The 55,839-nt window shown below is 71.4% G+C and carries 62 protein-coding genes; 45 read left to right on the top strand and 17 right to left on the bottom strand.

Annotated elements, in window-relative coordinates; translation table 11 throughout:
• The first annotated feature begins 92 nt into the window (after positions 1–92).
• The 7 genes from O7609_RS00305 (at position 93) to O7609_RS00275 (ending at position 6,940) form a co-directional block, all read left to right on the top strand.
• Positions 93–353, top strand: coding sequence for a type II toxin-antitoxin system Phd/YefM family antitoxin (locus O7609_RS00305; RefSeq protein WP_269742876.1), 261 nt, complete (start codon positions 93–95; stop codon positions 351–353).
• On the top strand, positions 350–595 hold the full coding sequence (locus O7609_RS00300) for a type II toxin-antitoxin system RelE family toxin (protein ID WP_269742875.1): 246 nt from the start codon (positions 350–352) through the stop codon (positions 593–595). Before O7609_RS00305 ends, O7609_RS00300 begins: the two co-directional genes overlap by 4 nt.
• An 89-nt stretch (positions 596–684) precedes the next feature.
• Positions 685–1,950, top strand: a complete 1,266-nt coding sequence (locus O7609_RS00295) for a hypothetical protein (protein ID WP_269742874.1) — start codon at positions 685–687, stop codon at positions 1,948–1,950.
• 505 nt (positions 1,951–2,455) lie between these two features.
• Positions 2,456–3,346 (top strand): replication initiation protein, encoded by an 891-nt coding sequence (locus O7609_RS00290; RefSeq protein ID WP_269742873.1) that lies wholly within the window; start codon positions 2,456–2,458, stop codon positions 3,344–3,346.
• Complete coding sequence (locus tag O7609_RS00285) at positions 3,343–3,663, top strand: HTH domain-containing protein (protein ID WP_269742872.1); 321 nt, start codon at positions 3,343–3,345, stop codon at positions 3,661–3,663. Before O7609_RS00290 ends, O7609_RS00285 begins: the two co-directional genes overlap by 4 nt.
• A gap of 126 nt (positions 3,664–3,789) precedes the next feature.
• Positions 3,790–5,445: a hypothetical protein gene (locus O7609_RS00280; protein ID WP_269742871.1), complete on the top strand. Its 1,656-nt coding sequence runs from the start codon at positions 3,790–3,792 to the stop codon at positions 5,443–5,445.
• A 145-nt stretch (positions 5,446–5,590) separates the two neighbouring features.
• The gene (locus O7609_RS00275) at positions 5,591–6,940 is read left to right on the top strand and encodes a hypothetical protein (RefSeq protein ID WP_269742870.1); all 1,350 of its coding nucleotides are present in this window, start codon (positions 5,591–5,593) and stop codon (positions 6,938–6,940) included.
• 61 nt (positions 6,941–7,001) lie between these two features.
• Here the strand turns inward: O7609_RS00275 and O7609_RS00270 are convergent, their stop codons facing one another.
• Positions 7,002–7,373, bottom strand: a complete 372-nt coding sequence (locus O7609_RS00270; protein ID WP_443071964.1) for a toxin Doc — start codon at positions 7,371–7,373, stop codon at positions 7,002–7,004.
• 2 nt (positions 7,374–7,375) lie between these two features.
• On the bottom strand, positions 7,376–7,627 hold the full coding sequence (locus O7609_RS00265) for a ribbon-helix-helix protein, CopG family (RefSeq protein WP_269742869.1): 252 nt from the start codon (positions 7,625–7,627) through the stop codon (positions 7,376–7,378).
• Between the two features lie 157 nt (positions 7,628–7,784).
• On the opposite strand from O7609_RS00265, the gene O7609_RS00260 reads away from it, so the two are divergent.
• Complete coding sequence (locus O7609_RS00260; RefSeq protein ID WP_269742868.1) at positions 7,785–8,240, top strand: hypothetical protein; 456 nt, start codon at positions 7,785–7,787, stop codon at positions 8,238–8,240.
• Between the two features lie 14 nt (positions 8,241–8,254).
• Here O7609_RS00260 and O7609_RS00255 read toward each other — a convergent pair whose 3' ends face one another.
• From O7609_RS00255 to O7609_RS00235, 5 genes are all read right to left on the bottom strand, one after another.
• Positions 8,255–9,235, bottom strand: a complete 981-nt coding sequence (locus tag O7609_RS00255) for a hypothetical protein (RefSeq protein WP_269742867.1) — start codon at positions 9,233–9,235, stop codon at positions 8,255–8,257.
• Positions 9,232–9,768 carry a hypothetical protein gene (locus O7609_RS00250; protein WP_269742866.1) on the bottom strand — a complete coding sequence of 179 codons (537 nt, stop codon included), beginning with the start codon at positions 9,766–9,768 and terminating at the stop codon, positions 9,232–9,234. Before O7609_RS00250 ends, O7609_RS00255 begins: the two co-directional genes overlap by 4 nt.
• A gap of 173 nt (positions 9,769–9,941) precedes the next feature.
• Positions 9,942–10,499: a telomere-protecting terminal protein Tpg gene (gene tpg / locus O7609_RS00245; RefSeq protein WP_269742865.1), complete on the bottom strand. Its 558-nt coding sequence runs from the start codon at positions 10,497–10,499 to the stop codon at positions 9,942–9,944.
• Positions 10,492–12,591: a telomere-associated protein Tap gene (gene tap, locus O7609_RS00240; RefSeq protein WP_269742864.1), complete on the bottom strand. Its 2,100-nt coding sequence runs from the start codon at positions 12,589–12,591 to the stop codon at positions 10,492–10,494. Before tap ends, tpg begins: the two co-directional genes overlap by 8 nt.
• Entirely contained in the window at positions 12,588–12,881 is a 294-nt protein-coding gene (locus tag O7609_RS00235) for a helix-turn-helix domain-containing protein (protein ID WP_269742863.1), read from the bottom strand. Before O7609_RS00235 ends, tap begins: the two co-directional genes overlap by 4 nt.
• A 207-nt stretch (positions 12,882–13,088) precedes the next feature.
• Here O7609_RS00235 and O7609_RS00230 point away from each other — a divergent pair, with 207 nt between their 5' ends.
• Positions 13,089–14,096 carry a replicative DNA helicase gene (locus tag O7609_RS00230; protein WP_269742862.1) on the top strand — a complete coding sequence of 336 codons (1,008 nt, stop codon included), beginning with the start codon at positions 13,089–13,091 and terminating at the stop codon, positions 14,094–14,096.
• Positions 14,097–14,122: 26 nt separating this feature from the next.
• On the opposite strand, the gene O7609_RS00225 is transcribed toward O7609_RS00230, so the two are convergent.
• From O7609_RS00225 to O7609_RS00210, 5 genes are all read right to left on the bottom strand, one after another.
• On the bottom strand, positions 14,123–15,451 hold the full coding sequence (locus O7609_RS00225) for a cell wall protein (RefSeq protein WP_269742861.1): 1,329 nt from the start codon (positions 15,449–15,451) through the stop codon (positions 14,123–14,125).
• A gap of 1,745 nt (positions 15,452–17,196) precedes the next feature.
• Positions 17,197–17,664, bottom strand: coding sequence for a deaminase (locus O7609_RS24530; RefSeq protein ID WP_332330028.1), 468 nt, complete (start codon positions 17,662–17,664; stop codon positions 17,197–17,199).
• Positions 17,664–18,347 carry a RibD family protein gene (locus O7609_RS24525; protein WP_332330027.1) on the bottom strand — a complete coding sequence of 228 codons (684 nt, stop codon included), beginning with the start codon at positions 18,345–18,347 and terminating at the stop codon, positions 17,664–17,666. The genes O7609_RS24530 and O7609_RS24525 overlap by 1 nt, the downstream gene beginning before the upstream one ends.
• Positions 18,348–18,368: 21 nt before the next feature.
• A complete protein-coding gene (locus O7609_RS00215) occupies positions 18,369–19,793 on the bottom strand; it encodes a helix-turn-helix domain-containing protein (protein WP_269742860.1) in 1,425 nt (474 codons plus the stop codon).
• Between the two features lie 150 nt (positions 19,794–19,943).
• The gene (locus O7609_RS00210; RefSeq protein ID WP_269742859.1) at positions 19,944–20,276 is read right to left on the bottom strand and encodes a GntR family transcriptional regulator; all 333 of its coding nucleotides are present in this window, start codon (positions 20,274–20,276) and stop codon (positions 19,944–19,946) included.
• A gap of 186 nt (positions 20,277–20,462) precedes the next feature.
• Here O7609_RS00210 and O7609_RS00205 point away from each other — a divergent pair, with 186 nt between their 5' ends.
• The 15 genes from O7609_RS00205 to O7609_RS00135 all read left to right on the top strand — a co-directional run bounded on the left by O7609_RS00205 (position 20,463) and on the right by O7609_RS00135 (position 33,238).
• Positions 20,463–20,822, top strand: coding sequence for a sigma factor (locus tag O7609_RS00205; RefSeq protein ID WP_269742858.1), 360 nt, complete (start codon positions 20,463–20,465; stop codon positions 20,820–20,822).
• A gap of 825 nt (positions 20,823–21,647) precedes the next feature.
• Positions 21,648–21,932, top strand: coding sequence for a hypothetical protein (locus O7609_RS00200; protein WP_269742857.1), 285 nt, complete (start codon positions 21,648–21,650; stop codon positions 21,930–21,932).
• A 21-nt stretch (positions 21,933–21,953) separates the two neighbouring features.
• The gene (locus tag O7609_RS00195; protein ID WP_269742856.1) at positions 21,954–22,244 is read left to right on the top strand and encodes a WhiB family transcriptional regulator; all 291 of its coding nucleotides are present in this window, start codon (positions 21,954–21,956) and stop codon (positions 22,242–22,244) included.
• Positions 22,245–22,317: 73 nt separating this feature from the next.
• Positions 22,318–22,446 carry a hypothetical protein gene (locus O7609_RS00190; protein WP_269742855.1) on the top strand — a complete coding sequence of 43 codons (129 nt, stop codon included), beginning with the start codon at positions 22,318–22,320 and terminating at the stop codon, positions 22,444–22,446.
• The gene (locus O7609_RS00185; protein ID WP_269742854.1) at positions 22,446–22,616 is read left to right on the top strand and encodes a hypothetical protein; all 171 of its coding nucleotides are present in this window, start codon (positions 22,446–22,448) and stop codon (positions 22,614–22,616) included. The genes O7609_RS00190 and O7609_RS00185 overlap by 1 nt, the downstream gene beginning before the upstream one ends.
• 220 nt (positions 22,617–22,836) lie before the next feature.
• The gene (locus O7609_RS00180) at positions 22,837–23,055 is read left to right on the top strand and encodes a hypothetical protein (protein WP_269742853.1); all 219 of its coding nucleotides are present in this window, start codon (positions 22,837–22,839) and stop codon (positions 23,053–23,055) included.
• A gap of 155 nt (positions 23,056–23,210) precedes the next feature.
• Positions 23,211–24,035 carry a hypothetical protein gene (locus O7609_RS00175; protein ID WP_269742852.1) on the top strand — a complete coding sequence of 275 codons (825 nt, stop codon included), beginning with the start codon at positions 23,211–23,213 and terminating at the stop codon, positions 24,033–24,035.
• 81 nt (positions 24,036–24,116) lie between these two features.
• Positions 24,117–24,923 (top strand): hypothetical protein, encoded by an 807-nt coding sequence (locus O7609_RS00170; RefSeq protein ID WP_269742851.1) that lies wholly within the window; start codon positions 24,117–24,119, stop codon positions 24,921–24,923.
• Between the two features lie 167 nt (positions 24,924–25,090).
• On the top strand, positions 25,091–26,953 hold the full coding sequence (locus O7609_RS00165) for a DUF2637 domain-containing protein (protein ID WP_269742850.1): 1,863 nt from the start codon (positions 25,091–25,093) through the stop codon (positions 26,951–26,953).
• A gap of 239 nt (positions 26,954–27,192) precedes the next feature.
• Positions 27,193–27,663, top strand: a complete 471-nt coding sequence (locus O7609_RS00160) for a hypothetical protein (protein WP_269742849.1) — start codon at positions 27,193–27,195, stop codon at positions 27,661–27,663.
• On the top strand, positions 27,660–27,968 hold the full coding sequence (locus O7609_RS00155; protein ID WP_269742848.1) for a hypothetical protein: 309 nt from the start codon (positions 27,660–27,662) through the stop codon (positions 27,966–27,968). The genes O7609_RS00160 and O7609_RS00155 overlap by 4 nt, the downstream gene beginning before the upstream one ends.
• A 550-nt stretch (positions 27,969–28,518) precedes the next feature.
• Positions 28,519–30,294: an ATP/GTP-binding protein gene (locus O7609_RS00150; RefSeq protein ID WP_443071959.1), complete on the top strand. Its 1,776-nt coding sequence runs from the start codon at positions 28,519–28,521 to the stop codon at positions 30,292–30,294.
• 21 nt (positions 30,295–30,315) lie between these two features.
• Positions 30,316–30,735 (top strand): conjugal transfer protein TraB, encoded by a 420-nt coding sequence (locus O7609_RS00145; protein WP_269742846.1) that lies wholly within the window; start codon positions 30,316–30,318, stop codon positions 30,733–30,735.
• Between the two features lie 86 nt (positions 30,736–30,821).
• Positions 30,822–32,972 (top strand): chromosome segregation protein ParM, encoded by a 2,151-nt coding sequence (locus tag O7609_RS00140; RefSeq protein ID WP_269742845.1) that lies wholly within the window; start codon positions 30,822–30,824, stop codon positions 32,970–32,972.
• A gap of 77 nt (positions 32,973–33,049) precedes the next feature.
• On the top strand, positions 33,050–33,238 hold the full coding sequence (locus O7609_RS00135; protein ID WP_269742844.1) for a hypothetical protein: 189 nt from the start codon (positions 33,050–33,052) through the stop codon (positions 33,236–33,238).
• On the opposite strand, the gene O7609_RS00130 is transcribed toward O7609_RS00135, so the two are convergent.
• A complete protein-coding gene (locus tag O7609_RS00130; protein ID WP_269742843.1) occupies positions 33,239–33,400 on the bottom strand; it encodes a hypothetical protein in 162 nt (53 codons plus the stop codon).
• Positions 33,401–33,620: 220 nt separating this feature from the next.
• Here O7609_RS00130 and O7609_RS00125 point away from each other — a divergent pair, with 220 nt between their 5' ends.
• The 18 genes from O7609_RS00125 to O7609_RS00040 all read left to right on the top strand — a co-directional run bounded on the left by O7609_RS00125 (position 33,621) and on the right by O7609_RS00040 (position 45,364).
• Positions 33,621–34,118 carry a hypothetical protein gene (locus tag O7609_RS00125; protein WP_269742842.1) on the top strand — a complete coding sequence of 166 codons (498 nt, stop codon included), beginning with the start codon at positions 33,621–33,623 and terminating at the stop codon, positions 34,116–34,118.
• 191 nt (positions 34,119–34,309) lie between these two features.
• Positions 34,310–34,495 (top strand): hypothetical protein, encoded by a 186-nt coding sequence (locus tag O7609_RS00120; RefSeq protein ID WP_269742841.1) that lies wholly within the window; start codon positions 34,310–34,312, stop codon positions 34,493–34,495.
• 54 nt (positions 34,496–34,549) lie between these two features.
• The gene (locus O7609_RS00115; protein WP_269742840.1) at positions 34,550–35,113 is read left to right on the top strand and encodes a hypothetical protein; all 564 of its coding nucleotides are present in this window, start codon (positions 34,550–34,552) and stop codon (positions 35,111–35,113) included.
• Positions 35,114–35,219: 106 nt separating this feature from the next.
• On the top strand, positions 35,220–35,717 hold the full coding sequence (locus O7609_RS00110; protein WP_269742839.1) for an AAA family ATPase: 498 nt from the start codon (positions 35,220–35,222) through the stop codon (positions 35,715–35,717).
• Positions 35,714–36,412, top strand: a complete 699-nt coding sequence (locus tag O7609_RS00105; RefSeq protein WP_269742838.1) for a 2'-5' RNA ligase family protein — start codon at positions 35,714–35,716, stop codon at positions 36,410–36,412. The genes O7609_RS00110 and O7609_RS00105 overlap by 4 nt, the downstream gene beginning before the upstream one ends.
• A 9-nt stretch (positions 36,413–36,421) precedes the next feature.
• The gene (locus tag O7609_RS00100) at positions 36,422–36,817 is read left to right on the top strand and encodes an RRQRL motif-containing zinc-binding protein (RefSeq protein WP_269742837.1); all 396 of its coding nucleotides are present in this window, start codon (positions 36,422–36,424) and stop codon (positions 36,815–36,817) included.
• 378 nt (positions 36,818–37,195) lie between these two features.
• Positions 37,196–37,444: a hypothetical protein gene (locus tag O7609_RS00095; protein WP_269742836.1), complete on the top strand. Its 249-nt coding sequence runs from the start codon at positions 37,196–37,198 to the stop codon at positions 37,442–37,444.
• Complete coding sequence (locus tag O7609_RS00090; RefSeq protein WP_269742835.1) at positions 37,441–37,989, top strand: WhiB family transcriptional regulator; 549 nt, start codon at positions 37,441–37,443, stop codon at positions 37,987–37,989. Before O7609_RS00095 ends, O7609_RS00090 begins: the two co-directional genes overlap by 4 nt.
• The gene (locus O7609_RS00085; protein WP_269742834.1) at positions 37,989–38,663 is read left to right on the top strand and encodes an Lsr2 family DNA-binding protein; all 675 of its coding nucleotides are present in this window, start codon (positions 37,989–37,991) and stop codon (positions 38,661–38,663) included. The genes O7609_RS00090 and O7609_RS00085 overlap by 1 nt, the downstream gene beginning before the upstream one ends.
• A gap of 108 nt (positions 38,664–38,771) precedes the next feature.
• Positions 38,772–39,242 carry a hypothetical protein gene (locus tag O7609_RS00080; protein ID WP_269742833.1) on the top strand — a complete coding sequence of 157 codons (471 nt, stop codon included), beginning with the start codon at positions 38,772–38,774 and terminating at the stop codon, positions 39,240–39,242.
• A complete protein-coding gene (locus O7609_RS00075; protein WP_269742832.1) occupies positions 39,239–39,751 on the top strand; it encodes a hypothetical protein in 513 nt (170 codons plus the stop codon). The genes O7609_RS00080 and O7609_RS00075 overlap by 4 nt, the downstream gene beginning before the upstream one ends.
• Entirely contained in the window at positions 39,751–40,260 is a 510-nt protein-coding gene (locus O7609_RS00070) for a DUF4031 domain-containing protein (protein WP_269742831.1), read from the top strand. The genes O7609_RS00075 and O7609_RS00070 overlap by 1 nt, the downstream gene beginning before the upstream one ends.
• Positions 40,261–40,510: 250 nt before the next feature.
• Positions 40,511–41,170: a histidine phosphatase family protein gene (locus O7609_RS00065; RefSeq protein WP_269742830.1), complete on the top strand. Its 660-nt coding sequence runs from the start codon at positions 40,511–40,513 to the stop codon at positions 41,168–41,170.
• A 13-nt stretch (positions 41,171–41,183) separates the two neighbouring features.
• On the top strand, positions 41,184–42,335 hold the full coding sequence (locus O7609_RS00060; protein ID WP_269742829.1) for a hypothetical protein: 1,152 nt from the start codon (positions 41,184–41,186) through the stop codon (positions 42,333–42,335).
• Positions 42,335–43,279, top strand: a complete 945-nt coding sequence (locus O7609_RS00055; RefSeq protein WP_269742828.1) for a phosphotransferase — start codon at positions 42,335–42,337, stop codon at positions 43,277–43,279. Before O7609_RS00060 ends, O7609_RS00055 begins: the two co-directional genes overlap by 1 nt.
• Positions 43,194–44,291 (top strand): hypothetical protein, encoded by a 1,098-nt coding sequence (locus O7609_RS00050; RefSeq protein ID WP_269742827.1) that lies wholly within the window; start codon positions 43,194–43,196, stop codon positions 44,289–44,291. Before O7609_RS00055 ends, O7609_RS00050 begins: the two co-directional genes overlap by 86 nt.
• Before the next feature lie 429 nt (positions 44,292–44,720).
• Positions 44,721–44,936: a hypothetical protein gene (locus O7609_RS00045; protein ID WP_269742826.1), complete on the top strand. Its 216-nt coding sequence runs from the start codon at positions 44,721–44,723 to the stop codon at positions 44,934–44,936.
• Positions 44,933–45,364, top strand: coding sequence for a RapZ C-terminal domain-containing protein (locus O7609_RS00040; RefSeq protein WP_269742825.1), 432 nt, complete (start codon positions 44,933–44,935; stop codon positions 45,362–45,364). Before O7609_RS00045 ends, O7609_RS00040 begins: the two co-directional genes overlap by 4 nt.
• A 114-nt stretch (positions 45,365–45,478) precedes the next feature.
• Here the strand turns inward: O7609_RS00040 and O7609_RS00035 are convergent, their stop codons facing one another.
• From O7609_RS00035 to O7609_RS00025, 3 genes are all read right to left on the bottom strand, one after another.
• Entirely contained in the window at positions 45,479–46,669 is a 1,191-nt protein-coding gene (locus O7609_RS00035) for a ParB/RepB/Spo0J family partition protein (RefSeq protein ID WP_269742824.1), read from the bottom strand.
• Positions 46,666–47,823, bottom strand: coding sequence for a ParA family protein (locus tag O7609_RS00030; protein ID WP_269742823.1), 1,158 nt, complete (start codon positions 47,821–47,823; stop codon positions 46,666–46,668). Before O7609_RS00030 ends, O7609_RS00035 begins: the two co-directional genes overlap by 4 nt.
• Before the next feature lie 225 nt (positions 47,824–48,048).
• Complete coding sequence (locus tag O7609_RS00025; protein ID WP_269742822.1) at positions 48,049–48,345, bottom strand: hypothetical protein; 297 nt, start codon at positions 48,343–48,345, stop codon at positions 48,049–48,051.
• A gap of 1,120 nt (positions 48,346–49,465) precedes the next feature.
• Here O7609_RS00025 and O7609_RS00020 point away from each other — a divergent pair.
• The 3 genes from O7609_RS00020 (at position 49,466) to O7609_RS00010 (ending at position 52,595) form a co-directional block, all read left to right on the top strand.
• Entirely contained in the window at positions 49,466–50,353 is an 888-nt protein-coding gene (locus O7609_RS00020) for a hypothetical protein (protein WP_269742821.1), read from the top strand.
• Between the two features lie 92 nt (positions 50,354–50,445).
• Positions 50,446–50,859, top strand: a complete 414-nt coding sequence (locus O7609_RS00015; RefSeq protein ID WP_269742820.1) for a hypothetical protein — start codon at positions 50,446–50,448, stop codon at positions 50,857–50,859.
• Between the two features lie 350 nt (positions 50,860–51,209).
• On the top strand, positions 51,210–52,595 hold the full coding sequence (locus O7609_RS00010) for a replication-relaxation family protein (RefSeq protein ID WP_269742819.1): 1,386 nt from the start codon (positions 51,210–51,212) through the stop codon (positions 52,593–52,595).
• Between the two features lie 102 nt (positions 52,596–52,697).
• Here the strand turns inward: O7609_RS00010 and O7609_RS00005 are convergent, their stop codons facing one another.
• On the bottom strand, positions 52,698–55,238 hold the full coding sequence (locus O7609_RS00005; protein ID WP_269742818.1) for a DEAD/DEAH box helicase: 2,541 nt from the start codon (positions 55,236–55,238) through the stop codon (positions 52,698–52,700).
• Positions 55,239–55,839: the final 601 nt, after the last annotated feature.

Genomic DNA, 55,839 nt, shown 5'->3' with positions numbered 1-55,839 from the left:
CCCCTCCAGCCTGCCCCCGCCAGGGCCCGCCCCCACCACCTCGCCGGTTCTCGGGGCAGACACGATGTGCACACTTCCGTAAGCTGGTGTGCATGACGGAGACGACCTACTCGATCGTGGAAGCCCGCGCCCGCCTGGGCGCCATCGCGCGCGAGGTCAGCGCCACCCGGGAGCCGGCCGCCATCACCGACCACGGGCAGACCGTCGCCATACTGGTCAGCCCCGCCGACGCCCTGGAGCTCCAGGAGCTGCGGGCACTGGCTGCCTACCACGCGCGCCAGGACCGGGGCGAGGAAGCCGGCGTCCCGCACGACGAGGCGTACCGCCGCGTGTTCGGCGGAGCCGGGCGTTGAGCTACGAGGTCATCTGGGAGCCCGAGGCCCTCGCCCAGGCCGAGCGGCTCGCCAAGGACGACCCCGACGGAGTCCGGCAGGTGTTCGCCGCCGTCGACCGGCTCGCCGACAACCCCCGCCCCGACGGCGCGTTCGGCAGCGCCGACGTGCTGCGCATCCACGTCGGCCGGTACCGGGTGATGTACGAGGTCAACGACCGCCAGGTCCGCGTCAGCGTCATCCATCTCGGGCGGGTTCGCTGAGTTGACTGACGGGGATGGCCTTGGGCTGCCTTCCCCGCGTCCGGTATTCGTGGTCCCCTGAACGCTGTGGATCAAGGGGGTGGAAGGCGGTGGACAAGGCCCGCCTGTATCGCAACGGCACGGTCGGCGAGAAGGTCTTCGCGCATGACATCGACGACGAGCCCTGGTGGCGCGCTCAGAAGATTCCGCTGGTCTGCGCGTTCTGCCTGACGCCGGTGGTGTCCCAGCGGACCTCGGTGGGCCGAAATCCCCGGGGCGCGCTGTTCCGGCTCGCCCGGGACCGGCAGCACGAGCAGATGTGTCCCCTCAACCCCGTTGAGGTCCTGCAGAAGATCGCGCACGGCTCGCAGGGCGTGGCCGTCATCGAAGGCGACGAACTGCACCTCGTGCTGCCCGACGACCTGGGCCAGATCGGTGCCACCGTCCCCGTCATCGACGGCGAACCTGCCGCCCCCGGTGACCGGTTCGGCGTGGACATCTCCACGGTGCGGCCGCTGTTGCCTCCTCTGATCAACAGCGCGGTCGTCATCGCCCGCTTCCTGCAGAAGCACGACTACGACGCCGACGTGGTCGCCCAGTTCAAGGTGCGCCGCCCCGGTGCGAGGCAGGCGGTGAGCTGGCGCGAGTTCTGCCACGGTCCCACACCGGGTGACCATGCTCGGCTGTACGGGCAGGTGACCAGCGGGCCCAAGCCTGATCACCCGGTAGCCCTGTACGGCCGCATCACCGCCGTGGAGCAGGACAGCCAGGACCGGCCGGTCCTGCGGCTCGCCGACGGGCGGGGCTTCACCGTCCGGATCCGGTCCGACCACGCCAGTCTCCTGGCCCCGCTCGAGGCTGGCGTCTTCGTCCTGGCCGTCGGGGCCTGGAAGGTCTGGACACCCCGCAGGGGCAGGAGAGAGCTGCAGATGTTCGCCGAGGAGCACTGGCAGCTCGCCCACTGGACCTACGACGCCGCCACCGGCCACAGCGGCCCGCCGGCCTGCCCGCCGCCGCTCTCCCCCGCCCAGCGCGCCCTGCGGCACACCCGGTCGGCAGCAGCCACACGCAAGCCCGCGCCACGGCAGACCACCCGACCCTCCCCCAAGCCGCGACCCAACAGGCCGTCCACACCCCTCGCGCCACCACCGACCGCTCCACCACCGGCACCCGGGGTGTCGGTGGTGTCGGCGACCGCGGCCTCCCCCTCTTCGCCGACGCCCCCGCCCGAGCCCGGTCCGGTCGTACCGGAGGCGGCACCGCCCGCACCTTCACCTCCACCGCACCCGCCTCAGCCGCCGGCACCGCCACAGCCCACGGCGCCACCGCGCCGCCGCACGCGCCGCCGGTGGTGGCTGTTCGGCCGGCGGCGCTGACCCCGTGTTGCTGCCACGGCCCGCCGACCGCCCCGCAGGGCGACGGAGGAAGCGACGCGAGAGGTGCGCAGATGGCGGTGGAGACCGGAACGCGGCAGGAGGAGCGCGTCGCCGGGCGGGTGTGGACGGTGCGCCTGGAGGTCTTCGGGCCTGTCCCGTACAAGCTCAGTCTCACGTGGGGGGTGGGGGTGGGTGGTGGTTCCGGTTGGGGAGGTCAGAACCATCTGACTTGGCTTCTGGCTGACTTTAAAGCCGTGCCCCACTGTGGAGGCCGGGCATGGTGGGTGCCTGGTGTAGTAGGGCCGAGACTCCCCAACCATCTGACTTGGCTTCACGGCGGACTTTAAAGATTCGGCCCTACGGTTCGGAGTTCCCGGCAACAGCGGGAGCCCCTCCGCCACCATCTGACTTGGCCTCGTGACGTACTTTGAAGGTTGCGGCGTGTCTGGGTCCCCCGCTCGGCTTGGTCCGTGATGATCAGTGCATGAGTGTGGAGTTGCCTGCGGTGCAGTGGGACGAGTTGTGGCTGCCGTTGCGGCCGTATGCGACGAACCGCCTACAGGAGGGGATCCGGCGGGAGCGGCGGCCGGTGGCGATGACGCGTCGCTACGTGGAGGCGAACCCGTCGGCGTTGAGCAATCTTCTCGTCGTGGATGTGGACCACTCGGATGCGGTGTTGCGGGCGGTGTCGTCGGTGGGGTCGCATCCGCTGCCCAACGCGGTCGTGGAGAACCCGGTGAACGGGCATGCGCATGCGGTGTGGGCTCTGGAGGAGGCGGTGACGCGGACCGAGTACGCCCGGCGCAAGCCACTGGCCTACGCCGCCGCTGTCACCGAGGGGCTGCGCCGCGCGCTGGATGGGGATGCGGCGTACTCGGGGCTGATGACGAAGAATCCGCTGCACACGGACTGGAGCACTGAGTGGCTCCATGGCGGTCTCCACACACTCGGTGGGCTGGAGGAGGCGCTGGGCGGTCATATGCCGCCCGCGCGCTGGCGGGAGACCAAGCGGTTCCGCACCAACATCACGGGGCTGGGGCGTAACTGCTCGATCTTCGAGACGGCACGGACCTGGGCGTATCGGGAGGTTCGCCACCACTTCGGCAGCCCCGGCACCTTCCACACCGCCATCCACGCCGAAGTACACACCCGCAACGCCGAGTTCACCGATCCGTTGCCGGCCGTGGAGGCGCGTGCGATCGCCAACAGCATCCACCGGTGGATCACGACGCGGTCCAGGATGTGGAAGGACGGCGCGGCCGTCTACGAGGCCACGTTCGTCGCCATCCAGTCCGCCCGCGGCAAGAAGGGCGGGAAGGCTTCGGGGACGGTGCGGGCAGCGCGCCGGGACGAGCGCACCGAAGCCATGCTCGAGTACATGAGGGGGAAGTCATGACGCAGGGGCCCAGGCGTGAGCGCCGCACCGTGACGGCCCGCGAACTTGCGGACCAGTTCGGAGTGTCCGAGCGGACGGTGCTGCGCATGGTCGCCGAGGAACGCGCGGCGTACGAGGGCCGCTCCCGGCAGCGGCGAGACCAGATCGTCGAGCTGCACCGGCAGGGGCTCAAGGGGTACGAGATCGCGCGTGAGCTGTCTGTTTCCGCCGGTCTGGTGTCCATCCGGCTCAAGGAAGCCCGCGCGGCTGGTGTCGATCTCACCCGCTACGCCGCTGCCGGTGAAGGGGACGTGATAACCCGACATCTGCGCCGCTGAAGCGTGACGCGGCCACGGCACGCCGGGCACGGACACCGGTTCCACCCGGAGCCGTCCGGCCGGTATCCCCGATGATGGGGACCGCCCCGCTGGGCGACGGATCAAGCGACGCGGAGAGGTGCGCACATGGCGGTGGAGACCGGAACGCAGCAGACCGAGCGTGTCGCGGGGCGGGTGTGGACGGTGCGCCTGGACCCCGACGGCCGCCCCTCGGCTGGCGCGGTGAAACTGTCCTGCTCCCGCCCGGCCTGCCCTGATCAGCGCCTCCCCGCTGGCGCCGCTGCGGGACGCAAGGCCGCGGTCGCCCATGTCAACCAGCACCTGGCCCATATCCGCGCCGGCGGCGGGCCGCGCGGGACGGCGTGGTGCGCCTGCCGCGCCGCTGACTGCGCGTGGCACACCCCAGACCCGGACACGCTCACCCAGCGCCCGGGCGGCGGGGCGCGGTCGTCGGCGGGCACGGGTGTGCGGTGCGGCGGCCGGGTCGTTCTGGCGGTGTACGCGGACCGCGCGGGGAGGCTGTGGCGGATCGCGGAGATGTGCGCGCGCTGCGCGGCCGCCACCCCGGGCTGCCGGGTTCTGGACACCGCCCTGCCCCCGGCCCGCACTGCCCCGGCCGACAGGGACCAGGAGGCGGGGCAGCCGGCCGGGCAGCGGCAGACTTCTGGCGGCTCGGCGGGCGACGGTGTGGCGGCGGTGTTCTCCGACCCCGCCCCCGGTGCCGGCGCTGTGTCTTCCCCGGCTGCCGGGGCAGTGCCGGTGCCTCGTTCCCGCGCTACCTCACCGGCAGGGGCGTCCCGGCGGGTGAAGCGGTGGGGGAAGATCGGGCAGCGGATCGTCCCCCACGACCTCAAACCCGACGCCCTGCGCAGGGAGCTCATCGAGCTCGGGGACGCGTTCCGCGCCTACCAGCAGCGCGCCGAACCCGACCTGCTGCTCCTGGCCGGCCTCCACGAGCGCAAGGCCTGCGCCTTCCGCCAGTGGGCCGACGTCACCGGCACCGGCGTTCTGCGCCACGAAGCGGACCGCGCCCAGAAGGCCGCGCACGCCGCCCGGGCCCAGCACGAGAACCGCGACCGCGCTGCCGCCGATGACCTTCAGGATGCGGACGGTCCCGCGGTGGAGCGGCTGCTGACCCGCCAGCAGGCCGTCCACGCCCGCGCTGTGCTGGAGTACGTCACCGCCCACGCCCCGCGCCCGGAGGCCGAGGTACGCCTGGCCGTCCTCATGCTCACCCTGCGGGCCGCGCGCGCCGGCACCGGGAACATCACCGGACAGGACCTCACCGGCTGGCTGCAAGGCGAAGCCGAACCGGTGCTCGAGCGGCTGATCACGGCGGGATGGCTGCGTCTGCCCGGCACCGCTGCCGAGGTGATGGCCTCCCGGTCCGAGGACCCCACCGGCTTCACCGTCCCCTCGCTGCTGCCCGAACACCCGCGCCCGTTCGCGTTCGGCAAGAACAACCGCTCCAGGATCTCCGGCTGGGCCCAGAAAGTCGTCGGCGACCGGAAACTCCGCAAGAAGAAGGCCGACGCCCGCACCCGGCTCCTGGCCCTGCACACCGCCGCCCACACCCGCCCCGACGGACGCCTCGGACTCGCCGAGGACGGCGGACTCCCCCTCGACCAGGCCGCCGGGTTCTGCAACCTGCCTGCCGACAAGGTCGCTGAGCACGCCGAAGTCCTCGTCGCCGCCGACTGGCTCACCGAGGCCGGCACCGCCGGAAACAGGCTGCGCGGACAGCTTGCCGAGCGCGTCCTGCCGCTGGGAGGGCTGCTGTAATGCGCCGGGGGCGCCGCTGCCGCGTCGATCCCAGCCGGGCAGGTCCAGGGTTGGCCGGTTCGTGCTGCCCCGTTCGAGTTTCACCCACTCGGAGTACAGCCAGACATCCCGTAACTACATTCCGTAGAGATGAGGATCGGTCTTGGTGCGGAAGAACAGCAACGGTGACGACTTCGCCCAGTCTCTGGGGATGCTGCACAACACGCTGACGGACATGCGCGGTGAGCTGCGGACCTCGCTCAGGGAGGAGTTCGAGGGCACACGCAGCGCCGGCGAGCAGGCCGTACGGAAAGCCGGCGAAGACGTCACGGCGGAACTGGGGCGGATGCGCACCGACGTGCGCAACACCCAGAAGGCAGCACTGACCAGGGAAGACCTCGCTGACGTGCAGCGCACGCTGGATCTGCTGCGCGACGACGTGCAGCGGCTTCGCCAGACCATCGGCCAGCCGCGCGCCGAGGAGCCGGAAGCACCCGAGCCGGGGCCGGCTGCCGGTGAGCCCGCGGAGGCGGCCTCCGAGTCCTGGCCGCCACCGGTGACCGCTCTGGTCAGCGAAGCGGCTTCCGGTCCCACGGAGGGCCAGGAGAGCCCGACCGAGGCCGGTCCGACTGGTGAGGTGATGCCGCGGGCCGGTCTCCCGCTCGCAAGCCAGATCGCCGAACTCCTCATGGAGAAAGTGACCGAGGCCGTGGTGGCCGCACTGCGCGAAGAACTCCAGCCACTTCACACCGGGCTGGCCGAACAGACGCAGCAGCAGGCCGCGCAGCAGGAGAGGGCCGCGGCCGGGGCCCGGGAGCAGATCGCGGCCTGGAGCGAGGACGCCGCCGCGCAGGCCGAGACCTGCCGGCAGGAGACGCGGGAAGGCCTGGCCGGACTGCGGGAGGAGATCGCCGCCCTGCGCCGGCCCCCGCCAGCCGAAGAGGTGCACGACCAGGAGGAGACCGGGACGCAGCAGGACCAGGCCGGGGCACGGGAGGAGCAGCAGGACCTGGGCGCGCACCGGGAACTGCTGCGCCGGGCCGCCCAGGTCTCCCACGCGGTGCTGGTATGCCACCGGGACACCTGGGAGTTCCTCACCGGCCGGGCCGGGCGTCACGACCACTTCCGGATGCCCGCCCAGATCAGCGACCACGGCCAGGACCGCATCGCCGCCGCAGTGTCAGGGCGGTCCCTGATCGCCGTACTGATCAGCCTGTTCAACGCCCGCCACACTGCCGGGGAAGGTGACGGCGACTGGGCGCTGGCCGCCACCACCTACGACCGCATCGCCACCGAGCTCGCCGACCTCACCACCGAGGGCGGACCCATCATCACCATCACCCTGGACGACCGCACTCCCACCACCGGCGCCCCCGCCCCGGACCAGGAACAGGAGGGCACCCCGACCTCCCTTCCGGCCGGCGAGCCGGACGGCACCGGCGGGAACCCGAACACAGGCGTCCAGCCCCAAGAGGAGGCGTCGGCAGAAGTCGGAGAGCCCAGCCCGCAGACATAGCCCGCTGCTCATCGTGGGGGAGGGGGCCGCTGCCCTGGGCCCCTCCCCCCACGCAGCAGAGTCAGATCCGCCAGGATCGCAGGCGGTCGGCGGTGTCGTAGACGTCGGCCCGCGCGGCATCGATGTCGCGGGCGAGGTCGATGAGCGCACCGTAGGGAGGGTCGATGCCCTGGCCGGAGGCATCCATGTAGGCCACCGCGACGGCCGCGCCGAACAAGGCATTGCGGGCCGGCAGCGGGCGCAGCCGGACCAGAGTGACCATCAGGGCCGCCGCCCACCAGGCCGCGCCGGTGGGGGTGCCGATGCGGGGTGTGTTCACGCGGTGCCGGGCGACGGCGGCAACCAGTGCGGAGAAGTCGTGGACCTCGGGGTGCTTGGGCAGGAGGTCCGCCTGGCGTTCCAGCAGCCAGCGGATATCGACGTGCAGGTCCACGGTCAGGCGGCCGACCGGCCGGCAGCGTCCAGGCGGCCAGGTTCGTCATCGGGGAACGCCGCCGCGAAGGCGTCGGCGTTGTCGGCGGCGAAGGCCCGGAACACTTCCGCGGCGCCCTCCAGACGCGGGTCGCGCACCGCGTCATGGGCGGCACGGGTGATCAGCGCGGTAACCGTGGTCCCCTCGGCTTCCGCCTGCGCCTTCAGGGCGGCGTACAGCTGCTCATCGACGCGGATCGTCACGGATTTCGACATGCCCCTGAGCGTACAGCAGCCCGTACAGCATCGGGGTTGGTTCGCCGATACTCCGGGTCGGGCAGGGCTCGGAACGAGCCGGGTGTCGGCGGTGAGGCATACCCTCGGGTGAAGAAAGACTCGCCTGGGGTGAAGAGAGTGTGCGGTGGACATCTGGATGGCACTTGGCCTGGTCGGGACGTTCGCGGGCGTGTGGGTAGGCATCCACTACGGGCGCCGCAGCACGAAGGCCGCGGATCAGGGCCCCAAGGTCACGGTCAAGGTGACCAACATGGTCCCCGCCTACGATCTGCCGGACGGAAGCCGGACGCTGGGGGACCACTTCGTCGGGGTGGAGGCCGCGAACACCGGGGGACGGCCCGCCACGATCACCGGATGGGGAGTGAGGCTTCCCGGTGACCGGCGGATGGTCCTGACCAGGCCGGTGAACTGGTCCACGTCTCTCCCCCATCAGCTCGCTCCTGGCGGCCCGCCCGCTCACTTCGTCGTCCCGGCAGACGAGCTGCGGCATCTGCACCGCACCGACGGCATCCCGTACCAGGAGATGCGCCCTTACATCACCCTCGCTGACGGCACGGAACTGCCCGGGAACCAGAGCGTGCCGCTAGCCTGACCGCCGTCGCGCCGTCAGCTGGTCCAGGCCCTGAGGGCTTGGGTGAGGTCGCGGTGCTGCGCGGCACCGGCGGCGTCGTGGGGCGCTCGCCCCAGGGCGACGACCGGGTCGGTGACCTGGTGGGTGATCCGGTACACGAGCACGTCGACGGCCAGGTCGATCCACTTCTGGGTGGCGTCGGCGGGCGGGGCCGGCCCGAGCACGGTCACGAACCAGACGGGCAGCACCGCGCGGTCGGCCAGGGCACGGGCTATGCGGGTGCGCAGGGTCATGGCGAGCTTGCGGCTGGCCTTGGTGCCCTCGGCGATGGCCGGTTCGGCTTCGCGGCGTCGGCGGTCGTCGGTCTGCAGGGCGAGGCGGGCGGTGTTCGCCTCGGCCGCCAGGGCGCCGAGGTTGGCGCGGGCGCTGTCCTCCGCCGTGAGCGCGGTGGTGAAGTCGCTGGCGGCCTTCTTGTGGGCCCGCTCCGTGTGGGTGGTGGTGGCCAGGGTCTTGGCGGCGGTGATGGCACGCTGCTGGGCGTCGTGGCGCCGCTGCTGGGTCTCGCGGTGGCGGTTGATGGCGGCCTGGTGGGTCTGGCGGGCGGCGTCGGTGAGCAGGTGGGCTGCGGCCTCGGTGCCGCGCTGGGCGGTGGCGGCCAGTTCCTTCCAGGCCGCGTCGATGGTGTCCAGGTCGGCGGCGGGCGCGTCCTCGGCGGGCCGGGCGAGGTTCTCCAGCAGCCGGACGCGGGCGGTCAGCTTCTTCAGAGTGCGCTCGGTGTCGCTGGTGTGGTCGTCGAGCTCGCCCTCGAGGCGCTCGGCCGTGGCCTCCAAGTCCTCGATGCTGTCCTTCAGGCTCCGCAGGGTGTAGTCGAGGTCGTCGGTGTCGCCGACCTTCGTTTGCAGGTCCTCGACATCGCGGGCGAGGTCCTCGATCTGGGAGCGCACGCTGGACACCGCGGCGTTCACGCGGCTCTCCAGGCCCCGCAGGGCGTTCGGGTCAGCGGCCGGGTAGGTCATCGCTTGCCTGCCTTGTCGTCCATCGTGAGCCCGCCGACGACCACCCAACCGACGGCGACGGCGAGGATCCACCACGCCGAGACCAGGCCGGTGACGATCGCGATGACCAGCGCGCACACCGGGTGCAGGACGATCGCCGCCGCACGCAGGTCCATATGGCCGCGGGCCGGTACGCGTATCCGGCTGCCGGCCAGCGCGGCCGCGGTGTGCGGGATGATCAGCAGCAGCCACCACGCTGACGGCGACCAGGAGGCCGGAACGGCGGCCACCACGGCCAGCATGGCGCCGAGGGCGGCCTGACCGCGCCAGGACCAGCGCACGACCCGCTCGCTCAGGTGCCGGCCGGGCTCGGCGAGCTTGGCTGGCAGCTCGGCGTCCGCGGCGACCAGCTGCCGGGTGGAGCGCACCAGCTGGTCGTAGACGCGGTTGAACTCCAGCTCGCCTTGCTCCAGGTCCTCGATCTCCTCGCAGTAGCCGGCGATCTGCTGTTGCAGCCCGGCGTACTCGCTGCGGATCTGCTCCACGCTACTCATAAACCCCCGCCCAGAGGCGCTCGCGATCGGAAGGTGACGTCTCTTCTCTCCCCAGCCCGGGCCGGTGCTGCACCTGCCGCGGCAGGTGAGAACGCGTCACGCTCACGGTAGATCGACCCCGGCCAACTCCACGCCCAGTCCAGGGACTTCACCCTGGCCCCGCAGCACAGGGGTCACAGGAGGTCCAGGTCGCAGTAGTCGACGTCGGAGAGCTCCACCTCCAGGCCGTCCGCGCGCCGTCCGCGGTCGCGGAAGTAGGCGTAGCCGAGGCCGTCGGCGAGGATCTGGGCGAGCTGCTGCTCGTCGGCACCGGCCTGGTGGGCGGCGAGCAGCTGCGCGGCGATGTTCGGGGGGAGCTGTTCGGTGATGCGGCGCATCCGCGGGTCGTCCGTGCTGCCGCCGGCGGCGGTGAACCCGAACCGGGCACGGGTCTCCACCACGATCCCGGCGGCGGCCGCCTTCTTGATGGCCCGCGCCCGCAGACGCGGCTGCCAGACGCGGCGCAGCTCCCGCTCCAGCGCCCCCGCCAGGCGTGGGGTGGGCCGCTTGACCTGCCCGGCCAGGTAGCGCTCGACCTGACGCTGGGAGCAGCCGAGCCGGGCGGCAGTCGCCTTGGTCGAGCCCTTCTCCGCCTTCACCAGCGCCTTTATCCGCGCCTGCGGGCTGACGGGGATCGGGCGGGTCTGGGTGGCCTGCAGCGCGGCCTCAATGCTGTCGCCGATCTCACCCACGCTGGGCCTCCGCGTCGTCCTTGATGTGGCGGGCGGGGTTCGCCCCAGTCTCGATGTACTCGACGCAGCGCCACAGCTCCATGGTCCCCTCATGCTTGACCATGCCCGGGCTGACGCCGAGGCGGAAGGTGCCGGGCAGCGGCTTGCCCGTCGCCTGGTCGGTGGGGAGGACGTCCAGCGGGGAGAGGCCGGCGGCGGGGTAGACCACGCAGTCCGAGAGCACGGCGAGGGGGAACAGGCCGGCCGTGGCGGCCATGGCGCGCATCTTGCGGTGCATGTTGGTGCGGGCCTGGGCGATGACCGCCGCGCGGATGTCGGGCCGCCAGGTCGGCCGCTCGAGGGCCGGCCAGCGTTCACCGGGCCGGTACCGGGCGCCCTGCGGGCGCTCGCGCAGCTTCCCGATGCCGCCCTTTACGGTGGCTTTGATCGCGGACAGTACGGCGGCCGCGCCCGGGTCGGTGGCCTTGGCCGTGGCCATCGCGGCCAGGAACGCCTCCGGGTCTAGGCCCTTGGTGACGCCGAGGTCGGCCATCGTGGCGAGGTAGGCGTCGCGCAGCCGCTCGTACCAGGGGTCCAAGTATGGGCCGGAGGCGGGGCGCAGCCACGCCTCGAGCGGCCGGACCTCGTGGCCGAGCTCCTGGGCGTAGGCCAGGGTGGGGGTGGCGTACCAGGCGGGTCCCGTCGGGCGGCCGCCGTGCGGGGTGAACGGGCTGGGCAAGCGCTCGTCGAGCTCGATGTGGGAGAGGTCGGCGTACCAGCAGCCGGGGATCTTCTTGTCGAACCGCGGGCCGTCGGTGTGCACCGGCTCGCCCAGTCCGACGTTCAGCCGGTTGGCGGCGGCGGCGAACGCCATGTTGACGTCGAGGCCGACCGCGAACGGCAGCGCGCACTCCTCATCGTCCAGCAGCTCCGGGTCGCGCACCCACTCGTACGCTTCCTCGTCGAGGACCTGGTCCTCGGCGCGGCCGGCGGCGACGGGGTGCTCCTCGGGGGCCTCCGGCGGCGCGGGGTCGACCGGGGTGGTGAGGGAGCCGGGGACGGGGCCGGAGGTCCAGCCGCCGTCGGTGTCCCTCACCGGACGGGTTGGCGGCCGCAGCGCGGTCATGAGTTCCAGGCCGGTCACGGCGGTGGAGCCGCGCGGGGTGAGAACGCGGGCGGCGTAGGTGCCGAGCACCTGGGCGATGTCAGCGGCCGGCCACGTGGCCACCTCGCCCCAGGCGCGGGCATCAAGGGCGTCCCAGCCGAGCACGGCGAGCTGTACGCACTGCCGCTGCCCGCCGGTCGCGGGCCGGTAGACGCGGGCCCACGGGCCGAACCCCCGGCGGGTGAGCTGCCAGTCGGCGGCGGCGATCTCCTTGACGACCGGGTGGTCCTCGCCCAGGCGCAGGCCCTTGCGGTCGGTCAGCCGCTCGGGCAGCCCGAGCCGCTGCGCGGCCGCGGCGGTCAGCACGATCAGCGGATCACTGTCGCGGCCGTTGCGGTGCAGCCGCTCGGCTCCGATCCCGGACTCCGACAGCGTCCACTCCACCAACTGCGGGATGGTGTCCGCCGGGCAGTCCAGCACCAGCCCGCCCGCGCCGTACACGGTGCCGTCGCCGTCCAGCACACCCAGCGGCCCGTGCGGGAACCGCCCACCGGCTGCCGCGGTGTTCCGGGGAGCCGTCTTCTTCGCTTCTGGCCGTCGCGACGACGGCTTGGTCCTCGCCGGGGCCGCGTCGGCGGCCGACTCGATCGCCGGGGCGGGCTGGGCCTGGACGACGTCGCCGGGCGCCTCCTGCGGAGAGCTGGAGGCCTGCGGCGAGCTCTCGCGGCCGCGCGGCTCCGGGGCGCTGACCTGCGGTGTTTCGGGGGCGGAGTAGCGCTGGGCGAGGCCTTCGAGCAGCCGGGCGTAGGCGGCGCGGCGTTCCTTGGCCGGGGCGGACTTGCCGGTCTCCCAGCCGGTGACCGTGGAGGTGGTCACTCCCAGGGCCTTGGCGATGTCGGTGCGGGACAGGCCGCCGGCGGTGCGCAGCCGTTCCCGCTCGGCCGGGTCGGGCAGTGGCGCGGCCTGGTCCAGCAGTGCGTCGACCGCGGCGTTGAAGTCGTCGCTCACGTCTCGTCTCCGATCACGGTCTGGGTGCCGCCGAGGACGTCGGCGCGGCGGCGTGCGGGCAGCTGGGCGACGGCGTGGTCGGCGCCGCACAGCAAGTCCGGTACCGCGATGCCGTAGTGGGCGGCCAGGGCGTCGAGGTCCTCCAGCGTCCAGGCCACCGCGCCGGACTGGCGGCGCGAGACCTCCGACTGCCCGCGGCCGATCCCGGCGGCCAGGTCCCGCTGGGTCTCGCCGGTGGCGTAGAGCAGAGCCGCGACCGTGAGCCGCAACCGCTCCTCCGAACTGGGCATATGCTCACCTGCCATCATTGATGTGCAACCAGCATAGTACCTGTTCGCTGGGTTGTCAGCCCGCTTCACCGGGTCACCGCCGCCCCGGCCCGGGCCTCGCTCGCGATCCGGCAGCGGACGCACAGCCCGCCTGCTGCCGGGCTGTTGGAGGCTTAGGGTCGGCAGCAGGCTGGAGCGGGCGGATTTCGGCCGGAACGGTCCGTCGCTGTGCCGGTCTGGTCTGCGGTGCTGGAGTATCGGCCCATGGATGAGGTGCCTGAGCAGTCCGTGCCCCGCCTGGCGGAGGAAACGGTTACGGGTGTCGTTGAGCTGAACGACGCACTGGAGGACGCTCTCGATGTCGTGGAGCTGGCGTCGAACAAGCGTGGACCGGGTCTGCTGGGGCTGAGCACCGGCTTCCCGTCGCTGGACAAGCTCACCTACGGGCTGCAGCCGGGGACCTTGACGGTGATCGCGTCCCGGCCGGCGATGGGGCGGACCACCCTTCTGAGTGATTTCTGCCGGCACATCGCGATCCGGGAGAGGGTGCCGACCGGCCTGTTCAGTCTGGAAGAGTCTCGGGAGAACCTGGCCATGCGGATCCTGGCGGCCGAGTCCCACGTGGCCCTGACCGACATGCGCGCCGGTACCGCGTCGGACGACGCCTGGAACCGGCTGGCCAAGGCGATGGTCCGGATGAACGATGCTCCCCTGTTCCTGGCCGCCCCGGGGACGATGACCGCCTCCCAGCTCGCCGCCGACGCCCGCCAGTTGCACGCGCGCCGCGGTGTGCGTCTGCTGGCCGTGGACGGACTGCAGGACATCGCGCCGCCGCAGCGCAACGATCTGCGGGAGCGGGAGGTTGGTGATGTGGTCCGGGACCTGAAGCGTCTGGCCCTGGCGCTGAAGGTTCCCATCGTCGCGACGTGCCACCTCAACCGCGGGCCGGAGCAGCGGGTGGACCGGCGGCCGGCGCTGGATGATCTGCGGGAGTCCGGGGCGATCACCTTCGCGGCGGACACCATCGTCCTGCTGCACCGGGAGGACGCCTACGACAAGGAGTCGCCCCGCGTGGGGGAAGCCGACCTGATCGTGGCGAAGAACCGGTTCGGCCCCGAAGCAACCGTCATCGCCGGCTTCGAGGGCACCTACGGGCGCTTCAACGACCTGAGACTCGACCCGGTGTTCCTGCCGGCCCCCGCAGCCGATCCCGAACTGCCCGAACACGCGCCTTGAACCCGCCCTGCCGGGTGTCGGGCGGTTCACGCCCAGCTCCGCTGGCGCAGGTGGGGGGAGTCGGCCAGCCGGTGGGCCCAGGAGACCAGGCGCCAGCCGTACAGGTCGAAGGCGTCGTCCTCGCCGCACTCGCTGAGGTGGTCCAGGACCCGCTGCGGATCGTATTGGGCGGCGTAGCGGGCCTGGCGGCGGTCCTCGTCGGTCCGCTCCGGGGTGTTCGCGGTCTCGATCAGCTCCTGCAGGGCCGCGGTGGCGCGCTGCTGGGAGAGGTAGGTCTGCCAGGCCGGGCTGTCCTGCGCGGTGACGAAGCCGTGCTCGGCCGCCTCGCGTTCGGCGCGGCGCTTGAGCTGGGCGGTGATGTACGCGGCCGGCTGCTGCGGCCGCCAGGTGATGCCGGGGCCTCCGGCGTACTGCCAGGCGTGCAGCTCCGCGGCGATGTCGTGGGCGTCCTGGCCCTGGTCGATCAGCGGGCGCACCGCGAACGCCAGCCGGCGTAGCTGCTCGGGCTGGGTCCAGTTCACTAGGGGCCGCACCTGGCGGGCGATCGCGATGTCCCGGGCTACCTGAAGCGGGCTCCGCCGCCGCCCCGCGCCGCTGCTGCTGGTTTTGGAGGGGGACGTCGATCGGTTGGGGCGGCTCGCGCGCTTGCGCGAGGTGTAGTTAAACCCACCACTCACCTCAACTTTCTGACTCCTCCTGTACCACCCACGAGAATGGGGCTCACGCTCCGCTGGCCTGCGGTTTTCCACAGGCTTGCCGGAGGGGTTATCCACAGCCTCCGCCGCCTGCCGGGCTACGGCCACGGCGCGCTCGCGGCCGGCCTCGCTCATCCCGACGATCCGGGCCTGGTAGCCGGTGCCGGACAGTCGGTGCCCCATCGCCTCGTCGTACACGGGAGGGACCACCGCGCCGTAGATCGTGGCCGTCCCCGTGTACTTCCGCCCCGGCAGCCGCAGGTTCCGCTTGCTGCCGTGCCGCAGCCACACCAGCGCGCCCAGCTCCCGCAACACCGCCACATGGCGCTTCACCGTTGCCCTGGACACCTTCAACCGCGCCGCGGTGCCCGCCAGGTCGTACAGAACCAGGCCCTCGATGTAGTCCATCCGCGCCGCGAGATCCCGCGCGACCGCCAACGTCGTCGCCCCCGCTCGCGGATGCAGCCCAGCACCCACCAGCCAGGACACCGCCCGCAGCCACGCCCGCGGCTGTACCCGCCGAGACCGCGTCCGCGCCACATCCTGCGCCGTCGTGCCACGCACCAGCTCGAACCCGACCTCGCCCTGAACGGCATCGGCGTCCGGAGCCGACCGCGGCCCCGGCACGGTGACCGGCCGGGCCATCACGCCCGCGCTCACCGGCTCACCCCCAGCCCGCTGCGTACCCGGACGGGGCGGCGAGCAGGCAGGACGGCATCGGGCAGGGACAGCGGGGAGCAGACAGAAAAGGGTGCACACCTGCTACAGGTCCGCGCGGCGGCCTCGGTGTGACGCCGAACAGGAAGAACGTCGGTGACGTGCGTCACAGCAGCACGCGGACCGCGCACGCCGCGCAGATGGGCGGCGTGCGCGGTCTGGCCAGTCGGATCGTAGGGGCAGCGGATCTTAGGAAGGGTGAGAAGTGGGGTCACACCGATAGAGGTGTGACAGGAGCGCCCCACCAGCACCGGGCGGACGTGACGTACCTCACCTGCCACCCCCGCAGGGGTGGCCTTCGTCACGTAATAGGCCCCGACACGACCCGTACGGGCCTGCCGGGGCTGACAGATGTCAGCCCTGTCGGGCATGATGAAGCCAGCCTTTCCGAGGGAAGGCACACAGAAGCCCTCTTCGGTGGGTTTCGGTTCCGTCCAAGAACCTGAAGATCGAACTGTTCGAGCCGGGTGGTACCGGGGCGAACAACTCCTCCGGGAGGCTGTGGCAGGCCGGACCGGAGAGCAGATGGGGCGCTGGCCGCGGTGACTGGCATCACCATGAGGCACGGGCCCCGGGCGGCAGAGGCCGTCCCATAGACCTACGTCATCCCGACCCCCTCGGAAGAGGGCTGGTTGGGCGTGCGCGAAAACACGAACGCCCCGTCGACGGACCAGCGCTCAAGGCGTCGCTGGCCCCACGGCGGGGTGCTGTGCGTCTGTCGGCGGGTGCAGGTACCCTGGATCACGCCGACACCTCCTCTTCGCTGAAAGGTGTTCGGTCTGGCCGCTGGACCCCCACCACAAAGGTCCTCGGCCACCATGTGGCCCCTCCCGGCTTGCCGGTTGACGGGGCCACATTATTTTGATCAAGCTCGGGAGACACCCTACTCCCTCGGAGTACTCTGCGTGGTGCCCGGAACATACGTGTCGTTCGGATCTGCCGGCCCCTCGAAGACCCGCTGCGACAACGCTCGAAAGCAAGCTGACGCTGTTTCAGCGGCCTCCCGGGGAACGCGCACACGCCTGCGTTCCCGTCATGCCTGCCCGGAGAGGCATGATGTGCGCCATGCAGCCTCGCACGGAACCACCGTTGGCCAGCTACGCGTCCGCAGCTCGTAGGCACGGATACATCACAGCCATGCGGCAGCTTGCGGCGCAGCGCGCGCCCGGTACTCCCGTCCGCGTCTACGTGAGCGCCCCTCCAGCCGTGAAGCGACGTCCTAACTGGAGAGGGCTGCTGGACAGGATCCACCACCAGCTCCACGGTGCTGAGATTCTCCACTTCCACAACACCTTCACCAGCAGCGCCGACTACGCCGCCAGATGGCGAACCCTCGCTCCACAACTCGACGGACTCATCCTTCTCCCCGCCCGAGGGAAGCGCGAGCGTCATATCGGCCCCGTCGCACGCCGCGAGCTCATCGACGTGGTCGGCGCAGGCAAGCCGGTGCTGGTCCACGTCAGCCGTCGCGGGCTCGTCCCCATCGTTGACTGCCGCCCGACCCGCTTCGGTCCGCCCGAAGCACCGATGCTCAAACTCGCTGTACCGCCGGGGTGGACCTCCGACGGCACAGCGGAAACGCTGCGAGCAGCCCTGGACGCCTTGCGCCCTGTGCACCTCCGGGCCGGGGACCAACCACAAGCTGATGCTGGTGTCGAGGCCAGCGGGGAGGAACAGCCTCAACGCAGTCACTCCAACCTGCCCAGGTGCGAGTTGGCTGCCTTTGCGGCCGACGCGAGTTCGGGTAGTTCCACCACGGTGACCCCGGCCTTCACCAGTTGCTCGTAGCCGACGCAGTCGTCGACGAACAGCGACGGCTCGCGCCAGGCGATGACGGCCCGCGGGATGCCGGCGGCGAGGATCCGCTGTGCGCACGGGGTGCGCGGCGAGTGTCGCTGGGAGCATGGCTCCAGGGTGCTGTAGATCGTCGCTCCGGCCAGTCGCGTGTCGTCCTTGGACAGCTTGGCGAGCGCGGCTTCTTCGGCGTGCTCGTGCGGGTCGGCCTCCCTGGAGTAGCCGGCCGCCAGCTCGGTGCCGTCCTCGCCCACGATGATCGCCCCGACCGAGTAGGCCCCGGCGGCGGGGGGACACAGCGTGGCCAGGTCGATCGCGCGCTGTATCCAGCGCAGGTCCTGGTCTCGGTCGGGTGCATACATCAGGCGGTGCGCTCCTTGGGGGCGTAGCGGACGAAGACGATGTCGCCGATTGCCCTGACCTCCAGGACCTTCATGCGGGCCGTCGAGCCGCCTGGGTAGTCGGCGGCCCCTAGGAACCTCGCTGCCTCGGGCTGGCCCACGAGCAGCGGGGCGATAGCGAGGTGGACCTCGTCGGCCAGGTTCTGTGCCATGAGCTGGGTGTGGATGGTGCCGCCGCCCTCTACCATCAGCCGCTCGACACCCCGGCGGCCGAGCTCATCGAGGACCAGGCCCCAGTCGAGCTCGGGGCCGACCCTTACGACGTCGGCCAGTTCCCCCAGCGTGGCGCGCGCCTTCTCCACCGCGCCGTCCACGGTGAGCACGAGCTTTTCGCCGCCGTGGTGCCAGAACTTCAGGTCGGCGGACAGGTTGCCGCTCGCGGTGACGGTGACCTTCAGCGGGTACTCCGACTTGCCGTCTGCCACGCGCTGGGCACGTCGCTTCTCGCTATTCACCAGCAGGCGGGGGTTGTCCCGGCGGATGGTGTTCGCGCCGATCAGGATGGCGTCGGATTCGGCGCGGACCTGGTCCACGCGGTCGAAGTCGGGCTCGTTGGACAGGAGCAGCCGCTCGGGGCTGGTGTCGTCCAGGTATCCGTCGACCGACATGGCGGCGGAGAGGATGACGTACGGGCGTGGGGTCATGGGGTCGGTGATCCGTTTCTCTCAGGCTTCGTGGGCAAGGGCGGCGTCGAAGTTCTCGCGGAAGGCGGACACCTCCGGCTGGCGCTGCCACGGGACCAGCGACCTGTCGAGACGGACGAGCTCGCGCATGATCCGGCCGGATCCGGTGTCCTTCGCGACGGTCAAGGCCTGGAGCCCGACGGCGGCGGCCTCCTCTGGTGAACCGGCGCCAGCGTGGGCGACTGCGGCGCGGGCCAGGTAGACGCCTCGGTCCCGGTGGTAGCCCTCGGGCAGGGACTTGATGGCTTTGGTGAAGATCTCCGCGGCCTGGGCGTGCTTCCCCAGCACCTCCAGACCCTGCGCGCGATGGACATCGACGTACTGCTCGTTTAGCCACACACCCCAGGGGGTTGTGTCGCTGGAGACGCGATCGAGGGCGTTGCGGACGTCGTCGATCGCGCGCTCACTGTCGGTGGGATCCCCGCGGAGCGCGTGGCCGTACGACTCGAAGGTCCGGGCGACCGCCGCAAGGCGGCTCCGGGGCCGTGCCATTCGCTGCGCCGCCTCGGCCAGATCAACAACGTCGACCAGGTCCCGCTTCTCCCCGGCGAGCTGGGCCTTGCGCGCCATGACGTAGGAGGTCAGATCACCATCGCCGACGGTGTGGCTCCACTGGAACGCCCTGTCGAGCCAGAACTCCGCGCTGTCGAAGTCGCCCAGGTCCTGGTAGAGCCAGGAGGCGAACTCCGCGTACTGCGTCTGGAGCTCCATCAGGCCCTGGCGGTCGACGCCCTTGGTGTCGCGGCGCAGGGTCTTGATGTGCTCGATGTACTCGCGTACGGCTGCGATGGCGTGCCTGGGCCCCATCAGATTGTCGTTGTCGATCAGCAGTCGGCGAGCCTGCTTGAAGTACTCGAGGGGCGTGCCGCTGTACGCGGAGGCCACCCGTGGGGGCTGCTTCAGGCTCTGCACAACTTCTGAGTCCGCGGCTGCTGGCGTGCCCATGCCGAATGCGGCCGCAGCACCGATGCCCACCCCACCGCGCAGCAGGTCGCGTCGATCGAGCGTCACGAATACCACCGTTCCATCCCGTAGACGAGTGGGGATGAAGATCCCCTCATGATCAGACGCTGCCCGCTGAATGCCGGCCGTGGCCAGCCCGACGGACGCTTCGGATACATGGGGAGCAGAAACGGATACAGGGGCCCGTCCGGGCGCAGCTGGACTGATCCGCTCCCAGACGTCGACCAACACGCCGCCGGCTCGGAGCAGGGAGTCGACCAGCTCGACTTCCGCTCGGTGCTTCGGCAGGCGTGAGCCGTTCTCCCATTTCTGCAGCTTGGAGTGCGACATGAAGGACTTCGCGGCCAGTTCGCGAAGGGACATCCCGCGCGCCTGACGGAACTCTCGAAGCGTGTGTCCGAAGCGGCGCTGCTCCGGCGTCAGCACGTTCGGCTGCTGCCCCACTTGGCGATCCCTCCATGTCTCCACTCGGCGTATCCAGCGACTGGATACACGTCTGATCTGGAACTCGCTCCTGGGCCGGGTCTACAACTTTGCTAACGAAGTCGACGCCGCCGAGGAGGGGCCATGCGCAACGAGACGCAGGGAAGGACGTCAGTCATCGCACCCCTTCTCGATTCTGTCGAGACGGGCCGCAAGGCTCTGGACCTGATCCTGAAGTTCCGCGAGAGCACGGGCAGTTGCATCCTGGATGCTCTCGCTAGCGGTCTCGGTGACGAACGACCCACGGCCCTGGTGCGAGTAGATGAGGCCGGCAGTTCGCAGCTCAGCCAGCGCCCGCTGGACGGTGCCCGGCGCCACGTCGTATTCGTCGGCCAGCTCCCGTGTGCTGGGCAGCTTGGTCCCGGCAGTCAGCCGTCCCGTGCGGATCTTGTCCCGCACGTCCTGAACGATTCGCTGGTACGGCTGCACGGCCTCGTTGCTCATAAGCGCCATCGTAGGACGACCCCCTCGACATAGCTAGCTTCCATAGCTTCATCAACGAACCGCTTGACACTCCCCGGACTGTATCAGCTAAGTTAGATATGCCAACAAGGTGGATGGGTCGGCAAAGCCCCCACCTGTCCTGGCCGGGATCACGTAGAGCCCGAACACCGAAGGGAGACCCACCTCATGAACGCGACGCAGTTCCCCGCCACCGACCACCTGCTGAACCGCCTCGTGCGGCGCCACCACAGCACCCTGCTGGCCTTCATCACGCGGTACGAGCGCGATCCGCACCAGGTGGAGGACCTGGCGCAGGACGCCTGGCTGCGCGTGATCACCCGTGCGGACAGCGGCGTCCCGCAGGCCGACAGCGTCGACCCGGAGTCGGGCCTGCCGGACTGCCTCGCGTTCGCGGTCCGGGAGGTTCTGGGCCTGCAGGAGACCGCCGCCCCCACCGACGCCAACGAGCTCCTGGCGGAGGTGCTGGCCGCGCACCGCGTCGTCGACGGCCCCGTTCCCGAGCAGCTGCTTCCCGCCGCTGCCTGATCCGGCTCCTTCGGCCGGAACCGCCCCCGCGGGCGGCGCCGGCAGTGGGAGCCGGGCCACCACGGCCCGGCAACCAGCACCGCCCGGAGGCCCCTCCAGCTGCCATACCCGGCACGGGATCCGAAGGAAGCGGCCGTTGTTTCAGAACTCCACAGCGTGATCCACCACCGCAGTACCGGCCGTGACCGCACCGGCCGGGGTGAGTGGAAACCCGTCGTGAGGCGCCATTACCGCTGGTGGTGGCAGTCGGCACGTGCGATGACCCGTCAGGCGCTCAGTACCTGGGGGCGGTCCGGTGCAGTACCAACCGGGCGCTCATCACTGATGGAGAGCAACGGAGGGCCGGCATCCCCACGACGTTAAAGAACGACGCGGCACACCTTGCACCGCACTCGCCCGCCCGGACGGATCTCCCGGGCTGGCCCGCGGTCCGCGTCGTGATGAGATCCGGCGCCCCGCACACCGGGGCGCCGCGCAACCACTACCGCAGCCCCGCGCTGCCCAGACGCTCACCGCCCCGCCCTTGGCGGTCCGGTGAGCGGTGGAGAGCGCGGAGGACGCCACGCTCCACGCCATCCCCGCGCGTGCGGGGAGCACCGACCCGGCTGGACCGCCGCCGACTTCGACTCCGGACCATCCCCGCCTGTGCGGGGAGCACTTCTGACGTGCGGAGTTGCGGCCCTGGTCCGCGCGTGAGTCTACGTGCGCCGGCAGTTCCTGTGCTGCCTGTCGTCACCAACGCCCAGCTGCACCGGGCGGTGGCGTGCGGGGGGATACAGGACGCCCCGGCCACTACCCGACCCCTCAACGACGAGGACCGATGCCATGGCCATCACCACCCCGCTGGACTTCGTGTCCCAGCACGGCGACCCCACCTTCTGGCTGGCCGCCGACTTCGAGGCCTACGAGAACCTCACCCACTGCGACCTGCCGACGGTACTCGCCGCCGAGGACGCGGCTGAGGAAGCCGGTGGCCTGAACGCCGATCACCGCGTCACCTGCCACACCCACCAGAGCTGGGCGTCGGCCTGCGCGGACCACCCGCTCCACACCGACCCGCACGGCACCGTGCTGCGCAGCGCGCTGCGCGCCGTGGCTGGCACCCGCTGAGACGAGAAGGAGAACACCGGCATGGACAAGAACATCGTCGACTGGCGGAAGCTCGCCGCCTGCGCGAAGGACGACCCGGAGCTGTTCTTCCCCATCGGGAACACCGGCCCGGCGCTGCTGCAGATCGAAGAGGCCAAGGCCGTCTGCCGCAACCGCTGCCCTGTCATGGAGCAGTGTCTGGCCTGGGCCCTGGAGACGAACCAGGAGCACGGCGTGTGGGGCGGGATGTCTGAGGACGAGCGGCGCCGCGAGAAGCGTCGGGTCGCCCGCCGCAGGTCGGCCGCCGGCCGGGTCCGCCGCGCCGCGGCCTGACCCCTGCACACAAAAGCGGCGGCCCCCGGACTGGTCCTCCGGGAGCCGCCCGATCGCCCAGGAAGGGGCAACCTTGAACACTCACATCATCGCATCCGCCCGCCGGGCGGACCACCAGCACCCCAACCAGGCCGACGAAGCACTGCGGCGTGCCCGCGAGGACGACGCCCGCCGCGCCGCGCAGCAAGGGGGCGGTCGCTGATGGGACTCTTCGCCAGCAAGAACACGCAGTCCAGCGACTCCGAGCAGGGCACGCCGTCGTCGGCAGCCCAGCTGGAGCGCGACCTGGACCGGCACTACAGCGACGCGCAGCTCGACGACATCTACGGCCAGGCGCAGCTCGGCCCGGAGTCCGCACGGGGGCATCGATGACCGACTCCGAACGGCAGAAGCTTCTGGAGAAGCTGCGGGAGAAGAACAAGAACAGCAGCGGCGACAACGGCCGCCGCTGACGCTCAACGCCCTGATCCGCGCGGCCCCTCCCCCGATTCGCCGGGTGAGGGGCCGCCGGTTCTCCCGCGCTGCCCGGCCTGACCGGGCAGCGCCGGAGAGCCGCCCGGCTCAACACCACCACCACGGAGAGGACACCGACATGAGCTGCTGCTGCGACGGACCTGAGGTCTTCGGCTACCGCCTGGATGAGGCGGACGAGATCGGTGAGGCCGTCCCCGACTGCTGCGGGGGCGAGATGGACGTGACCGCACGCGACGGCGACACCATCACCTACACCTGCGGCGGCTGCGGCATCGTCCTGGAGACGGACGGGGAGCTGGTGGGCCACATCATCTACCCCGCCAGCACCGCCGCCTGACCGGCCATCCCTTCTCGACTGCGCACCGGCAGCCCACCGTTGCCCACGCGCCACCGGCCCGCGCTTCTGCGCGGTCCGGTGGCGGTGGAGAGCGCTGGGAGCACCCACCGCTTCCCCGGCCGGCCCTCCGGCCGAGGTCACCGCACCCCCTTTTCGTGTCCTGGAGGACCACCGTGATCGGCACCGGCCTGACGAAGAACGACCACACCCCCGAGCGCACCTACACCGCGTCCAGCGCTACCGGCCCGGTGCTGGCGGACATCACCTGCCCGGACGGCGTCGTGCACGTCACCATCGACCCGGCCGCCGAGGTCGCCCAGGTCCGGGTCCGCACCACTGACCCGGACGGCCCGGCCGCCGAGGCGGTCCGGGACACCCGCATCTCCCAGTCGGCGGAGCGGCTGACCGTCGTCGTACCGCCGCTCCCGCCCACCACCGGCCAGTTCAATGGCGGCGGGGTGTTCATCGGCGGGAACAGCTACTCCAGCATCACCGTGAACGGCACCACGACGGTTTTCGGTGGCCGGGGTGGCACGGTCATCAACGGCACGACCGGCGTCGAGGTGCTGGTCACTCTCCCCGCCGGGTCGGGCGTGAAGTACCGCAGTGAGAACGGCAGCCTGTACACCTACGGGGTGCTCGCCGCGCTGCAGGGCTCGGCCGTCAACGGCTCCATCCACGCCGAGAACGTCGGCCGGATCGAGGCCGAGGCCAGCAACGGCTCCATCAAGGTCGGCACGGTCACCGAGTGGATCGACGCCGAGTCCAGCAACGGCTCCGTGAAGGTCGACCAGTACGCCGGCAGCGCCGCCCAGGTCCGCTCGGGCAACGGCTCCATCGCCATGACTGTGGCCCCCGCGGCGGCCGGCCGCATCGTCGCCAAGGCCGGCAACGGCTCGGTGAAGTTGTACGGCGTCCGCAACCGCGGCGACCTGGACGTGCGGGCGACGGCGGGCAACGGAACCGTCCGCAAGCACTGACGCGCACCCCGATATGCGAAGAGGCCCCGGGCTGGGGGCCTCTTCTTTCTGCTCGCGACCCGCTGACAAGGAGCGCATCGCATGTTCAAACGCTATCAAGCACGCCGGGGCAGGTGGTGCCGCGTCGCGGCGTCGTGCCCCCACCCCGCCACGGCCCGCCCGACGCTGCGGCCGGCGGACCGGCCGCAGCTGGCCACCGGCATCGCGCTGGCCGCCACAGCCGCGTCCCTGCTGGACCTGCAGGCGAGCGGCCTGCCCGACACGGCCGTGCACGCCGCAGTCGCCGTGGTGGTGTTCACCGCGGCCCGCCTGTGCGCGGCCTGGTCGCTCATGCCCCACCCGCACCTGGTCCGGGGCGCCGCACAGGCCGAGGCCGCTGGCCATCGCGAGGAGCTGTCTGCGCTGCTGCGGGCGCTCGGCAACACCGACCTGGTCGTGCTCCTGCACTGGGGCCGCGTGCACAGTACCCACCCCGACTCCGAGTCCGCCGAGCAGATGGCGGAGCGGCACGGCGGCATGCCCGGAGCCTGGGTGGCCAGGGCCCGGGAGGTCACTGACACGGCGATCCCCTGGCGCTGGGTCCGCTGCCTCCCTGACCACCCGTTCCCAGCAACCACGACTGTGGTTGCTGCCGTGGAGGCGGCTCGGGCGGAGGCCATTGACACGCCCAGACTCGCCGTTCAGGTAGCGGACCTGGCGAAGAGCTGGCTGCCGGACGCCACCTCCTACGAGCTCGCGGTCGCGGACGTCGCACGGGAGGCGTTGGCCTGGCTCGACACCGGACAGGCCGCCCCGAAGAGCCAGCCGCGCAGCACCACCACGAAGGAAGTGGCCGGCCCGGCCCTCAACCCCCGCCCGCTGACGAACATCATGGAGACCCGCTCATGACCGCCCCGCCCGATACCCGCCCCGACGAGGAACAGCAGGCCGCCGTACCGCCGGCGCTCCCGGCCGGGAAGGACGACCGCCGCCCGGAGCCCGAGCCCGCGGACGACCTGGCGCCGGAGAACGACACGGACAACGCGACACCGGCGGGAACCACCGGCACCGCTCCCGTGCGGACGCTGGAGCGGTGGGAGAAGTGGCTGATCGCCCTCGGAGTGCTGCTGGGCACCGGGGTCGCCACGCTCGGGCTGATCTCCAGCTACCAGGCGCTGGAGGCCAAGGCCGCCACGCCGGCAGAGGCCGGCGGCTGGGGCTGGTCCTGGCCGTGGCTGCTGCCGGTCGGTATCGACCTGTCCATCCTGGCCTTCTCCATCGTGAACCTGCTGCTGGTGCGGTTCGACCGGCCGCTGTGGTGGGTCAAGTGGGTGCCCCGCGCGGGCACCGCGGTGACGATCTATCTCAACTGGGAAGCGGCCACAAGCTTGCCCTCGCAGGTCGGCCACGCCGTCCTCGCGAGCCTGTGGGTCGTCTTCTCCGAGATCGCCGCGCACCTGTACGCCGCGCACATCGGGGCGGCGAAGGGCCGGACCAAGAAGGAGAAGGTGCCGCGCTCGCGGTGGCTGCTCGCACCGTTCTCCACGCTGCGGATCGCCCGCCGGATGCGGCTGTGGTCCATGACCTACGTCCAGGCCCTGGAGCAGGACCGGCAGATCCGCATCTACCGAGAGCGGCTGCGTCAGCGCTACGCCGGCCACGAGAAGAGGTGGAAGAAGGCCGCCAGCCCAGACGAACTGCTGCCGTTCAACCTCGCGGCCTTCGGGTTCACAGTGGAACGGGCGCTGGGAGTGCCGCTTCTCGAAGACGTTCAAGAGCAGCAGCGGCAGGGACGCGCCGCCCTGCAGCGTGCCGAGGCCGCCGTTCAGAAGGTCCGGGCCGACGTTCAGATCCGGGACGCGGAGATTCAAGCCGAACTCGAACGCATTCAGGCTGAGGGCCGCATCGAACTCGCCCGGCAGGCTGCCAAGGCGGAAGCCGAAGCCGAGATTCAGCGCCAGCAGGCTGCCGTTCAAAAGCGGCAGGCCGAGGTTCAAGCCGAAGCGCGCCGTGTTCAGGAAGACGCCGAGGCGCATTCAAAGCGGCTCGCGGAAGAAGCTGACCGCCGCCGCGCGGAGGCCGCCCGGGCGGAGGAGACGGCCGCCCTGGAGGCCGAACTGGAGCGGACGCGGCTGCTCGCGGAGAAGGAAGCCATCGAGCGGAACCGGGCCGCCGAAGCCGCCCAGCTCGAGGCCGCAGCCCGTACCGAAGAAGAGAAGCAGCGCCTTGACCTGCAGGAACAGGCCCGTCAGCGCGAGCTGGAGCTGAAGCAGAAGGAGGTGAACCTGCGAGCGGAGGAAGAGCAGCACCGTCTTCGCCTGGAGGCGGAGAAGCGGCGCCAGGCCCTGGCCGCTGAGGTTGAACAGCGCGAACTGGCCGCTGAAGCCGAGGCCCGCGCGGAGGCCGCTGCCGCCGCGCAGCGTGAGGAAGCTGCCCGGCTGCTGCGCCAGGCAAAGGAGCACGAGGCCGCCGCGGCGAAGGCGGAGGAGGCCGCCGCTGAACACCGGCGGCGTGAGGCTGAACACCAGCGGCGTGAGGCTGAACACGCCGCCGCCGCCCTCCGTGCCGAGCAGGAGAAGAAGGAGCGCGAGCGGCAGACCCGCGAGCGGCAGGCCGCCGCTGAGCGGCGTGAGGCTGAACACGCCGCCGCTGCCGCTGAACAGCGGCGCCGCGCCGCTGAACTGGAAGCCGCTGCGGCTGAACTGGCGGCGAAGGCCCGGATGGGGCAGGCCGACTGGGACGCTCACCGGGTGGCGGCCATGATCCGCGCCCAGCAGCTCGCCCCCGCCGGCCAGGAGCAGCGGGTCACCGTCGCAGCGGTTGCTCAGGAGCTCGGAGTCTCCCAGGGCACCGCGCAGGACCGCCTGAAGCGCGCCCACGAACTCCTCGACCAGGAGGCCGCCGCCAGCTCCCAGCCTCTGCAGCCGGTCGCCGCCTGACCGCGCGCTGCCGGGCGTGTACCGCGCGCCCGGCAGCGCCGCCGTCCCGTATCCGGGCGCTCATGGCGGCCGCCATACCCGCCGCTCCTCTCACCCAGAGGGGGCGACGGGCATGGCGGCGGCCACGGCCGCCCGGCCCACCCCGACACCGCCGCCGGGAGCCTGGCCCACCAGCCGGCCGGCTCCCGCCGGCGGTGCCGGACGCACGCAGATCCGATACCCCCTCATGGAGGCCCCCTGTGACCACCGACCCGAACCACTCCCCTCTGCGCGACGTCGCGCAGAGCCCGGAGGCAACCGCCCGGTACCTGGCTGACGTTCAGCGGGTCTTGCTGGACATCGGCAAGAACCTGGAGACCCTCGCGATCGAGACCCGCGTTCACCTGCGCGAGACGCACGTGGAGGGTGACCGCTGGTACCACGCCAGGCTGCGCGCGAGGCCCGTGGAGAAGGCCCTGGGGAACGTGCTCAAGAACCTGAACAACCTCACCGAGGGCCTGGAAAGGAGCGCCTACAAGCGCCGCGCCCACGACGAGGCCGTTGTGAATACGGCCCAGGGCAGGAAGGAAAAGGAGCTGGAAAGGCAGCGTAAGAAGAACCCGCAGCCGCTGCAGGCCGCGCCCAACCCGCCGCAGGAGGGTGCGCGGACCCAGAATTCCGGGTACAGTGCTCCTACGTCGATTTACGACCTCGGTCGGGAGTCGGCGTGAACCGCCCCCTCAGCAGCGCCGAACGCTCCGCTCAGCGGCGCCAGAACTGGCTGAAGGAAGAGGCGAAGAAAGCCCGCGAATCTCGCGGCGAGGCAGGGCTGATGGAATTCTGGCTCCGCCTGACACGATCCCGAATCGCCAAGGACGTCAAGGCGAATCGCCAGGACGTCTACTCCGGATTCGCGCTCATCTGCCGCCTGTTCATCACGGCGATGGACGACCGGGTGGAGGGCAGCGGACGGATCTGGAACGACCTGATGCAGTACGCGGAGCAGGTCGTGGAGCAGCACCCCCCGCGTCACTGAACGTCACCAGCGAAGGCCCCGCCGGGCTCCGGCGGGCCTCGCACGCGTAAAGCGTGCACACGTGCCCGTGCACGCGCGTGCACACAAGACCCCACGCTCTGTCAAGTCCCCTGGAGGGAGGCGCACCGTGTCCGATGAGGACGGCACCGGGACCTTGGTCCGCGGTCCCTGGAGTGGTGATTCCACCTATGTGCCACCGCCGATCCCGGATTACGGCGACACCATTCCGCCGCCGGAAGACATTCCCGAGGCTCCGCCGGAGTCGCCGGAAGAGACGACGATGGAACTGCCACGGATTCCGGCTGCTCCGGACCCGTCGACGGCTCTGCGTTCCGAAGGAGTTACGGCACCGGAAACCAGTGAAGAGGACGGCGAATACGAGGAAGGCGAATACGAGCAGCCTCGTTCTCTCGCTGACCGCCTCGGTGACTGGCTGGAATTCCGGCTGGAAATGGCGCGGGCCAATCATGAAAGCGAAGCGCCTTTCCGCGAGGCTGAAATAGCGCGGAAGGCCGCGCTGCTGGAGGGCCGCACCGCTAGGGAAGTCGCGATGATGGAGCAGAACGGAAAGCTCCACGCCGCGATGATGAAAGCGAAAGGCGACAAGGCAGCGGCACGGTCAAAGGCCGATGCCGACCGCATGACGTCGCCCGGCTCCGGCCTGGGGGCGGACAAGGGCCGCTCGAAGGCCGGCGGCGGGTCCTGGCGCGGCGGTGGCGGCAGCGGGCCGTCCCGCAACAACCCGGGCCCGGGGCCGAACCGGTCCGGGGGCGCGCGCGGCTCCAACTCCAGTGGCCCCGCAGGCCGTTCCGGATACGGATCGACCGGGGGCGGCTCAGGCGGCAAGGGCGGCGCGAAGGGCCCTGACCGCTCCTCTGGCGGCCAGACAGGCGGTTCCGGGCGCAACGGGTCGTCCGGGGGCTCGAAAGGCTCTCAGGCGGGCTCAGGAGGCTCCGGCCGGGGCGGCGGCTCGAAGGGTGACGGCGGCGGCCGGCCGCAGCAGCAGCACGGTCCGGCGTCCAGCGCCCGCGTTGAGCGGGCCCGCGGCCGCCAGGAGCGCGCCGGGACCAGGCAGGCCGGGCGGCAGGAGCGGCGCAGCGCCGGGCACGCCGCCGGCGTCGCGGACCGGACCCGGGACCGCGACCAGGCCCGCGCCCAGCGGCAGCAGGCGTGGGAGGACCGCCGGGCCAAGCGGCAGGAGCGGGACGCGGCGCGGAAGGCGAAGCGGGAAGCCGCGGCGTCGGCCGCACCCGGCCGCACCACCCTGGGCCAGGCCGTCGGCGAGGAAGCCCAGCGCCACTGGGACAAGCGCCGCGCCGACGCCAAGGCCGCCAAGGACGCCAAGGACGCCAAGGACAAGGGCGGCAAGGCCGGTACCGAGAAGGTGAACCTGACCAAGGACAAGGACAAGGCTGGCAAGGCCGGCACCGGTGGGAAGGGCGGGAAGACCGCTAAGGACGGCCCTGACGGGGCCTCCACCGCGGCGAAGGACGGCAAGGGCTCCACGGCCGGTGACGGGGCGTCTGACGGCTCGAAGAAGCGGCGCCGGTTCCGGCGCCGGCGCACCGGCGAGGGCGGGTCCGGCCGGACCGGACGCGCCCGCCGCACCGGCCGGACCGGGCGTGCGGGGCGCGGTCGTACGGGTCGTGCCGGTCGGCGCGGCCGCGGGGCGGACAGCCCGTTCGGCACGGCAGACCCCGACTCGACGTGGGAGTGGCCCGACCATCCCACCCGCCCGCCGCAGCGGCCCGCGAAGGGCCAGGAGGACATCGTCGACGCGGACATCGTCCCCGACGAGCCCGCGGCCGTCACGACCGGCGTCAAGGGCCTGCCGCCCGCGCCGGAGAAGCACACGCAGCGGCCCGGCACCAGCCGGCCCGGCACGGAAGGGAGCAGCGTGAGCAGCTCGGAAGTCAGCAGGCCGTCCGGCGCGGGCGGCCTCGGTGCCCAGCACCGTACGGACATCACCTTCGACGCGTACCTGATGGAGATGGCGAACATCGCCATCCAGGCCGCCTCCGACCAGGAGCGGGCCGAAGCCCTCGCCGAGGCCCTGGACCAGGTCGCCGACGCCCTGCGGGACATGGCCACCGACCTGATCGGTGACCACAACGTCAGCACCGAGGTCACCGAACTGATCTCGGACCTGGCCGACGCCGCGGCCCGCATGAAGCAGCAGGCCGAACGGTGCGCGACCGAGTGCGGCCTGGCCATGGAGGCCGCCAAGCTCGCGGCCTCCATGGTCGCCCGCATCTACGGCCAGGACATGGCCGCCAAGGAAGACGCGGGCCTGAAGTACACCTCGGCCGCCGCCCACCACGACTAGAACCAGGGAGGAAATGCGCTGATGAGCAGCGAACTCGCACCCCGCCCCAGCGGCGCGGTGCCCGCGCCGGCCGACGGCGACAACCGCTACAAGGCCGTCCAGGCCAAGCTCAAGACCCTCGGGCGCGCGCTGGACGACGCCGGGCTCGGCCTGGAGGAACTGCTGCGCAGCGTCCGCAGGAACACCAAGCGGGCCGAGGACGCGGCCCGCGACGTAGCCAACGCCGAACTCGACCCGAAGTTCGTGGAGCTGACCGACAACGTCGGCGTCGCCCTCGGGGGCGCCGGTGTGCAGGTCAAGAAGCTGCACGACACCGCGCAGGAGACCGCCGACCTCACCCACCAGACCAAGCGCACCCACTCCAAGCTCTACGGCGCGCTGGACGACATCCGCTCGAACCGGCGCGAGCGGACGCCCAAGCCCGGCTTCTTCAACCACTGACCCCACTCCCCCACCCACCCCGCCACGGGCGGCCCCGCACATCTCGCGGGGCCGCCCGTGCCCATTCGCCCTCGAAGGAGAAACCGGTGACCACGCCGCGCAGTGTCGCGCTCGAACGCCTCGCCTACACCCTCGCCGCGCCCGCGCTGGCCGTGGCCCCGAACCTCTACCCCGACAGCCCCGTCAACCAGGTCGTCCAGCTCGCCGGCGCCGCCGGAATCGGCGGCATCTTCCTCGCCGCCAAGAGCGACGGGCCCGGCGCCGGACGCAAGATCCTGCGCTGGACCCCGCTGGTCCTGGCCGCCGCCGTCGACGTCGCCGCCGGACACACAGACGGCTTCGGCCCCTACTGGCTGGACGGACTGCTCGCCGCCGGATGGGCGGCGGCCGGCTGGTTGGTGATGCCGTTCTCCCGGCACACCCGCCGACGCCACCGCCCCGCCGCCGCAGCCCCGGCCCTGCAGCTGGCACCCGCCGAAGTCCCCGAACCGGTATCCCCGGCGGTGCCGGATGACGGAGCCGACCAGCTCACCCGCGACGCCAGGGTGCTGTGGGAGCGCGCGGGGATGCCCGCCCGCACCCACATCGTCAAGGCCACCCGGCACACCGCCATGCGGCACGACATGACGATCCTGCTGCGCGCCTCGGAGACCGGGCGGCCGATCACCGGCCTCTCGCCCGAGATCGTCGGCGCCGCGTTCGGCGTGCACTCCAGCGACGTCGTCCTGGCGGAGGTCGCCATCCAGCCCGGCCGCCAGGGCGGACCCGGCTGGATGGAGGCCCTCATCACCCCCGACGCCAACGCCCGCCGCCGCACCAAGCCCACCGACGCCGAACGCTGGGTGGACCGGGTCGCCGGCCCCAAGGGCGGCGCCCCCGGCTCCGAGCTGGTCCACACCACCCGCGACACCGCCCGAGGGGTGACCTTCTACCGGGCGAAGATGGCCGACTCCACCGACACCCCGCGCATCGACCTGCCCAAGGTCTGCCGCGCCCTGGACCTGCCCGAGGACGACAGCCGCGTCTTCGTGCTGACCGAAGGAGCCGAGTTCCTGATCAGCGTGTTCGACACCCCGCCGCTGTCCCCGACGTTCCCCGCCACCCGTGAACTGCTCACCCCGGACGCGAAGACCGGCATGTACGTGTGCGGGTTCAGCATCACCGGCCAGCCGGTGCACAACTTCGTGTTCCAGCACGACAAGAACGCCGCCAAGCACGGCCTGGTCCTCGGCGTCACCCGCGGCGGCAAGACGCAGTTCTTTGCCGTCACCATGGTGGCCGAGTCCAACGCCGGACAGATCGTGTGGCTGTCCTCGTGCTTCAAGGACGAGAAGACGACCACCCTCGGCGAGTACATCGACCGCCAGGGCATCACCCCGATCTACATGGCCCGCCAGCTGCGCGCGGCCAAGGCCCTGTGCGAGATCCGGGCGGAAATGCCGTGGGCGCACGACGGCAAGCCGCACGACTACAAGCCCGGCGACGACCGCTGCCCCTACAAGCAACTCAACGTCTACGCCGATGAGTTCATGACTGCGAGCCAGGACCCCGACTACGGCGAGTTCATCCAGGCCGACGGCGACGCCCTGACCGTCATGGGCCTCAAGTACGGCATCGGCTTCAACCCCGCCGGCCAGTCCCCGTTCGCGCACAACGGGTTCTCCACCGAGATGAAGGACAACCTGCGCCAGAACTCCCGCCCGGTCATCTTCAACATGGGCTCGCCCGGCGCCACCCGCAAAGCCGCCGAAGGCACGATGGAGAACGCCTACGACGTGCCGACCATCCCGGCCCGCTACGCCCCCAAGGAAGGCAGCGCGATCGAGCGGGCCATGGCCGGAGAGGCCGAACCCGAGAACGGCGTCTCCACCGGCGGCGTCGCGGTCGTGGTCCTCGACAACGGGCGGGCCGTCCTGATGAAGGCGCTGTACGTGGACTTCGACACCGACCTGGCCGACCTGTTCCCCAGCGAGGTCAACCGGCTCACCGACCACGAGATCGCGGAGCTGGACAAGCGCGGCCTGTGGTTCGACTGGAGTGAGCCCGAGCCGCGGCCCGGCGAGTTCTGGCCCGAGCCCGACGAGGACGGCGACGGCGACAGCAAGCCCCGCCGACGTGGCGGCGGCGGAGGCAAGGGCGGCGGCGGGCGCGGCTCCAAGAGCGGCGGCCGCCGCTCCGAGCAGGTCGCCTCGCCCCGCCAGGCGCTGGAAGCCATCAAGACCCTCACCGACGCCTGAACCAACCACCCACCCCTCGGGGCCGGCCTGCCCGAGCACGGCCGGCCCCGCCCGACCCCTTGCGAAGGAGCACTACCGTGGCCCTGTCCGTCTCCGCCGCCGTGCTGCTGGGCATCATCGTCTTCGTCCTGCTCAAGAGCGGATACGTCCGCGTCGGCTCCGCGCTCGCCTGCACCCTGTTCGGCTTCACCCTCGCCGCGACCGGCCTGGCCCCGGCCATCAACAGCGGCCTGGTCTCGCTCGCCGGACTGATCTCCAGCATCTGACTACGCCTCCGTCCACGGCGGGTCCGGGGTGTAGTTGAGCCCGTCGCAAAAGCGGCAGTCCCACTCTGCGGGGACCTCCCACTTGTCGACCCAGAAGCCGACCTGCCGGCCGACGAAGAAATTCTCCCCGCCGCACCAACCGCAATCGAAGACGAACTCCACCAGATCCCCTTCCCCGCGCTGTCGGTCCGAGGATGCCCGCAGCACGTGTGCGGTGACTACCCACCGCCAGCGCCCAACTCCCCTGCCACGCAACGCCGAAGGGCGCCGCCGGAACCACAGACTCCGGCGACGCCCTTCGCCGTCGCGCGCCCTCCCCCACGCGCCCTCCGGCCACGGCCAAGGAGGGCACCCCCTCTTCCCGCGTGATCGGAGAACACCCATGGACCCCATGCACACCACCCAGTCCGGCATGCCCGAGTCCGAGGCTGCGGCCGAAGCCCGCCGCCTGATCGACGACTGGGCCAGCAAGCCCGTACACCACCACCCCACCGCCTACCGGGACGACACCGCACCGCCGGCCTTCGGCACCACCCCGCCCGTGCCGCAGCCCGACCAGCGGATCGTCCCGGCCTGGGCGGCCGGGATCGCCGTCGCGAGCATCGGCGTCGGCGCCGGGGTCACCGGCATCGGCTGCGGCGCCTGGCTCGTGCTCCAGGGCCTGGCCTCCGTCACGCTCGCCGGCGTCCTGATGGTCACCCTGCCGCTCGCGGCTCTCGCGATGGTCGCCACCGCCGTCGGCGGCGCGATCAACAAGGCCCGCGCAGCGACATCCAAGACGGTTCACGTCTACCAGGGCCCGGTCACCCACACCGAGACCCACAACACCACCGCCACGCGCGGCATGTTCGCCCGCACCCGCAACGACATCCGCCGCTGACAGCCGGTCGCCCCGCCTCGCACCCGACACCCCGCCCGGCGGCAGGGCTTCGGGTGCGGGACAGGCCGACCGGCCGCACCCGCTGCGGCCCCCGCGCGATCCGGCCCCGCCCAGAACACCGCACGAGGCCCGCCACCTCAACGGCGGCGGGCACCGGCCCCTGCCACCCCGACACCAAGGAGCCCTGAACCGTGGGAGTCAAGTACGTCATAGCCGAGCCCGAGCCGCCGACCTGGTGGCAGCAGCACCGCACGAAGTTCATCGCCACCGCGACGCTGCTGCTCGGCTACTGGCTCGGCTCCACCGTCGCCCCACCGGCCGACGGCGCCGTCCCGGAGCCCACCCCCACGCCCAGCGCCAGCACCAGCGCCGACTAAGCGGCGCCTCAGACCGGGCCGTCAGCCGGCGGCCCGAAGCAACCGGAGGAAGCAATGATCCGAATCGTCACCCGGCGTCGCTGGGACCAGCTGAGCGAGCAGGCCGGGCAGGCCAGCGCGCTGGAGACCAAGCTGCGCGAGGAAACCGAAGCCAGGAACCTGTACGAGGCCGAGACCCGCCGGCAGGCCGACCTCATCACCACCGAGCGGGCCGAAGCCGCCGCCGTCGAACGGTTCTGGCGGCGGGAACTGGAACTGGCGCGCCGCCAGGTCGACCCGATGGCCGGCGCCGAGGGCCTGGACGTCGTGGCCGCGTTCACGACGCGGGGCGGCGCGGCCGTGGTGCTGCACCGCTGCGAGTTCACCAGCCGATACGAGCACTACCGCGGCGCCCCGTACGCCGCCAAGGAACTGACCGAGATCAGCGGCACCACCTGGCGCTGCCTGGGCTGCGGGGCCGTCGGCAAGGACACCGGCGACGACCCCGGATACCGCAGCCACCGACAGGACACCGCCCGCAACGCCGCCAACGAACACGCCGGCAACTGCTGGTCGACCCCTCTTCCTCAGACGAAGAAGCCCGGCGGCGACGACCTCGACGACGAGGCGCCGTTCTAGACCCGCCTGCCACCCCGCCTTGGCGGCGGCCCGCAGCCCCTCCGGCTGCGGGCCGCCGCCGCTTTCCCGCACACCATCCTCCAACTCCAACTTCCAGGAAGGGCTCATGAGCCTCAGCGTCTCCACCCTCGAGCCGGGAAGCGTTCTCGCCCTGGTCGGGGTCCCCGGCAGCGGCAAGTCCACCTTCGCTCGCCGCTTCCCCGCCCCGTGGCGGATCTGCCTCGATGTCTACCGCGAGCTGGCCACGGACGATGCCGCTGACCAGACCGCCACGCCGGTCGCCGCGCAGATCCAGGACCTACTCCTGGACGCCCGGCTCGCCCGCCACCTCAACGTGATCGTGGACAGCACCAACCTGCACCCTCACGTACGCGCCAAGCTGCTGGCCAAGGGCCGCTACTGGAACCGGCCCGTGTCCGCAGTGCTGTTCGATCTGCCGCTTGCCCTGTGCCTGGCGCAGAACGCCTCCCGGAACAGGGTCGTACCGGACGACGTCCTGTACACACTGCACGAGATGCTGCCCACCCGCGAGCAGCTGCTCGACGAGGGCTTCGCGGACGTCCATCTCGCCCCGGCCCCGGCTATGGCCGGAGGTGACCGGTGACCACCACCTCACCCCAGCCGCTCACCTCCCTCCCGGCGCGGGACGCCGGGCGGGGCATCGAAGACTTCTTCACCAGGGTCGAGACCCGGCACCACGCCTGGCCTGCAGGCCGGGCGGACCTCCACTGGCATCTGCTGTTCGACACCGACGCTGTGGAGCGGCGGTTGGTGGCCCCGTACCGGGAGATCACCCACCAGCCCGGCCTCGCTGCGGTCCCGGCCCGCTGGGCGCACCTGACCGTGCTCCACGGCGGCCCGGTCGATGCCTACCGGGATGGCGAGATCGAGGCCATCACCGAGCACGTCCGTGCCGCGGCCGCCGGCCTGGCGCCGTTCGACCTGGTCGTCGACCGGCCAACCGTCGGCCGGGTCGCGCTCGAGTGCCCCGCCCGGCCCGGCGCCCCGGCCCGCCGCCTGTGGGAACTCACCGCGGCCGCGGACACCGAGGTCACCGGCGGCCGGTTCCCGCTCATACCGGACGGCTACGCCCCACACCTCACGCTCGCCTACGGGATCGCCGGCGACCAGCGCGCGGACCGGCTCGCGATCAAGGCCGCGCTGTCCGACCACCCCGGCGAGCCCGTCACCCTGAGGGCCGACCGGCTGGCCCTGGTCGCTCAGTCCCACAACCGCCGGCACATCACCTGGACGCCGCTGGCCACGGTCCCTCTCGGCCCCGGCCCCGCCGCCCGGTGAGCCGGACCGATGGCCAGCTACCGCGCCTGTGATGACGACCCGACCGGCGAGCACCACGGCGGCATGCCGACCTATCCCTGGGGCCACGCACCCCGCACCCAGCTGGCCACGCGCAGGCAGCTGCGCGCGATGGGGCTACGTCCGGGCGGCCAGGAGGTCGCGGCCCAGATGATCCGCCGCCGGAAGGGCCGGCCGCCGCTCGTCGCGTATCTGTACCGGATCGACAAGGCGCTGCCCAAGCGCGTCCCGAGCCTCGCTCAGGAATGGGCGCTGGACCGGGCCATGGCCGCCCGGCAGACCTGCCCGGTCTGCAAGATCCGCTTCTCGTGGTGCCTCCCGCTCAAGACCCTCGGCTCCTGCCCGGCCTGCGCCGACGGCGCCCCGACCGTGGCCGAAGCCGCCTGACTGACACCAAGGAGAGACCGTTGCGTACCCGAACCCGAACCCGATCCGCGATCGCCGAGCTCGCCGTCACCGCCGCCCTGGCACTGACCGGCTGCGCGAAATTCTCCGAACCGTTCCAGGCCTGACCGGCCTGACGGCTGCCTGACCCACCCGTGCCGCGCTACGGCGTGGGCCGGGTGGTGAAGCGGAGGCCGGACCAGTCCGGCCTCCGCTCGCGCGCCCTGGCCCCCGTCGGCCACGAGGCCGCGCACGCCGCGCTGCTCAGCGTCGGCGCCCAGCGCACACCGACCACACCGGGGCAGCAGCCGCTCGTGCTTGCCGGCTTAACCGGCCGCCGCCCCGGGCCCCTTCCGCACGTACGAGAAGGAGATCCCCAGTATGAGCTCCACCTGCACGCCGCACACCACCAGCGGCCGCCGCGAGGCCGCCGCCATCATCCGCGGCATCGCCGCACGCCGCCACCGCGGCCGCCCGGCCGCGTTCGTGTGCGCGCGCTGCCATGTCTCCTGGCGCGGCGCCGAGGCCGACTGCTGGTGCTGCGGCCAGCCCGCCACGACGGAGCACAGCCACCGCGGTGCCGCCCTGCAGCGGCTGCTCCACCCCGTCCGCAGGCGGGCTGCCCGGTGAGCCGGCCCGGAACCTCCGTCCCGAGGGACACGGACCAGCCGGACCCCAGGATCCCGTTCCCGACCCCGGCCGCGCCGACCGCGTGCCGCACGCACCCCGGCTGGTTCTCCCACGAGCGGACAACGGGCGACGCGGCGAAGGACATCGAGCGCGCGAAGACAGCCTGCTCCGGCTGCCCCATCGCCCACGCCTGCCTGAAGTGGGCACTGGCCAATCCGGCGCACACGCAGGTCGGCGTCTGGGCGGGGACGACACCCCGGCAGCGCGCCGGGCTGCGCCGCCGCCTGGTCGCGCGGCTCGGTGAGGACTGGGTCGGCGCCGTGGTCGCGCGGGAGGAAGAACAGACCCGCCAGCGCAAGGCCGCCCGGGCCGTCGCCACCACTGCGCAGCAGCTTCAGCAGCGGGACCAGGCGATGGCCCGCCTGGAGCTGGAGCTCATCCCGACCCGGCCCCCGGCGCCACCGCCGCCCCGGCCGCTCACCGCGCACGAGGTCGCCGCGCACCGCCACGCCCTTGAGGCCGCGCTGAAACCGAAGGCGGCGTGATGCTCCCCGAGAACATCCTCGCCTCCGCCGAGACGATCCCCCTGGCCTCGCCCCTCCCCGACCAGCTCGCCGCCGCCGCAGCCCACACCGTCGCGCGCAACGCAGACAGCAAGGAGGACCTGATCCTCCTGCTCGACCAGCTCGGACTGCCCGCCGGCGAGGACGACCTCACCACACTCCTGCCCCTGCTCACCGACCCCACGAACGGAGACACCGTGCACGACACCCACACCACCACCGAGCCCACCGAGCCCACCGAGCCCACCGAGGCTCCGGTCTCTCTTCCGGAGACCGACCTCCAGGAGCTGCTGGACTGGGCCGGTCAGCACCCCACCGCCGGCATCCGCAACCGCGCCCTCCGCGTCCGCGAATCCCTGAACCGCCTCGCCACCGAGCGCGACAAGGAACACGCGGTGACCGAGGCCGAGCAGAAGATCGCCCACCTCGAGGCCGAACTCGCGGCGGCCAGGGCATGTCTGCGCGAGGCCAAGACCGGCACCAGCACCCCGCCCGCGCCCACCACCAGCCCCCGGCCGGACCGGGAGCAGCTGCGCCGCATCCGCACCTGGGCCAAAGACAACGGCCACCAGGTCGCCGACCGCGGCTCCATCCCCCGCGACGTCCTGGACGCCTACACCGCCGCCCACCCCGGCGAGTACGCCACCGCCAGCTGAACCAGCCGCGGCCCCGCGCCCGGCACCCCATCGAGCGTCAACGGGCGCGCCCCGCAGGCCTGCAAGCAACGCGGGGCGCGCCCTATCTCACAAGGAGACGTGTCCGAGATGACCACATCCACTCTGCGCGCCGCAACCGCGGCCGCACTGCGCAGCACCACCTCCCCGGTGCGCGCGCTCACCCTCCGCCAGCCCTGGGCCACATGCGTGGCCCACCTCGGCAAGGACGTCGAGAACCGGAGCTGGCCGACCCCGGCCACCGACGTGCTGCTGCTGATCCACGCCGGAGGAAACACCGACCGGGCCGCGCTACGCGAGGCACCGGCAGACCTCCCCGGCCGGGACGTACGCAGCGCCATCGTCGCCGTCACCCGCATCACCGGCTGCCACCAGACCAGCCGCTGCCACGGCCGGTGCAGCACCTGGGCCGACCCCGAGGTCCGGTGGCACTGGACCCTCGCCGACACCCTGCCGCTCACCGAGCCGGTGCCGGCCACCGGAACCCAGCGTCTGTGGCACCCCACCCCGCAGCTCCGCTCCGCCGTCGCCACGGCCCTCGAGGAAGGCCCGGCCCGGTGACCGCCTACATCCCGCCCGAGCACCGCGCCGACCAGTGGGCCCGTGACGCCGCCCGCCTCTACGCCGACGGCCGCACCCCGGCCGAGATCGCCGCCCTGCTGTGGGTCAACGAGGGCACAGCCCTGCACATGGCCCGTACCGGCCTGCTGCCCCTGGCCGCCGAACACCTCCAGCAGCTGCTCGGCGACAGCGCGGACGACTGGCTCGACGCCCGCGTCACCGACTACGTCGAGCAGGACCTCCTCGACCCCGACGCGGCCCTGACGGTCGTCGCGCTGGCCGTCTGCACCCACGACCCTCTGGTCCTCGCCGACGCCGGCCAGCGCTGGACCCTCCGGCCCGAGTGGCACAGCCTCGGCAGCCCGCCCGCCGTCACGATCACCGCCCGGCACCCCGACTCACCGCACGTCGACCTCCAGCACGACGACGGCGACCAGGAGCACGAGGTGGACCTCACCCAGCTCGCGGCCTACCAGCTCACCGGATGGAACCGCCAGGAGGTTCCCTGATGCTGTACGTCGACGATCTGGTCGACTACGGGCAGGCCGCGCTCGACCGCGGCCTGCCCGGCCGGCACTGGTGCCACCTCCTAGCCGACACCGAGACCGAACTGCACGCCGCCGCACAGCAGCTCGGACTCAAACGCTCCTGGTACCAGCACCCGGACAACGTCCGCTGGCACTACGACCTCACCCCCGCCAAACGCGCCCAGGCCGTGCGGATGCTGGGCGCCGTCGAACTCGACCGGGCTGGCCTCGCCGACCTCATCACCCGCCGCCGCGCCGCCCAGCAGCAGCCCAACCCGATGGCCGCGGCCGGGCTGGTGTGGCGAGACGCCCGGCACTACGACCACCGCGGCGACCAGCCCTGCGCCCTGTGCGGCAAACCCACCCCACTCCGCTCCCACACCGGAGAACCCGCCCACAAAGCCTGCGCCGAAGCCTGGCTTGCCCAGCACCCCGGCGACACCCGTTTCGTCTCCGACCCGGCACCGCGCTCCGAACGCGTCCACGCCTGACCCTGGAAGGACCGGAATGACCCTGTACTACGAGGCTTCCACCTAATACCAGCCCGGGTTCGGGCACCCGCCCAGCGTCTTCCTCGCCGGCGGTATCACCCACTGCCCGCTGTGGCAGCCCGAAGCCGCCGTCAGTTCCTCGTGGTCGCCAACACCGCTCTCCAGCAGCCCCGAACACACAGAGCGCCGTGCCCGCCTCCCATGCGGGCACGGCGCTCTGTACTACGACACCTTCACCGAGAGGATGGAGATGCTCTTCCTCGTTCGCCACGCCGAATCCATCGAGAACGCCACCAAGTACACCGGCTTCTACGAGAACCCCCGTCCGTGGACCGGGCCGGCCGCGCATGCCCTGTCCCGGGACGTTGTCGGCTTGACGCCCCGTGGCTTCCTCCAGTGCCTGTGGCTGCGGCAGACGTTGCGAGACCTGATCGGACCCGACCCGGTGGTCCGCACCTCGCAGTACCGCCGCGCCCTCGACACCGCCGAGCTCGCTCTTCCCGGCCTGCCCTACGAGGTGACCGCGCTCCTCAACGAGCAGCACTACGGAGCGGCCACCTACATGACCAAGCACGAGCTGTACGCGACCTATCCCGAGGGGGCGGAGGACCGGCGGACCAGCAAGCACCTGTGGACTCCCCCTGGCGACGGCGGGGAGTCCCTCGCGGGCGGCGTCCTGCGGCGGGCCACGGCGTTCGTCGATGGCCTGCACGTCGCGTCGGCGGCGGATGTCGTGGCGGTCACGCACCACACCGCGATCCTCGCGCTGCGCGCGGTCCTGGAGCGTCGGCCGGTGACCGAGCTGGTCGACGAGGCCCGGGAGCACAAGACGCCCAACGCCGCCGTTCTGGTCTACGAGCAAGCCGACGGCCTGTTCCACGCCCGCGGCACCATCCCACCGGACTGCTGAGGAGCCCCAAGCCGTGAACGTCCTGTACCTCAACGGGCCCGTGCAGAACGGGCCTTTCACTATCGCCGAACGGCCGGGCAAAGCGGCCGGCATCCGCGCGGCCGACGCGCTCAACACTCTCCTCGAGGCCGGGCCGGCCCCGCACCTGTGGAACACCGCCACTCTGGCCGGAGACCGGCGCCACCGCGACGCCCCGGACCGGGACACCGTCGGCCGACAGGAGCGGGAAGAGCGCGCGATCGCCGCGAAGTACGTACCCGGAGCCGCTCCGGCCGGTGGCGTCCTCACCGACACCGCGCCCGCTGTGGCAGCCCTCGCGCTGGAGATGACCGAACGCCTCCTGCAGGACGGCGTCCTGACCCTCACGCCCGTCGCGGTCCATCTCTGCACTCGCTGCGGCCACATGACCGGCACGGTCGCCCACGCCTGCCGCGCGTGCGGGCACCAGGGCTCCCGGCCGCACACCCGGCGGCTGCTGGTCTGGGACCGGTCACCCGGCACGCCGGTGCTCGCGCGTGATGACTTCCACGCCCACCAGGCCAAGACCCCCGGGCATCTGCTGAGCATCGCTCAGAACGTCCCGGAGCGGCTGATCCTGTCCCGCACCCGCGACCACGGCATCAGCCTCGCGCCGCTCGGGCTCGACGGCCTGGTCCTGGACCCGCGGGCCGGCGTACACATCGCCGTACTGGCCGCCGCCGCCCGGCACGGTGCCGAGCGGCCGGTGATGACGGTCACCGAGAACGCCGCGGCGAACGTCGCCGCCTACGGAGCCCCATTCCGCCAGCACCACGGAACGCGGCTGCGGTACACGCTGCACGGGCGCATCCCGTACGACGACACCGCGGCGCTGCAGCGGCTGTGCGAGGTGCACCGCGTCAGCCCGGCGCAACGGGGGCTGTTCCTCGCCTGGTTCCTGCCCCTGTGCTCACTGCACATCCGGGCCGGCATCACCGCGGCCCAGCTCCCGGCCCTGCTGAAATTCTGGCGCCGCGCCCACCTGGCCCGGCCGGACACACCCGGGAGTGACGTCCCCGCCGAACTGCGGCGCCGCGTCGCGGCGGGTGATATGCGCTGGGTCATGGACGTGGCGACACTGTCCCGCGCCATCCCCGACTGCCTGCCCACCCACGGCTTCACCAAGGAGCCGGAAGGAGCGAGCTGATGAACGACAACACCTCCTGGCAGTTCGTCAAAAAGCGGACCGCCGCCGACGGCGCGGTGTACGTGTCCGCCGACGGAACGCGCTACCGGCGCACCGGCGGAGCCGAGCTCCAGGCGGAGGCCGCCTTCCAGCGCCGGGTCGCAGACCTGGGCTACCCGGTCCCGCACGTTCTGCAGGAAGGCGTCACCGACGACGGCCACTACTACGTCGTGGAGGAGTCGCTGGGCGACCAGACCCTGCACGACCGGGCGGTGGCGTCACTGAACGGCGGCCGCGCCCTGGCCGACGACGTCACCGACACCGCCGCGCAGGTCGCCGCACGACTGCTGCGTGCCCAGGCCGCCCACGTTGTCCAGCCCACTCCCGGCGCACTGCGGCAGTGGCTGGACCGTGCCGGGTTCACTCAGAACGTCTTCCAGGAGAACCCCGACCTGGACACCCCCTGGACCCGCGCCGCGTTCGATCACGCGCTGGACCGCCTGGCCACCGTTCCGCTGGTGCACGGCCACCTCGACTACGGCCTGCCCAACGTCCTGCCGGCCGGAGTCATCGACTGGCAGCACCACGGCCTGGTCCCCCTCGGGTACGACGTCCTCCCGGCCCTGGAGATCATCGCCTTCAAGGGCGGCAACAAGGGCTACACCGCCAGCCCCGGCCAGCGGCACCGCTACCTCGCCGTGCTGGACGACGCGGCCCGGAACGCGACGGGGCAGCCCCTCAGCCAGAACCTGGGCGCCTACCTGCTCGTCAAGGCCCTGTTCTTCCTCGCCCTGATGCGGCCCACCGACCCCTCCCGCACGGACAAACACCTGAAGTGGCAGTACCGCCGTCACCTCTTCACGAAGGGACTCGAGCAGTATGAGCACACCGGGACGGTCGATACCGCCCTCTTCCCCAGCCTCGGAGAATTCGCCGCTGGGCACCGCGCTGGCGACCATCCGTGACCGCGACTACCTCCTCGACCGCGCCGGGGTGATCTTCAAGGTCATCGGCGATGTCCACCCCGGCACACACTTCCTGGGGTACGTGAAGTACTATCCGGACGCCCGTGGCGACCGGGTGCTGTTCGGCCGGACGTACCGGCAGAACGGCGTCGTGTCCAAGGCGTTCGGGCTCCTCGCCGACCGGCCCGAGTGCTACATCTACTCCCCCGCCGTGGGGTGCGTCATCACCGGCGTGCCCCGCGAGGACATCGTCACCCACTACTCCTGCCGCCAGGCCCTCGCCGCACTGCACCAGGACCCCGGCCTCCTGGACCACACGGCGGTCAGCGAGGACCTGCTCGTCATCATCAACTGGATCGTCACGGCCGGTGCGGCGGATGTCATCGGCGTGACCGGGTCCTTCCTGGTCGGCGCCTGCAACGCCCGCTCCGACATCGATCTGGTCTGCTACGGGCCACGCGGTTACGAGGCAGCGCAAGCCCTGTTCGCCGAACGCACCCTCATCCGCCCGTACGAGGGCGAGACCCTCACCCGGCTGTACGTGCGGCGCGCCAAGTACATGGTGGGAGGATCGTTCGACGCGCTCATGCGTCAGGAAGCCCGGAAACTCCAGGGCCTGACAACCGGAGCAGGTGCGCACATCAACTGCGAGCCGCTCAGGGCCGACGGCGACAAGACGTTCGCCGGAGTGGTGGCCAAAGAGGTAGGGGCGATCTCCGTCCTTGCCCGGATCACGGATCACTCCGAGGGCCTGGTCACGCCGGCCCTCTACGGGATCGAGGTGGACACCGTCACGGAGTCCACGGTCGACGAGCCGTCCGTGTTCGCCCGCCGGATCACCCACCTGCGCAGCTACCTCGGTGCGTACACCGGGGCGTTCCGCACCGGCGACCTCGTCTACCTGTCCGGCCGATTGGTCCACACTCAAGGGCCCGATGCACACAGCGGCTTCGGCATCGAGCTGACCCCGTGGTCGGCAGCCGAGTCCTTCCTCGCCAACCTGACCCACTGAGCCACACGTACGGCGTCCAGGGCCCGCTCCGTGGCACGCGAGGACGACAACTCTCCTTGTGTCACTGCGCACCCGGCGCCGACTATGCGTGGCTGCGCAGGGCTCCCATAAGCGCGGCCAGCTCCTCCGTAGAGAACGCCTCAGCTAGCGCAGAACCTGATCGGCCGCGGTCTCGCCCAGGAGCTGCCGCAGAAGCGGCACGTTGGAGTTTTCCCCACCGGCCCCATCGGCTGCCTCGCTCCCTTGGCGCGGGATCGCGCCACCGGTGAAGGGCTCACTGGTCTCCGTGTTGTCCGCGGACAACACCGCCGGGGTGGCTCCCGGGGCCGCGGTCGGGGGTGCTCGGTGTTGTCCGCGGACAACATCTGAGCCTCTCTGGCGGCGTGGAGCAGCTCCTTCTTCTCCTCGCGCTGGGCTGCCTCCTGGGTCTTGATCTCCTTCTCGGGGCAGCCGCGGCCGACCCGCGCCGCCGCATCGTCGTCGGCGCTGATCCCGGCTCCCCCCGCCGCCGACGTCCACATCCAGCTCCACCACGCCCGTCCCGGCCTGCCCGTCCACACCACGCTCGAAGGCACCATCGCGGCCGTGCAGAACCACCTCGCCCGCACCCACCAGCCGACCACCACCCCGAGAGGCACACGATGACCCCGATCCGGATCGTCTCCTTCGGTTACCTTCACGGCCCGCCGCCGGCAGCCGACCTCAGCGCAGACTTGCGGCACGCCTTCCGCGACCCGCACGTCGCCCCACACCTACGGGACCTCACCGCGCACGACCAGGCGGTGCGCGACGCGGTCATGGCCACGCCCGGCATCCGGCAGCTCATCGTCGGCCTGGTCGCTGCCGCCGACGCCTACCTCGACGGGCCCAGCGCCACCGGCATCACCATCGCTCTCGGCTGCGCGGGAGGCCGACACCGGGCCGCCGTCACAGCCGAGGCGCTGTGCACCGTGATGCTCGCGGACCGCAAGAAGGCCGCCGACTACGGGCTCACCAACGTCGCCGCGGGCCGACCCCCGCGCCCGGTCCACCTGACCCACCGCGACCTGCACCGGCCCGTCGTCCACCGCTGACCATGCCAAAGGAGCCCGTACCCCCGCGTAGGGGGTACGGGCTCCTTTTGTGTTTTGCAGGCCGCAGCCTTCCGCTGTGCGGCCCCGAGTGTTGTCCGCGGACAACACTCGGGGCTATGCGTGGACGCTCAGGGCTTCCAGCAGCGCGGCCAGTTCCTCAGCGGAGAATGCCTCAGCCAGGGCAGCGGCCTGATCGGCCGCGGTCTCGCCCAGGAGCTGCCGCAGAAGCGGCACGTTGGAGTTTTCCCCACCGGCCCCATCGGCTGCCTCGCTCCCTTGGTGCGGGATCGCGCTGCTGGCAGAGGACTCCCCGGCCTCCGTGTTGTCCGCGGACAACACATCCGCGTTGTCCTTCGTCGGCTCATCGGTGTTGTCCGCGGACAACACCGCCGGGGTGGCTCCCGGGGTCGGGGCCGCGGGTGGGAGGTGCTCGGTGTTGTCCGCGGACAACACGGTGTCGGGGGAGGAACGGGCATGGCCCGGCTCCTGCGTGGCCGTCGTGTTGTCCGCGGACAACATCTGAGCCTCTCTGGCCGCGCGGAGCAGCTCCTTCTGCTCCTCGCGCTGGGCTGCCTCCTGGGCCTTGATGTCCTTCCAGAGCGAGACCAGGTCGGCGGCACCAAGCGCCGGGTTCTCCTTGAGCCTCCGGGCGAGCTGCCGCCCATCGCGCTCAGCCATCTCTCCCGCGCTGAGCAGGGCCTGAATCTCCTCAGGGAGAGTGAGAAGGGCGAGCTGATTGGTCACCCAGGAGCGGTCCTTGCCGAGACGAGCAGCAGCTGCACTCTGGTTGCCGTGGCAGACCGCAACGAGCTCCTGGACGCCGCGAGCGCGCTCGATGACGTCGAAGTCCTCGCGGTCCAGGTTCTCCTTCAGTAGGTTGTCGACGAACTCCTCACGCGAGTCGGCAAGCTCATCACGGACGACGAAGTCCAGGGACTCCAGGCCCACCTGCAGGGCTGCGCGGTAGCGGCGCTCCCCGTTGACCAGCACGAACTGGGCGGATCCGATCCGGTCCTCGTGGTCGGGCCACAGCTTGAGGTACACGGCGCGGGTGACGGCCGTACAGGCGGCGAGCTGCACCTTGCGGAGCTTCTCGCCGAACTCGTTCAGTTCGGCCTCGCTGCCGAAATTCCGTCGTGGGTTCAGCGGTGTGGGGGAGACCTCGGCAAGGGACAGGCGTACGAGCTCGTACTCGGGGATGTCGCCCTGCGCGATGGCCTTGGCGCGGCCGCGCTCGCTGCGCTGGCCGCTGCGGGGGATCCGCCCGAAGGAGGAACCGGCTCCGAGCTTGTCAGCGACGCTCATGCGACGCTCCTTGCGATGGTGCGCATGGCGGAGGCCTGATCGCAGGTGGGCGCGTAGGAGAGCAGCGGCTGCTTGAGCCGCACCGCCTCCAGCTGGTCCTTCATCTGGGGGATGACCGCGATGACGGGCGGGTCGCCAACCTGCTTCCAGTTGTCCAGGGACGAGGTGGCGACGTACCCGCGGCGGGCGTCGTAGAGGTTGACGATGAACCCGAGCAGCGCGATGTCGAGGTCGAGGTCGTTGCTCAGGTCCTGGATCTGGTCGTAGAGCATGTCGAAGGCGTCGGCGGAGGAATCCTCGGCCTGTACAGGAATGAAGATCCCGGAGGTGCCTTCCTCTTCGCCGTCGCGGGTGCGGGCGTAGTAGATGGCGGTGTCCATCGTGTAGCCCAGGCTCGGAGGGCAGTCGATGATGATGTAGTCGAAGTCCTGCTCGATCGGCTCCAGCGCCTTCTCCAGGGCCGTCTCCTTCACCCGGACGTGGCGGGTGGTCGCGAGTTTCGCATCGAGCAGGAAAGCATCCTTGCAACCGGGGAGGACGAAGAGCCGCCCGCCGAACGTCTCGGCTTCGATCGGGACCAGGAGGTCGGCAAGCTCGCCCTTGGCCTCCCCCAGCATGTGCTTGGCGACGCTCGGTTCGTCAATGCCGATCATCTTCAAGCCGAGCTGCTGGGTCAGGTGGCACTGCGCGTCGAAGTCGATGACGCAGACCCGGTAGCCCATCTCCGCCAAGGCCTCTGCGACGCCGGCCGCCGTCGTGGACTTGCCGACACCGCCCTTCTGGTTGCCCATGATGATCCGGCGGGCACCGGTGGGCCGCTTCTGCCGGCGGTTCGTCGAATACGGATGCGTGTCGAGCCAGAGCCGGATGGCCTGGGCGATGCCCTGGGTGTAGGACAGGCCATGGCTCGCACAGTCCGCCTTGAAGTCGGCGTTCAAACCGGTGGGGATGTAGGTCGAGAAGGGCGTGCCGCCGGAGGTGTCGACAGTGGCGAGTGGCTCCGTCGTGGAGCGCCAGGCCTGGATGCCCTCGGTCACGGCATCCTTGATATCCACCGAGAGTTGAGCGGCGCGCACCTTGAGTTCCTGACGGAGCGTGGGCGGCAGCTTGGAAACTACCTTTTCCCGCTCACCGGGGCTGTAGGGCGCAGTCATAGCGGTACTTTACTAACTTCATGGCCGGTTGTAAGGGACCCCGGGTACGTCGTGTTGTGTCCCGTCGCCGTTGTCGGACCAGTGGTGCAGGGCGCCACGGCGACCACGCCGCCTTCGGCGTCGAGCTGACACCGTGGAACACCGGCACCTCCTATCTGGCCAATCTCACCGGATAGACCCCGCCATCGGCTGGCCCGCGCCTCCCCGGCGCGGACGATGTCGTGTTCACGGACCGGTGAGGATCGCGTGGGTGCCGATGCGGCGCCAGATGATGTGCGGGGCACCGGGGAGTATCTCTGGCCCGTAGGACCAGGTGGCCCGCCCGTTCCTGGCCCAGGTGAGCTCGTAGACGCCGGGTGCGCGCTGGACGCGCTTGATGCGCAGGCCGGCCCGGAAGCAGCCACCGGTGCGCAGGTCGGGGACGAAGGCGTGGGCGACGACCTGGCGGAAGCGGCGGCGCTGCTCGGGGGTGAGATGGCGGAGGTCGGCCTGGAAGCGGGGCAGGGCCTCGTAGGTCGGCACGACGCGTTCCCCTTTCAGGAAGCACGAAGCCCCCGGCGGGTGCCGGGGGCGGTTGTCTGTGTGAAGGCGAGCCGGTGGCGAGTGCGTCAGCTCCGGCCGTCGTTGTGGTCCTTCAGGTGCGCGGAGCCGCGGTTCGTGCGCGAGGCCGTCACTCGCCTGTCGCACGCAGGGCATCGGTCCACTGCTGCGGTCCGCGCCTTCACGCAGCCGTGCTCTCGTGGAGCGGCTACCGACAACGGCTGGCAGCGCGGGCCGCGCGCACTTCCTTCCGCACTCGGCGAGCCCGGTGCGCACCGGCATCGGATGTTGCGCACCGGATGCGCTGGTGCGGTGCACACCGCACCAGCGCCCGCGCCTCGCCCGGGGTGCGCTCAGTGGTGCGGTGCGGTGTCGGTGGTGCGCGCACCGTGGGCGCGGCGCACCGGGCGGTGCCGACTCCTGTGTGGGTGTCGCTGTGTGTGATCAGCGGGCGCGCACCTGCTGTCACGCGGTGTGATGGCGTGCCCCCTTGACCTGTATCCGTTCGACCCCTTGTCCGGCTTGGGCAACCCCCCTTGTCCAGCACTCTGGACCGCTGCGTTCTCCCTTGACGTGGCCCACTAACGCCCTGATATGCGGTGATTCGCGGACTGAGGTGCGGTGACGGCGCGGGGGAGATTTCTCCCTCCTGTCCACTCACCAGGATTCTCACGGTGAGTGACTGGCGGAGAAGCGCCGGGCCGGTGCGGTCGCGAGGGAAGCGTGGTCGGTGCGGAGGCGCGCGCCCCGTCGATGCGCAGCCGGAATGTCTGTCGGCGCGCACCGCACCCGAGGCGGATCGGATGCGCCGCACCGAGCTCACCGCACCGCACCTCGCCGGCGTGCGGTGCATCGGCTGGTGCGTTGGTGCGGTGGTGCGCGCACCGCACCGCATCGCCGACACCGCACCGGTGCCTTGCCGGTGCGCCGATGCTGTTCGCACCTGTGGCGGCCGCGGGGGAGGTGATCTCTCCCTTCCTGGGTGTTGTGGTGGGAGGGCCGGGCGACGGACCCTGGAAGAAGAGGGACGCCAAGACGTCCTTTCCGCCGGAACGGAGGCCCTGGGGTGCCGGATAAGCGGCCTCGCGGATACCAGACGGGGTTGCGGCCGCGGCCGGCCACACAGCGGCTGCTCGCCGCCGTTGACGCCGTGCTGGACCGCTACGCCGCTCAGCTGCCGCTCACGATCCGGCAGATCTGGTATTCGCTGATCTCGGACGGCGTGCTGGTCAAGCAGGAGCGCACCTACAAGCGGCTGGTGGACATCCTCGGCATGGCCCGCCGCTCTGGCCGCGTCCAGTGGGAGACCATCCGGGACGACACCGCGATCAGCGCCGAACCCGTCGTCTACGCCGGGCCGCGCGACTTCCAGGCCGCGTTGCTGGACGCCGCGGGGGAGTACCGGCTGGACCGGCAGGCCGGCCAGGACGTGCGGCTGGAGGTCGTCACGGAGACAGCTGGGATGGTGCCCCAGCTCCTGGTGGTCGCGGAACCGTACGGGGTGCCGGTCTACTCCGGTGGCGGGTTCGGGTCGCTGACCGGGAAACGCGCCGCCGCGTTGCGCGCGGCCGCGGCCCGGCAGCGGGCGGTGCGGATCTTCGTGGTCTCCGACTGGGACCAGTCCGGAGTCCATGTGTACTCGGCGCTGGCCGAGGACGTGACCGCCTTCGCGGCCGTCGACGCTCCCGGAGTGCGGGTCGACGTCGAGCGCCTGGCCGTCACCGAGCAGCAGATCGCCGAACACCAGCTGCCCACCGCACCGCTCAAGGCTTCGGACCGGCGTTCGTTCGCCGGCACCTCCACGACCCAGGCCGAGGCCCTCCCGCCGGACATCCTCGCGGCCGTGCTGCGCGACGCGATCGAGGCCCACCGCGACCTGGACGTGCTCGCCGCGGTACTGGCGCGTGAGGAAGTCCAGCGCCAGGACATTACCCGCCGCCTGCGGCAGATGGGCGACACCCCGCCCGACAGCCCGGGGCCGCGGGGCTGACCGGGCTGTGCTCGAAGGCCCGCCCGCAGCGGGCGGCGGGGTGGGTAGCGTGGGCGGCCGGACCGAGTCAGACGAGCCGGGCGGGGGAGTGCGTGCGTACAGGCTGGGCGGTCGTCATCGTCATCATCGGGCTGGGCATCGTCCTGTTCGTGCGGGGCGTGATCCGCGGCGCGGTGCGGCATGCGCGCGAACTGGTTCGCCGGGACCTGTTCGCTCTCGCGCCGCCGCGTTCGTACGCCGACGCCATGGCCCGGGCGATGGAAGGCCCGGTGGCCGTTCTGGCCCCGCCGCTGCTGGAGGGCCGTGAGAGCGTCTTCGGGTGGCTGTGGTGGCGCGCCACCGTTACCGCCGACGGGGAAGTGGAGTACGAGCGGGGGTGGGCGTGGACCTACCGCCGGGCGCGCCGGGCGGCTGGGCTGTCCCTCGGGCTCAAGCACGCCGGCCTCGAGGTCGTCGCCGCTCCCGTCGCCCGGTCCGGGGCTGCGCCCGAGTCCGGTGGTTCGTAGCCGCTCTCGGTCGGCCTTGCTGACGTGCGGGTGCAGCTGTGCTGGCGCACCGAGTGCGGTGCCCGCAGAACCTGGCCGCCGCACCCGCCGCGTCGCCTGTCGGCGGGCACGCACAGCCTGGGCAAGCCGGCGGGAGCTCCTTCTGCGGGTGCTTGCGGGCCTCCTTGCGCACCCACTTCCGTGCCCGGCCACCGACTGGCCCATGTTTCCCCAGTTCAACCCCCTTGTCCGCGCCCTCCTCCAGTGCATGACAACCCTCTTCTCTCCTCTTTGTCAGTAGGAGAGGAGATCATCGGGTTCGCGGGAGGGCGGGGTGTCCTCACGGCAGGCGAGACGGGGAGGCAGAGCTGATGGGCGAGAAGACGGGCGGGAAGAGGAAGACCAATCCGGGAGGCTCGTCGAATCCGCTGCGCGCGGACGTGCTGAGGGTGCTGGGCGTACTGAAGGTCGCGACCGCCGATCAGATCCAGCGGCTGACGCTGCCCCACCTCACGTTCCGGCACACGGACAAGGAGAGCGCCGCCAAGCAGAAGGAGGCGCGGACCGCGGCGCACCGCGGCGCGCTGCGCGATCTGCGTAAGCACGGGCTGACCCTGGACGGCGGGAGCGCGGCGAGCGGGGAGACGCTGCGGAGCCTGACCCCGGCCGGGCTGGAGGCGGCCGCCACCGTGCTGGGCTGGCCGATGGATGAGATGGGCGGCACGGCCCGCGGCGCGGGACGCTCGGGCGCGCCGCACGCCATGGCGGTCAACGAGACGGTCCTGGCGTTGATCAGGCCCAAGCCGGACCTGGCGCTGCTGGACGGCGTGCCGGATGCGGCCTGGGCCGCCGCGAAGGCGGCGGTGACGGCTCCGGACGGCATCGGCAGCATCGACTCCTTCGCCACGGAGGTGCCGCTGCCGCCGACCGGCACCTGGACCAGCGCGGGCAAGGGCGGCGCCCAGGCCGACGCCGTGCTGGCCGCCCCCGAGAGCGGGGTGCCGCTGCTGTTCATCGAGGTCGACAACTGCAACATGGACCCGGCGCGGATCGCCGCGAAGTTCGACAAGTACGCGCGGTTCCTCAAGCGGAAGATCAAGGACACCGACGGCCGGGAAAGAGCGATGTGGCGCACCCGCTGGCCCTTCCCCGACGACCCGTACCGGCAGACGCTGCTCCCGCCGGTGCTGCTGGTGTTCAACCCGGTCGGCCAGCGCGACCCGCAGACGCTGATGAACCAGGTCGCGGTCCTCACCCGCCCCCACTGGCAGGGGCGGCCGGGCCGCAGCTACACCGACTACGACGGGAAGATCCCGATCGTGGCGACCACCATGGACCGCCTGCGCGAGCACGGGCCGGCCGGGCCCGCGTTCTGGCGGTTCGGCCGCCGCACCTGGCAGCCGCTCACCGAAGCGACCGGCAACCCGCGCCAAGTCGCTGCCGAAGCCCGCCGCCACGCCGAAGACGAAGCGAAGGCGGCCGCGTACCGGGCCGAACAGCAGCGCCGGGAAGCGGAGCTGGAGCGAGAAGCACAACGCCCCGTGTGCGCCAGCTGCGGTGCGAAGTTCACCGACGCCCGCTGGAAAAGCGTCAAGGAACCCGCCTGGGACGCCCCCGCGTACCCGCAGCTGTGCGACACCTGCGAACGCCGCGCGCTGGATGAGGAGCAGCAGCGGTCTGCGGCAGCCGAGCAGCAGCGCCAGGACGCCGAGGCAGAATCCCGTGTCCGCCGGGGCCTGTTCCGCCGCCGCAGCTGACCCAGGCCAGCCGAGCCGTGCGCCGCCCGCGAGCCGGGCCCGGACATGCCGAGAGCCCCGGCGATCCGGCCGGGACTCCCGAGGGCGCTCGTGGTGCTGGTGTTACTCCCAGCGGATGCCGAGTTCGTTGAGCGCGGCGGCCCGCTCCGGGGTCAGCGTCCCCCGCCTGCTCTTGACGTTGCTGATCCACACACCCAGCTTCACCGGGACCAGCTCCTGCTCCTGGTCCTCACCGCCTGTCTCACCGGCGGCGGCCGGGTCGGCGGGAACGTGCTCGACGTGGGAACGGGACACGGTCAAGTGCCCTTCCCGGCCCAGGAACCGCCTGGCGGCCTCCAAGCCGCGCTGGAAGGCCAGCTCCCGAGCATTGCCCCGTCGGGCCTTGGAGCGCCCGGCAGTGGGCCGCGCAGGCGGCTTCACTCCGAGGGCTTGCAGCCGCCGCCGCTGCTCGTCGTTGAGGTCCTGCCAGACCTCGAGCTCGGTCTGCCGGGCCAGCCACTTACCGACGTCCTCCCCGCTCACGGTGACGCCGGGCAGCAGGTCGCCGATCTCGGCGCCGCCGTCCAGACACGTCTGCGCCTTGACGTACAGGCGCTGCCAGTCCACCGACCAGCCCAACTGGTTCGGGTTCCACTCCGGGTCGATCGCCGCCAGGTCCGCGGCCTTCTCCGCGGCCTTCTCCGGGTTCTTCCCCAGCCCGCCCGGCCGCCGGCAGTTCGCCAGGAACTGCCCCACGGCCCGGCCGAGGACGGCGGCGGTCTGCGGAGCGGCCAGCGTGCCCATCTCCGCGTAGTAGGCGCGGCAGGCGGTCAGGTTCTCCTCCCACGCCAGGTCCGGCGCCGACCACACCATCGAGAGCTCGTCCAGCCACCCGACGCGCTTGTCGTCCAGGCGGCCGGCGGCGTACTCCGCGCGCTGCTCGGCGACCCACCGCCCGAGCGGGGCCTGGGAGCCGGGCTCGCGGTAGGACAGCGGCACCCGCAGGTCTCCGTGCTCCTGGTGGTACCGCACCGCGGCCGCGTACCCCCGCGACCAGGAGGCCCGCTCGGGCTCGATGACCTGCATCTTCACGAACCTGCGGATCGCGTTGGGGTCGCGCTTGGTGGAGAACCGCAGCAGCAGCCGCCCGTCGTCCTCCTCATCGCCCTCGGGCGGCGGGCCGATCGGCACCGACGGCTCCAGCGGCCCGGTGTGGTCTTGCGGAACAGCAAGCATTTCCACCATGCGGGAATCATGCGCACGAAGAGCGTTCAGCACATTCACCAGCGGCTTATAGGAGCCGGAAGCGTACATGTCTTCCGGCTTCTCTCCCTTGGACAGAAACACCGGCACCAACAGCGTGGCGAGCTTGCCCTGTTTCGGCTTCTGCCGCAGCGCCCGCCCAATAGCCTGGACGATCTCCACGACCGAACTTTTCGGGTCCACGATGGCCACGCTGTCCACGGCGCGGATATCGACGCCTTCCCCGAGAACCTTGCAATTCGCGAGCACCGCCCGGTGCACGGGACGACCTTTATGGTCGATGCCTTCCCCGAACTGCCTAAAGACCTGGCGCCGGTAGTCGGCCTCATGCTCGCCGCACAGCCACTGCGACCAGATCCGGTCCTTCGCCGGGTGCCGGCCGGGCTGCTCGGCGTGGAGCTTGCCCGCCACCCCGGGCAGCCCGGCCGCCCACGCCTCGGCCTCTATCGTGCGGGCATGGAAGGTGATCAGCGTCTTCAGATCGTGCTCGGCCATGGCCTCCAGCACGGCGGTCTGCACCGCCGCCATCCGCTTCCCCCGCACCTCCTCGCTGTTCTTGTCCTCCCCCCGAAGCTGCGCCTCTTCCAGCTCGGTATCCCGCAGCTCCAGCACCACGACCTGAAAACGCGCCAGCAATTCCCGCCGGATCGCCTCCGCCAAAGGCAATTCATACGCGATGGGCCCGAAGATTTTCCGGTCATCCATGGAGGCGGCCATTTCCTCCGGAAGCCGGTTCGTCACCCCTTCTCGCCCCGGCAGCGGCCGCTCCTTCCAGATCCGCGGAGTCGCCGTCAGATACAGCCGCCGGTACGCCGGGATGACGTCCTGGTCGTGGATCGCCGTCCATGCCTTCCCCAGCGAACCGCTGGTGCGGTGCGCCTCATCCACCACCACCAGGTCCCAGGCCGCCAGCGGCGTCAGCCCGTACCCCGGGCCGCCATGAGCCTCCTCCAGCACCCCCAGGCTCGAGTAGGTGGCGAACACGGTCAGCCGCTGCTCCCCGGCCGCCCACAGCGCCAGCTGCTGCGCGCTGGTGGTGGCGCGGACCTCTGCGGACCACAGCGCCGGGTCTCCCTCGAGGGAGCACACCGCGATCGCCTTGCCGTGGCGGCCCTCGGCCCGCCACTCCCGCACGGTCTGCGCCAGCAGATCCAGAGTGGGGACCAGGACCAGCACGCGGCCGTACATCGCGAGTCGCTGAGCTGCGTTGATGCCGATGAGGGTCTTGCCGGTGCCGCACGCGGACACCACGGTCGCCCGCAGACCGTTCCGGGGGATTCGCTTGCCCGGCGGCGGCTCCAGCGCCCGCACGGCCGCGTCCACGGCTTCCACCTGATGCGGCAGCAACGGCCGTGGACCCGACCGCAGCGCTGCTGGCACCTCAAGCATCTCCTCGGCCATCAGCTAACCTCCAGAACATCCGAGATGAGTCCATGAAGAATTCGTTTTCCGGCAGCTACACCCACGGCAACGGTGCCCAGCCGTTCCCCGGATCATCCTCCGGGCCGGGCGCTGCATCAGTAACAGTACATGAGCGCACCGAATGATGCACCGGGGTTTCGGCAACTTCACTTGTACGGGCGGTGTCTGGTAGTCTGTCAGCATGTTCACCCCGTTCCCGTCTCTCCTCTCCTGTGTTTTCCGCGGGTGTTGGTGGGTGTGCGGTGCGGGCGGTCTGGCCTGGTGTGGCCGGGGTCTGCGCTGGCCTGCTCCTGGTGGTGGGTCTGCTCGGGGGCCGGCCTCGGATGGTTCTCGGTGTTGGTGAGGGGTGAGGGGGTTTCCGTAACGGCACATGGCGCGCGTAACGATGCATCAGGCTCCCTGTAGCCAGCCGCTGTTCGGCGGAGCGGAGCGGAGCCGTGGAATTCCGCGAAGCGGGATTCCCGAGCTGTTTCGGATTCGCGCGAAGCGCGTATCCGATGACCGGCGTGAAACGCCGGTCCCGCCCGCGAAGCGGGCGGTCCTGCCAGCGCGCGCAGCGCGCTGGGACCCGCTCCGCGGG

The sequence above is a fragment of the Streptomyces sp. WMMC1477 genome (genome assembly GCF_027460245.1).
Lineage (GTDB): Bacteria > Actinomycetota > Actinomycetes > Streptomycetales > Streptomycetaceae > Streptomyces.
The sequence above is the reverse complement of the archived record's forward strand: the minus strand, read 5'-3'. Positions and strand labels throughout refer to the sequence as shown.

What these genes read in the sequence shown, in the direction of transcription:
- O7609_RS00125 (WP_269742842.1), top strand. Translation starts at nt 33,621, where the DNA reads ATGGACCCCATGCACACCACCCAGTCCGGCATGCCCGAGTCCGAGGCT.
- O7609_RS00005 (WP_269742818.1), bottom strand. Translation starts at nt 55,238, where the DNA reads ATGGCCGAGGAGATGCTTGAGGTGCCAGCAGCGCTGCGGTCGGGTCCA.
- O7609_RS00065 (WP_269742830.1), top strand. Translation starts at nt 40,511, where the DNA reads ATGCTCTTCCTCGTTCGCCACGCCGAATCCATCGAGAACGCCACCAAG.
- O7609_RS00085 (WP_269742834.1), top strand. Translation starts at nt 37,989, where the DNA reads ATGCTCCCCGAGAACATCCTCGCCTCCGCCGAGACGATCCCCCTGGCC.
- O7609_RS00185 (WP_269742854.1), top strand. Translation starts at nt 22,446, where the DNA reads ATGGGACTCTTCGCCAGCAAGAACACGCAGTCCAGCGACTCCGAGCAG.
- O7609_RS00145 (WP_269742846.1), top strand. Translation starts at nt 30,316, where the DNA reads ATGAGCAGCGAACTCGCACCCCGCCCCAGCGGCGCGGTGCCCGCGCCG.
- O7609_RS24525 (WP_332330027.1), bottom strand. Translation starts at nt 18,347, where the DNA reads ATGACCCCACGCCCGTACGTCATCCTCTCCGCCGCCATGTCGGTCGAC.
- O7609_RS00115 (WP_269742840.1), top strand. Translation starts at nt 34,550, where the DNA reads ATGATCCGAATCGTCACCCGGCGTCGCTGGGACCAGCTGAGCGAGCAG.
- O7609_RS00150 (WP_443071959.1), top strand. Translation starts at nt 28,519, where the DNA reads ATGATGGAGCAGAACGGAAAGCTCCACGCCGCGATGATGAAAGCGAAA.
- O7609_RS00250 (WP_269742866.1), bottom strand. Translation starts at nt 9,768, where the DNA reads ATGAGTAGCGTGGAGCAGATCCGCAGCGAGTACGCCGGGCTGCAACAG.
- O7609_RS00205 (WP_269742858.1), top strand. Translation starts at nt 20,463, where the DNA reads ATGAACGCGACGCAGTTCCCCGCCACCGACCACCTGCTGAACCGCCTC.
- O7609_RS00100 (WP_269742837.1), top strand. Translation starts at nt 36,422, where the DNA reads ATGGCCAGCTACCGCGCCTGTGATGACGACCCGACCGGCGAGCACCAC.
- O7609_RS00195 (WP_269742856.1), top strand. Translation starts at nt 21,954, where the DNA reads ATGGACAAGAACATCGTCGACTGGCGGAAGCTCGCCGCCTGCGCGAAG.
- O7609_RS00035 (WP_269742824.1), bottom strand. Translation starts at nt 46,669, where the DNA reads ATGAGCGTCGCTGACAAGCTCGGAGCCGGTTCCTCCTTCGGGCGGATC.
- O7609_RS00010 (WP_269742819.1), top strand. Translation starts at nt 51,210, where the DNA reads ATGGGCGAGAAGACGGGCGGGAAGAGGAAGACCAATCCGGGAGGCTCG.
- O7609_RS00210 (WP_269742859.1), bottom strand. Translation starts at nt 20,276, where the DNA reads ATGAGCAACGAGGCCGTGCAGCCGTACCAGCGAATCGTTCAGGACGTG.
- O7609_RS00255 (WP_269742867.1), bottom strand. Translation starts at nt 9,235, where the DNA reads ATGACCTACCCGGCCGCTGACCCGAACGCCCTGCGGGGCCTGGAGAGC.
- O7609_RS00200 (WP_269742857.1), top strand. Translation starts at nt 21,648, where the DNA reads ATGGCCATCACCACCCCGCTGGACTTCGTGTCCCAGCACGGCGACCCC.
- O7609_RS00050 (WP_269742827.1), top strand. Translation starts at nt 43,194, where the DNA reads ATGAGCACACCGGGACGGTCGATACCGCCCTCTTCCCCAGCCTCGGAG.
- O7609_RS00170 (WP_269742851.1), top strand. Translation starts at nt 24,117, where the DNA reads ATGTTCAAACGCTATCAAGCACGCCGGGGCAGGTGGTGCCGCGTCGCG.
- O7609_RS00305 (WP_269742876.1), top strand. Translation starts at nt 93, where the DNA reads ATGACGGAGACGACCTACTCGATCGTGGAAGCCCGCGCCCGCCTGGGC.
- O7609_RS24530 (WP_332330028.1), bottom strand. Translation starts at nt 17,664, where the DNA reads ATGTATGCACCCGACCGAGACCAGGACCTGCGCTGGATACAGCGCGCG.
- O7609_RS00260 (WP_269742868.1), top strand. Translation starts at nt 7,785, where the DNA reads ATGGCACTTGGCCTGGTCGGGACGTTCGCGGGCGTGTGGGTAGGCATC.
- O7609_RS00055 (WP_269742828.1), top strand. Translation starts at nt 42,335, where the DNA reads ATGAACGACAACACCTCCTGGCAGTTCGTCAAAAAGCGGACCGCCGCC.
- O7609_RS00280 (WP_269742871.1), top strand. Translation starts at nt 3,790, where the DNA reads ATGGCGGTGGAGACCGGAACGCAGCAGACCGAGCGTGTCGCGGGGCGG.
- O7609_RS00070 (WP_269742831.1), top strand. Translation starts at nt 39,751, where the DNA reads ATGCTGTACGTCGACGATCTGGTCGACTACGGGCAGGCCGCGCTCGAC.
- O7609_RS00095 (WP_269742836.1), top strand. Translation starts at nt 37,196, where the DNA reads ATGAGCTCCACCTGCACGCCGCACACCACCAGCGGCCGCCGCGAGGCC.
- O7609_RS00265 (WP_269742869.1), bottom strand. Translation starts at nt 7,627, where the DNA reads ATGTCGAAATCCGTGACGATCCGCGTCGATGAGCAGCTGTACGCCGCC.
- O7609_RS00285 (WP_269742872.1), top strand. Translation starts at nt 3,343, where the DNA reads ATGACGCAGGGGCCCAGGCGTGAGCGCCGCACCGTGACGGCCCGCGAA.
- O7609_RS00030 (WP_269742823.1), bottom strand. Translation starts at nt 47,823, where the DNA reads ATGACTGCGCCCTACAGCCCCGGTGAGCGGGAAAAGGTAGTTTCCAAG.
- O7609_RS00040 (WP_269742825.1), top strand. Translation starts at nt 44,933, where the DNA reads ATGACCCCGATCCGGATCGTCTCCTTCGGTTACCTTCACGGCCCGCCG.
- O7609_RS00180 (WP_269742853.1), top strand. Translation starts at nt 22,837, where the DNA reads ATGAGCTGCTGCTGCGACGGACCTGAGGTCTTCGGCTACCGCCTGGAT.
- O7609_RS00080 (WP_269742833.1), top strand. Translation starts at nt 38,772, where the DNA reads ATGACCACATCCACTCTGCGCGCCGCAACCGCGGCCGCACTGCGCAGC.
- O7609_RS00235 (WP_269742863.1), bottom strand. Translation starts at nt 12,881, where the DNA reads ATGCCCAGTTCGGAGGAGCGGTTGCGGCTCACGGTCGCGGCTCTGCTC.
- O7609_RS00110 (WP_269742839.1), top strand. Translation starts at nt 35,220, where the DNA reads ATGAGCCTCAGCGTCTCCACCCTCGAGCCGGGAAGCGTTCTCGCCCTG.